We start from the raw sequence: 57,088 nt of genomic DNA, 5'->3' as shown, positions 1-57,088 counted from the left end.
CCCAACCCTATGCCTTGGAGTCGCGATCACGGCGCGGCGCCTCCGCCGCCCGATCACGTCCGCCCCTGTCCCTCCCGAAGCAGCAGAACGGGCCTCAGCGCGACGCTGAGGCCCGTTCAGGCGGTTCAGAAATCCGAGTGCGGACCGGCGGTCAGTAGCGGCCCAGGATCAGGCTCATCGCCTCGGACCGCGTCTCGGCATGATCGCGGAAGTCGCCGCGCACCGCCGACGTCACCGTCTTGGCGCCCGGCTTCCGCACCCCGCGCATCGTCATGCACAGATGCTCGGCCTCGATCACGACGATCGCCCCGCGCGGCTCCAGCACGCTCATCATCGCGTCCGCGACCTGGCTCGTCAGGCGCTCCTGCACCTGCGGCCGGCGGGCGTACACGTCCACCAGCCGGGCCAGCTTCGACAAACCGGTGATCTGGCCCTTCTTGTTGGGCGTGTACCCCACGTGGGCCACCCCGTGAAAGGGCACCAGGTGGTGCTCGCAGACCGAGTAGACCTCGATGTCCTTCACCAGGACCATCTCTTCATGGTCGGCGTCGAACACCGTGGTGAGCGCGTCCTCCGGCGTCTGCCTGAGGCCCGCGAACTGTTCGGCGTACGCCCGCGCCACCCGCGCCGGGGTGTCACGCAGCCCGTTACGGTCCGGGTCCTCCCCGATGCCGATCAGGATCTCGCGCACTGCCTTCTCGATGCGCTCGTGATCGAAATGCCCGCCGTGCAGGGTCTCGCCCGGCGGGTCATTCTCGATCGGCGCCTCGTCGTACGGAATCGCCAAGACGGTCAGCTCTCACCCTGGGCCGGGTCGACCGCCTCGGAGGTGGCGCCGCCCTGGCCGTTGTTCTTGGTCAGGTCGGTGACGTCCTGCGGGCCGAGCAGGGCCAGCTCCTTGGGCGACAGCACCGGCGGACGGTCGGACGGGAGACGCTTGCCATAGCCGGTGTAGGAGCTCTGGTGCGGCCGCTTCTGGATCGGCGCGAAGATCTCCAGCACCATGTCCTTCGACAGGGTCTCCTTCTCCATCAGGTTGACCACGAGCTCGTCCAGGACGTCCCGGTACTCGACCAGGATCTCCCACGCGGTGTCGTGGGCCGCCTCGATGTAGCGGCGGACCTCGTCGTCGATCGCGGACGCTATGTCCTCGGAGTAGTCACGCTCGTGCCCCATGTCGCGGCCCAGGAAGACCTCGCCCTGGCCGGAGCCGAACTTGCGCGCGCCCAGCCGCTCGCTCATGCCGTACTCGGTCACCATGTTGCGGGCGATCGAGCTGGCCTTCTCGATGTCGTTGGCCGCGCCCGTGGTCGGCTCGTGGAACACGAGTTCCTCGGCGGTACGTCCGCCCAGGAGCATCGCGAGCTGATCGTTCATCTCGGAGCGCGTGGTGAGGAACTTGTCCTCCATCGGGAGGGTCATGGTGTAGCCCAGGGCCCGTCCACGCGGAAGGATCGTCACCTTGTGCACGGGGTCGGAGTTCGGCAGCGCGTGCGCCACCAGAGCGTGCCCGCCCTCGTGGTAGGCGATGATCTTCTTTTCCTTCTCCGACATCACCCGGGTCTTGCGCTCCGGCCCGGCCATGACGCGGTCGATGGACTCCTCCAGGGTGTCCATGTCGATCAGCTTGCGGTCGAAGCGGGCCGTGAGCAGCGCCGCCTCGTTGATGACGTTGGCCAGGTCGGCGCCGGTGAAGCCCGGAGTCCGGCGCGCGATGATGTCGAGGTCGACGTCCTGCGCGAACGGCTTGCCGCGGCCGTGCACCCGGAGGATGCCCTTGCGGCCCTCCAGGTCGGGGCGGTCCACGGTGACCTGGCGGTCGAACCGGCCGGGACGCAGGAGCGCCGGGTCCAGGATGTCGGGACGGTTCGTCGCGGCGATCAGGATCACGCCGCCCTTGACGTCGAAGCCGTCCATCTCGACCAGCAGCTGGTTGAGGGTCTGCTCGCGCTCGTCGTGCCCGCCGCCGAGCCCCGCGCCGCGGTGCCGGCCGACGGCGTCGATCTCGTCGATGAAGATGATCGAGGGGGCGTTGGTCTTGGCCTGCTCGAAGAGGTCGCGGACGCGGGACGCGCCCACACCGACGAACATCTCCACGAAGTCCGATCCGGAGATCGAGTAGAACGGCACGCCGGCCTCGCCGGCCACGGCGCGCGCCAGCAGCGTCTTGCCCGTGCCGGGCGGGCCGTACAGGAGCACGCCCTTCGGGATCTTGGCGCCGATGGACTGGAACTTCGCCGGGTTCTGCAGGAAGTCCTTGATCTCTTCCAGTTCCTCCAGGGCCTCGTCGGCCCCGGCCACGTCGGCGAACGTGGTCTTCGGGGTGTCCTTGGTGATGAGCTTGGCCTTGGACTTGCCGAAGTTCATCACGCGCGAGCCGCCGCCCTGCATCTGGTTCATGATGAACAAGAAGATCAGCACGATGACCACGATCGGCAGCAGGCTGAACAGCAGGTTCAGGAAGAAGCTCTGCTTGGGGACATCAACGTTGTAACCGCCTGGCAGTTTGCCCGCGTCGGCCTGCTTCTGCAGCTGCTGCTGCAACTGGATCCCCTGGCCGTCCACCCAGGACGCCTGCTGGCGCTTGTCGTTCTTGAGGGTGAGCTCGATCCGCTGGTCCTTGTCAACAATCTTGGCCGACTTCACCTGGCCCGTGTTGATCTCCTGGACCACCTTGGAGGTGTCCACCTTCTCGAACGAACGGCCGGGGTTGACGCCCCACATGACGAGGGCGACCAAGATGCCGAACAGCAGGATCCACAGCAGCGGCCCGCGAAAATAGCGCTTCACGTCCATTTATCCGGTTACCCCTACGGGGCCCGTCCCTCCTGACCAACGTCTGTGTGCGATCCTCGCCCGTCCCGGGGGGACGAACGCCACTGCGACCAAAATGCGTCCAACGAAAGGCCCGTCGCACGGGGTTTCGGACCCACCGTGGCGGCTTCCCTCATATGGCTCCCCGAACCCAGGGTCCGGGACACCGACGGTACACCGCAGGCGCAGGAGACGCAGCCGACGCTGTTCTCCCGCATCCCTTCCATATACCCGTCAACGATCCTTGCAACGATTCGTCACGGTCCCTTGTTCCCCAGGCCGTCCCCCGGCCTGTGCGAGCGCCTGTGGCCGGGACGTCCCCGTCGCGGACGGAACGACGTCCGCCCGGGCGCGATCGGGCCGCTCCAGGGCGGTCAGGCCCCGTCGCCGCCGTAGACGTGCGGGGCGAGCGTGCCGACGAACGGCAGGTTCCGGTACTTCTCCGCATAGTCGAGCCCATACCCGATGACGAACTCGTTAGGGATGTCGAACCCGATGTACTTCACGTCGATGTCGGTCTTGACCGCCTCCGGCTTGCGCAGCAGCGCGCAGATCTCAAGTGAGGCGGGCCCACGCGAGCGCAGGTTGCTCACCAGCCACGACAGGGTCAGGCCGGAGTCGACGATGTCCTCCACGATCAGGACGTGCCGGTCGATGATGTCGGTGTCGAGGTCCTTGAGGATGCGCACGACGCCCGAGGACTTCGTCCCAGAGCCGTAGGACGACACCGCCATCCAGTCCATCGAGGCGGGCGAGTGCAGCGCCCGCGCGAGGTCCGCCATGATCATGACGGCGCCCTTGAGGACCCCGACGAGCAGCAGGTCCTTGCCCGCGTAGTCGGCGTCGATCTGCTCGGCGAGCTCCCGCACCTTGGCCTGCAGGTCGCTCTCGGGGATCAGTACCTTCGCCAGGTCGGCGCCCAGGTCCTTCTCGTCCACAAACCCACCCTCATCGCTCAGTTCTCGCCCGTCCGGTGGGACGGACGCAGGACGGACACCGCCGCACGCGCCGTGTAAGCGGTACGCGCGCCGGACGCGCCGTGTGACGGTTCGCACACGCCACGAGGTCAAACCGGGCCGAACAGCAGCTTCCCATACCGCCGGACGGCGCATAGCCCTCCGGGCAGATCCACGTGCCGCTGGCCGTGCCAGGCCGTGACCAGCCGGTCCACCGCATCGACATGAACCGCCGCGAGCGTACCCGGTGGGCTGCCGGCCTTCACCGCGGCCATCCGCAAGACCCGCGTGCGGACGGCTCTGGGCAGGTTCCCGAGCCCGTCCAGCCGTACGGCCGCGTTGTAGCCCTCCTCCGCGGCCTCCAGGTCGGCGTAGGCGCGGGCGGCGATGTCGTCCAAGGCGTCGGCATCATCACGAAGCATCCTGGCCGTCCGCGCCAACGCTTCGGCCACCCCAGGGCCAAGGGTCTTCTCCAGGGCGGGGAGAGCTTCGTGCCGTACGCGCACGCGCGCGTAGGCCGGATCAACGTTGTGGGGGTCGTCCCAGGGTTCCAGGCCCATCGCCGCGCAGGCTCTGCGCATTGTGGCGCGATCGAGCCCCAGCAGGGGCCTCAGATAGAGGACGTCCCGCCGCCGGAACTCGGAGGGCATGCCGGACAGCGAACGGGTGCCCGAGCCACGCGCCAAGCCCAGCAGCACTGTCTCGGCCTGGTCGTCCCGGGTGTGACCGAGGAGGACGGCTACGGCCTCCAGTCGCCGTGCCGCCTCACTGAGCGCCGTGTAGCGGGCATCGCGGGCGGCGTTCTCAGGGCCTCCCGGCCCATCGACGGTGACCGCGACGGATCCCGTCGGGTCCAGCCCGAGGCCGGCCATGGTTCGGACGACGGCGTCGGCACGCTCGCCCGAACCGTCTTGCAGCCCGTGGTCGATCGTGACGCCGGCGGCGGAGCGTCCCGCCCTGGGCGCCTCGAAGGCGAGCGCGGCGGCGAGCGCCAGAGAGTCGGCACCGCCACTGCAGGCGGCCAGAATCATCCCGCCCTGCGGCAGATCGGCTAGTACCCCACGCACCGCGAGGCGTACCGCCGCCACTGCCGGATCAGGCCCCATGGGAAACGTCTACCACCACTGGGCGCCGTACGGGCGGCCAGCCTGGCGCGGCCTCCACCGGCCCTGGGAGCCGCTCAGGCTTCGTTGGCCGTGGGCGGTGTGTCGATGGCCTTAGGGCCGACCACCCGGCCGATCCACTGCGCGGGCTCCTTGATCTCGTCGTGCGTGGGCAGTGTCTCCGGCGACTGCCAGACCTGGTTGAAGCCGCTCATGCCCACTTCGGCGACGACGCGCCGCACGAACCGCGACCCCTCCGCGTACTGCTTCATCTTGAGGTCGATGCCAAGGAGGCGCCGGATCGTCTTGTCGAGCTTGGTGCCGCCCTCACGCCGCCCCTGGAAGCGGGACCTGATCTGCTGGACGGACGGCACGACCTCCGGGCCGACCGCGTCCATCACGTAGTCGCCGTGCCCCTCGACCAGGGTCATCACCGCGGTCAGCCGATCGAGGATCTCGCGCTGTTCCGGGCTCTGGATCGCGTCGATGAGGTTGGCGTCACCGCCGCGCACCGCGTCCGCCACGGCCTCGGCCGCATCCCGGATGCGGTCCAGCATCGCGCCCGGGTCGAGGTCCGATGCGAGCAGGAACTTGGTCATCTGGTCCTGGACGTACTCACGCAGCCAGGGCACGCCCGTGAACTGGGCACGGTGCGTCTCCTCGTGGAGGCACACCCAAAGGCGGAAGTCACGCGACTCCACACCCAGCTCTTGCTCGACATGGACGATGTTGGGCGCGACCAATGTCAGCCGCCCGGTCGCGGCGCGTCCCGTCGGGTCCGGAGGCAGGAACAGCTCGTACTGCCCGAGAACGCGGCTGGACATGTAGGCCAGGATCGCGCCGACCTGCATGCCCGTCACGCGGGAGCCGACCGCCTGGACGACCACGTTCCCCGCACCGCCCAGCGGGCCGGGGCCACGCTGCTCGGTCATCTGCTCGATGAGGGGCTCCAGCACCACCCGGAAACCGTCCACGTTGGCGCGGATCCAGCCGGGCCTGTCCACGATCGTCGCCGGGTCCGGGTCGAGCTCGGACGCCATACCGGTGAAGTCCCGCACGTGCCCGTGAGCGGTCTTCGACAGTTCGCGCAGCTCCTTCACGACGTCACGGGCCTCGTCATAGCTGATCTGGGGCCCGGGCCTGACGAGCCGGGTCCCGGCCTGTACGGCCACGTTCCAGTCGATCATTGAGGCGCTCATGTGCTCCACCGTACGTTTCGGAGACGGCGCCGAGGCGCCCCTACTGGGTCGTTCAACGAACAACTGTTCTGGTTATCTCCCGTACGGCCCGGCCCACACGCGCTAGCCGCACCCGCAGCCGGCGACCGTCGCCGCGAGCTGGTCGAGCTTGCCGGGATCGACCGGCCCCTTCCCGTCCCCCGCCATGAAGGCGAACGCGAGCAGCCGTCCGTCGGCGTCGTAGGCGAGGCCGGCCAGCGTGCTGACGCCCGCCAAGGTGCCGGTCTTGGCGCGGACCGTCCCCGCGCCGGCCCGGCTGGCGCCGGCGGTGTAGCGCGGCGGGCTCAGCGTCCCCGAGAAGCCCGCGATGGGCAGCCCGGTGATGACCGCCCGCAACTCCGGGTGCTTGTCACCCGCGGCGAGCGAGACGATGCGGGCGAGCGCGAGCGGCGAGATCCGGTTGCGCGGCGACAACCCGCTTCCGTCGTTGACCGCCACGCCTTCCGCCACACCGAGCTTTGCGAGAACCTGCCGGACGGCCTGCGCCGCCTCCGCGAACGTCGCCGGACGGCCCAGCTTGATGGCGACCTGCCGGGCCACCGCCTCGGCGACGTCGTTGTCGCTGTCGGTCAGCAGATGCTCCACCAGCGCGGACATCGGCGGTGACTGGACGGCGCCCAGCCGTTCCGCGCCTTTCTGCGCCGCCGTCCGGCGCCCGGCCTTCGCCTTGACGCCCTCCTTGGACAGCAAGCGCGCGAACTGGCTCGCCGCAGAGGCGGGCGGGTCCGAGACCCGGGCCTTCTTGGTCGGGTCCGACGGGGAGACACGTCCTTCGTCGACGGTCAGTGCGCTGACGGGGGCGACCTCACCGTCCGGCAGGTAATTGGGCTTCCACCCAGCCGCGATAGGAGGCCCCTGGTACGCGGACACGTCGTAGTCCACCCGCACCTGGCTCACACCGGTCGCCTTCAGGGTGGCTGCCGTCTGACGGGCCAGCTCCGAAAGCGACGCATAGGGCGGATGTCCGGCCCCCGGACGCGAGGCCAGGGCGGTCAAGGTAGGATCCCCGCCTCCGACCAGTACGATTCCGCCGCCGGTACCGCGCACGACCTGAGTGGTGATCCGGTGCGCGGGTCCGACGGAGGCCAGCGCCGCCAACGACGTCGCCAGTTTCGTCGTCGAGGCGGGGGTGGCGGGCCGGTCGGCGTGCAACTCGTACAGAGGCCGCCGCGTCCCGGCGTCGATCACCACCGCGTTGATCTTCGCCTTCGGGCCGCCGACCAGCGCCGACAGCCGTCCCGCCAGGACGGACGGGTTCGGCGCGCGGCCCGATCCGGGGACGGCGGGGACCACGGCCGAGGACGCCTGGACGCGCACCACGTCCCGCGCCGCCACGCTCGGCGGCTGCGGGGACAGATGCCGCTCGGGTGTGAGTTTCACCACTGCCAGCCCTGCGGCGGCAGTGAAAACGTTGAGGAGGGACAGCGACAGGATCACGAGGGCCCGGCTCCGTCCAGGCACGTGACCGACCCTCTCCCACTCAGCACTCACCAACGTGCGACATCCTTATACGAGGGAACACTCACCCCTGTGGGGCCGGCCTCACCCACAGGCTCCCGGAAGACTATTCACTGCGAGCGCGCAGGGAGCGGAGGACATCTTGGATTTCGACGTCACCATTGAGATCCCGAAGGGGCAGCGGAACAAGTACGAGGTGGACCACGAGACCGGACGCATCCGGCTCGACCGCATGCTGTTCACCTCGACGCAGTACCCCGCCGACTACGGCTTCATCGAGAACACCCTAGGGGAGGACGGCGACCCCCTGGACGCACTCGTCCTGCTGCAGGAGCCGACCTTCCCCGGCTGCCTCATCCGCTGCCGCGCGGTGGGCATGTTCCGGATGACCGACGAAGCCGGTGGTGACGACAAGGTCCTGTGCGTCCCCGCCACCGACCCCCGTATGGAGCACCTCCGCGACATCCACCACGTAGCCGAGTTCGACCGCCTGGAGATCCAGCACTTCTTCGAGGTCTACAAGGACCTCGAACCCGGCAAGTCCGTCGAGGGCGCAAGCTGGGTGGGACGCGTCGAGGCCGAAGTGGAGATCGAGCGTTCCCGCAAGCGCGCCGCCGACCAGGGCGGCCACTGAGCGCCGTCCGGGCCTGCTGACCGGCTGACCGGCCGGGCCGTGGCCGGGGCCGGGGCAGGGCGTCGCGGACGGTGCGATCCGCTCCCGCCGCCCCCGCGACACGACCGACGATGAACCCTCCCGTGCGTAACGCCGCGCGGGAGGGTTCTCGCCGTCCATGCGGAGGTACGGGTCATCCCGAGGGACGGGTCGCGCCCACCAGGTCACTCCGGTGGATGCTCGATATGCGCACCCTGGCTCCCGTATAGGGCGCCTCGACCATCCGGCCGTCGCCGATGTAGACGCCGACGTGGTGGATGGTGTTCGGGTCGGACGTGTCCGCGGCGAAGAAGACGAGGTCGCCTGGGCGGAGTGCGCTGCTGGGGATGTGGGGGCCGGACGTCCATTGCGTACCGGTCCAGTGGTCGAGCCGTACCCCGGCCTTGTCCCATGCGTACATCGCCAGACCCGAGCAGTCGAAGCCGACGGTGCCCGCGCCTTGGGCGACGCCGCGGCTGGGTCCGAACACGTTGCCTCCACCCCATGAGTACGGGGTGCCGAGCCACTTGAGCGCCGCCCGCGCAGCGACGGCACCGCGCGCGGCGGACGAGGCCAGCCCAGTGGCAGGAGATCTGGAGCCGGCGAGGGCGGAACGGACCTTGCGCGCTTCGGCCTTCTCCCTGGCTCTCTCCCGCGCGCGCTTGACGCGAGCGGCATGGGCCCGAGCGCTGCCAAGCCGATGCTCCAGGCGCCGCTTCTCAGCCTCGATACGTTGGACGGACTCCTGCTGCCTGGCCACCGCCTCCTGTGCGAGCCGTTTGGCCTCGTCGGCACGTCGGGTCGCTGCTTCCTGCTCTTCCAGCGCGGTCTCGGCCTGGCGGCGGAAGACGTCGGCGACGGTCTTGGCCGCCTCGACGCGCTGGACCATGGCGGTCCGCCGCTTGGCGAGCATCTCGACCATGCCGGCACGGTCCATGAATGCCTGCGGTCCGCCATCGCCGACGAGCGCCGACGAGATCTGGTCGTAGCCGGTGCTGTCCCGGTAGACCTGCGCGGCGAACACCGCCAGCTCTCTCCTGCTCTCCTCCACCCTCCAGTACGCCGCGCTGAGGCGCCCTTGGGTGTCCCTGTACGCCTGTTGCGAGCGCTGCAGTTTCACCTGCTCGCCGTTGTAGCGCTCTATGGCCGCCTCCGCGGCGACGGCGAGCCTGTCGAGTTCGCTGTCGGCCAGGACGAGCTTGGCCTTCGTCCGGCCGACTTCGGCCGCCCGCTCCTTGACTTGGCGTTCGCTCCGGTCGACGTCCTGCGCGCTGGGGCCGGGATCAGCGGACGGCCGGGCGGACGCGGCCGGCACCAGCAGGCTCATCCCGATCGCGAGGCCGGAGGTGAGGGCGACCAGCCGCAACGTCGTGCTCCGCGCGGGGGACGGGATCGCGCGGCGGTGGCCGGTCTCTGCTGCGCCAGGTGCCATGAGCACGTCCTCCCCCGGAGATCTACTGCTTAGCGCAAACGATCATCTACGGAGAGTAGTTGACTCAGGCAATGGCGGGTACATCCCGCCGTTCCCTGCCGGCAGCTCAGCGCTGAGGAGGTCCCGTCAAGCGGTGGAGGTCGTGCTCACGTCCGGCGTGGTGGTCTCGGAGGACCGTCCTGTCGAAGACGATGTCGGCTCCGGCGGGCCGCCAGAGGGCGAGGTGGGTGCGGGGGTCGGTGTCGGCGAAGGCGCCGGTTGCGTGGTCCCTGGCCGTTGGGTCTCGGTTGGTGTCGGTGGAGTCGGCGCGGGCGAAGGGGTGCCCGGACGGTGGGTGTCGGGCGGCGCAGTGGGGCTTGCCGGACCGGAACCTGTCGGCGTTGGCGACGGACCCGTTGCCGGAGGCGCATCTTGCCGCCAGGTGACGTGCACCTGGGTGGCACCCGGCTGGAAGGTGATGATGCCGGCCCCTTGCGCGTCCGGCCGTCGCGAGACGTGGACGCGCACGGTGGTGGTCTGCCCGGCCTGAAGACGTCCGGAAGACGGCTCTACCCGTACGGGCCCCTGAGCCTTCGCCTGCCAGGCGACCGATCCGCCTTCTGCGTGCAGTTCCATGGAGCCGTCCGAACCGCCGGCCAGGTCGAGGTAGAGCGGTGAAACGGTGAGGGCGCCACTAGCCTCTGTCGGCTCGGCCCCTGAGACGGGGACAGGCGGCGGTGTGGGCATGGCGGTCGGCGGCGCGGATGAGGCGCGCGCTCCGAACGGGAACGTGGCCGACACGGGAACGATGTCGCGGGGCCCCGGGCCATCGGGACGCGGCGCGGACGGCCGCCGTTCCTCCGGTGTCTGCGAAATCCCCGGCATCGCCGTCGGGTGCCCCTCGGCGGCCCTTCCGGCGGGGCCCGGGACGGCGCCCACGAAACCGTAGATCGAGGCGACCCCGCCGCCGGACAGGAGCGCCACCACCGTGAGCACCATGGCGGCCCGTACCGCCTGTGCACCGATACCGGCGTCATGCGTTGCGGGAGGCGGCTTGCGGAAGCGCCTGAACCGCGAGCCTCCACCGCCCCGGCGACGAACCTGCCGCCGCCCCGCGGCGTCCTGGACGGGGAAGCCGTCCGACGTGAAGTCCGTGACCCGGGTGGCCACGAAGAGCCTGTAGCCGACCAGTTCGGGGTCCAGGAAGCAGCTCATGACGCGCAGCCGTAGCTCCGCCGGTGGGAGGGCGTCAGGCAGCAGCCCGTACACCTTCTTCGCCGACACGGTCCGGGGACGGAACGCTCCGCAGACCGAGCATGCCCGTGCGTGCTCCGTCAGCCGCGTGCTCAGGTCGTGGTCGGGCTCCCCGCACCGTTCCCGCAGCAGGAGCGCGCGCTCGGCGCAACCGTATGGGCCTTGTTGCGCGAGTACCTCCGCCGTCAGCGCTTGCTCTAGTTCGCCGTGCGCGATGTCCAGTGCCGTCTGGGCCTCCCGCGGCGACAAGCCGAACACGACGGCCAGGTCGGACACCGGCAGCCGGTGCCTGATCCCCAGTTCCAGGAGCTCCCGGGTGACCGGGCGCAACGCCAGCACCGCCTGCCAAGCCGTGATGCGCTGGTCGACGTCGTCCTGGTCGTGGCTGGCCACAGGGACGTCCGGAGCCGTGTTCCGAACCGGCAGGCGCCGTGCGCACTCCAGCCTGGCGAGGGCATAGAGCCAGGTACCGAACCGGTCGGGGTCGCGCAGCTCGCCTATGTGCGCCTCGGCCACGATGAACGTGTCGCGCAGGGCGACCTGCGCGGTGTCACGACATCGCAGCTGGAACCAGCAGTACGCATAGAGCCGGTGGGCATGGGCGTCGTACACCGCGGCCATGGCGCAGGGGTCGCGCTCGCGTAGCGCCTCGACCAGGAGATGGTCGTTCATACCAGGAAAGGTAAAGGCTCTCGGCGCTCTTTACTGGCCAATTCAGAGGATCCAACTCCTATACCGAACACCATTCTTGCGCTTTCTGGGTAACTCTGATGGAGAGTCGCATTTAGGCGTTTTGGGTGATTTGACCGTCATACTGCAAGTATCGCACGCTTGGTCTGACCAGGCCGTCGTCCCGATGAGCGATCTTGTCGCTACGCAGAGCGAAGGACATCAATTGAGCCCCTCATCGAGGGCGGCAATTCCCGCCTTCGGCGGAAGCCGCCGTTCAACGGCCGCCGCTGTGATCGCGAACTGTGGGCCGGACAGGAGTGCCGGACTTGGTCGTCATGGCCAGCGGAATCACTCTCGGTCGCACGGCCATTCGCAGTCGATCATGATTTTGGGTTGACACTGTCACGATGACAGTGTCATCATCGGTGCCATGGACGTGACCTGGACGATCGGCGAATTGGCGGAACGCGCCGCCGCCGCCCTCGCGGCGGACGGAGCCGCGCAGGTCAGCGGGCGGGTGCGCGACCTCCCCAACGCTCGGCTGATCCGCTGGTACACCACGATCGGCCTGGTCGACCCGCCCCTCGGCCGCCGCGGCCGCACCGCCCTGTACGGTCCCCGCCACCTCCTGCAACTCGTCGCGGTGAAACGCCGCCAGGCCGAGGGCCGCTCGATCGCGGAGATCCAACTCGAACTCGCCGCCGCCCCCGGCGAGACCCTCGCCCGGATAGCCGCCCTCCCCGGCGGCCCACCGCACCACGCGATCTCCCCAGCCGCCCCACCCGTTCCCCTGGCCGGCCCGTCCGAGCCGCGGGCAGACCGTCCAGCCGGGGCGGTCGGCACCCCGGCTGCCTCGGCACAGCAACCGCCCGACTCGACGGCGCGCGTGGCCGGCGCGGCACGCGCATCGATCGGCCGTCCGGGCGACACGACCCGGAACGTGAGCGACCCGGCAGGCGGGTCGGCTGACGGGGCGGGTGCGCCCGCCGGAGACATCAGCCAGGAGGAGCGCGCAGCTTCCGCGGGCGGGGGCGCCCCCGGTGGTCCGGCGGACACCTCGGGTCGAGAGAGGTCCGGCGCCCCGGCAGGCGGATCAGCGGGCTCGGCAGAAGCGGGCACGGCAGATCCGGGTGCGCCGGCCGCCGCTCTCATGGGCACGTCCGCGAGCCCGGAGGGAGGAGGAGTCGGCGACAGGGGCGCCTTCTGGGCCACCCGACCCGATGTGTCGTACGACCGGGCAGACGTCTCCGCCGATTACGGCAGGCCGCTGCCTCCCGTCGTCCAAGGGGTCCGCTTGGCGCCCGGCCTGACCCTCCTGCTGGACGGACCCGCCCTCAGCGGCGACGACCTCGCCGCGATCGACTCCGCCGCACGCCCGCTGCTCGACGAGCTGCATCGGCGCGGCCTTCTCGTCCCCGCCGCCGGCCCCGCGTTTCCGCCCGAAGCCCACTCCCGGAGGTCCCAGTGACCGTGCGCATCCTTCCGCTACCCGAGACCGAACCCCCGGCGTCCGACCGCGGGCTCGGCGCACTCAACACCGACAAGGGCAACCTGCCGCTCGACACCGTCGAGGCGCACGCCTCGATCACCGGTCTCGCAGCGGGCATCGAGGTGGTCCAGGGCTTCCGCAACCCGTTCGACATGCCGCTTGAGGCCACCTACATCTTCCCCCTGCCCGACCGCGCCGCCGTGACCGCGCTCCGCATGGAGGCCGCGGACCGGGTCATCGAAGGGACGCTGAAAGAGCGCGGCCGGGCACGGCAGGACTACGACCAGGCCATCGCCGCGGGCCGGCGCGCCGCGATCGCCGAGGAAGACCGCCCGGACGTGTTCAGCATGCGGGTCGGCAACATCCTGCCCGGCGAACGGGTGACCATCAGGCTGAAGCTCGACCAGCCCCTGCCGCACGAGTCGGCTTCCAGCGCGACGTTCCGCTTCCCGCTCGTGGTCGCCCCCCGCTACATCCCGGGCGCCCCCGTGGACGGCGACCGCGCCGGTCCCGGGGTCGCGGACGATACCGGCGCCGTTCCGGACGCGTCCCGGATCAGTCCGCCCGTCCTCCTGCCCGGTTTCCCCAATCCGGTGCGCCTGGCCATCACCGCCGACATCGACCCGGCCGGGCTGCCGCTGACCCGGATACGGTCCGCGCTGCACGTGGTGAGCGAAGAGGGTGACGGCGACCGCACCACCGTGCGCCTGCAACCGGGCGAGCGCCTCGACCGCGACTTCATCCTGCGCCTCGACTTCGCCCCGCACGAGACCGCAGCCCTCTCCCTGATCCCCGACGAGCCCCCGGCAACTCCGCCGGTTTCGGGTCACTCTCCAGCAGCCGCGCCGGCCCCCGGCGAGACCGCGACGATTTCGTCGGTCTCGGGGGATGTCGAGGGGGAGGGGACATTCAATCTGACCGTGCTGCCGGCCGGCGACGCCGTGCCGAGGCCGCGGGACGTGGTTCTCGTTCTCGACCGGTCCGGCAGCATGCGCGGCTGGAAGATGGTCGCCGCCCGCCGCGCCGCCGCCCGCATCGTCGACACGCTCCGCGGCGAGGACCGGTTCGCCGTTCTGTCCTTCGACAGCGTCATCGAGCGTCCGCGCGATCTCGGCGCCGACCTCGTCCACGGCACCGACCGGAACCGCTTCCGCGCCGTCGAGCACTTGGCGACGCTGGACGCGCGAGGCGGCACGGAGATGCTCGCCCCGCTCGACGAGGGCTGCCGCCTGCTGGCCGACTCCGCGCGCGACCGGGTTCTCGTCCTCATCACCGACGGGCAGGTCGGCAACGAGGACCAACTCCTCGCCCACCTCGAACCGCGGCTCCGGGGCGTCCGCGTCCACACCGTCGGCATCGACCAGGCCGTCAACGCCGGCTTCCTGAACCGGCTCGCCTCCATCGGCCGGGGGCGCTGCGAACTCGTCGAATCCGAGGACCGCCTCGACGAGGCGATGGAGAGCATCCACCACCGGATCGCCGCCCCGCTCGCCACCGGCCTCACCCTGCACGCCGAAGGCCTGGAGATCGTCCCGGACTCGGTGGCCCCGGCCCGCCTGGGCGCACTGTTCCCCGGTGTGCCCCTGGTGATCGCCGGCCGGTTCCGCGGTTCGCCGTCCGGCACGCTCTCCGTCCGGGGCACCGCAGCCGACGGGACGGCCTGGGAGCAGCGCGCGACCGGCACCGTCTCCGCCGTCTCCGCCGCCGCGTCCATCTGGGCCCGCGCGCACCTGCGCGACCTCGAAGACCGTTACACGGTCGGCGGCCCCGGCGACCTGGAACAACGCATCGTCCAGACTTCGCTCCGGTTCGGCGTCCTGTGCCGCTTCACCGCGTTCGTGGCCGTGGACAGCAGGGTGGTGACCGACGGAGAAACCCCGCACCAGGTCGTCCAGCCGGTCGAAACACCCCGGGGCTGGGAGGCCACGGCGGCGATGCCGAGGGCGGCGCGGGCCGTCTTCGCGGACGTGGCGGACGCCTTCGCGGCCCCGCCGGCGCCGGGCGGAGCGCCCCCGGCGCCAGCGGCAGCGCCGCCGGGTGCCGCCCCGTCGCCTTACGGCGGCCCACCGCCCAGCGCACCGAGCCGCACCTTCGCAAGAGCCGCCGGGCGAGGCGCCGTTAAGCGCCCGGTCCCCCCCGACTCCGGCATCGCCGGTTTCAAGCGGGAACTGGTCGATGTCCTCGGCCGCCTCCGCCAAGTCCCCGACGACCAGCGCGCCCACAACCTGGTGGGGGAACTCCTCCCCATCCTGGAGTCGATCGTCCAGCGCATGGAGGCCGAGTCCCTTGATGCCACTCCCCTGGCAGCCCTCCGCGACGACCTGCGCCGCCTCCACTCCACGGCGGACAAGTCCAGCATCGACGACCAGTGGACCCGGGCCCTCCAGATCCTCGCCGACTTCACAGAGGAGCCCCAATCCCGCCGCCCCTTCTGGAAGAAACGTCCGCTGTAACCACGCCACCAGACGCCCCGGGCCTCCGAACGCGCACACGGGCGGCCTCCTCACGAGGCCGCCCCGGGGCCTGGACGATCCAGAGCGACCCCTGGATGATCTAGGGCCGGACGCCCAGCGCCTTGAGGACAGCGGAGAGCCGTCCATCGAGCGGGCCGTCGAGCTCCAGGACTGGAACGTCTGCCCAGGCGTCCGATGGGTCGGAGTGGAGGAGTTCGAGGAGCGCGTTGTTCATGTCCGCCCGAAGCCGCGGCACTTCGGCCGGAGGCAGTACCCGCTCCGTCTCCGCGGTGATGGGCCTGACGACCAGCAGATCAAGGGACGCGAACCATTGGCGGCCCCGGCGAGGACGTCCGGCATGCTGCGAAGTCCGGCCACGCGGAAAGCACGTCAAGACCCTTTTTGGAAGGTTCGTGGCTACTGCCCTCGCAACCCAGCGGCGCGGCCGGGCGGCCTCGTGGGAGGCCGCCCGGGTGGAGTGCGAAGGGGTGTCAGGCGTGTCGAGGGCGGGTGCGGCGTAGAAGGGGGATCAGGTTCAGGGCCAGGCCGACGACGGCGACGGCGCTGACCAGGTTGACGCCCGGGTGGAATTCGGCGAAGCCGTCGCCGCCCGAGGCGGTGCCACCGGCGACCAGGGCGGTGACGACGGCGAGGACGAGGGCGGCGCCGACCTGGCCCGAGGTCTGGACGAGGCCGGAGGCCAGGCCCTGTTCGGAGTCGTCGATGCCGTCCGTGGCCTGCGCCATGATCGAGCTGAACCCGAACGCGAACCCGCCGCCCAGCAGGAGCATCGTCGGCAGGATCGTGAACGCGTAGTGCGGCACGTTCCCGGCGGTGGCCAGGAACCAGACATAGCCGAGGCTGAGCGACGCCATGGAGCTGATGATCAGAGGGGGCGTCCCGTACCGGTCGATCAGGCGTCCCACGAACGGGGAGCCGAAGGCGACGAGAAGCCCGGCGGGCAGCAGTCCCATGGCCATCTTCAGCGGCGACCAGTGCAGGACGTCCTGCAGGTAGAGGGTCATCATGAACTGGAAGCTGAGGTACGAGCCGAACAGCGCGACGATGCTGAGGTTGGCGCGGACGATGGAGCCGATCCGCAGGATGCCGAGCCGGATCAGCGGGTGCCGCACCCTCTTCTCGGTGACGAAGAACCCGGCCAGCAGGGCGGCGGCGAGCGCGACGGATCCGAGGGTGAAGGGGTCGAGCCAGCCGCGGTCGGGCGCCGAGACCACGGTGTAGACGGCGAGCAGCATGCCGCCGGTGAGCGTCACGGCGCCGACGATGTCGTGGCCGCCATCGGCCGAGGGCCTGTCCCGCGGGATCAGCGCGATGCCGGCGACCAGGGCGATGAGCGCGAGCGGGACGGGTGTCAGGAACGTCCAGCGCCATCCGAAGCTGGTCAGCAACCCGCCCAGGATCAGCCCGGACGAGTAGCCGCTGGCGCCGAAGACGGAGAACACCGACAGTGCCCGGTTCCGCGCCGGTCCCTCATGGAAGGTGGTGGTCAGGATGGACAGGGCGGTTGGCGCGGTGAACGCGGCGGCGAGCCCCTTGACGAAACGGGTGACGATCAGCAGCGTGCCGTCGTCCACGAGCCCGCCCACGAGCGACGCAACGGCGAACACGGCGAGCGCGGTGAGAAAGACCCGGCGGCGGCCCAGCAGGTCGGCGGTGCGTCCGCCGAGGAGGAGCAGACCGCCGTAGCCGAGGACGTATCCGTTCACGATCCACTGCAGCGACGTCGTGGAAAGCCCGAGTTCGGCGCCTATCGACGGCAGCGCGACGCCCACCATGGAGACGTCGAGCCCGTCAAGGAAGAGCACGGCGCACAGGACCGCGAGGACGCCCCACAGCCGGGGGGTCCAGGTCTGTTCGGCCGGGGCGCGCACGGCGGCGGCGACCGGCGGACGGACGGTGGAGGCAGGTGAGGTGTCGGTGATAGCCACGTCGGAGGACGGTACATGCGCATGCATCAAATGTCTACGCACTAATTTCTGCAGAATTTAATGCCGATGCATCTCATGCGTACGCATGGTACGATGCGCGCCATGGAGGCGAAGACTGCTCTGGTCGGCCGCTGGCGCGAGCTCGCGACCTGCTACAACACGGTCGCGTGCGCCCTGGACCGCGCTCTCCAGGACGCCCACGGCCTGAGCATGAGCGAGTACGAGACGCTCGACCGCCTCGTCGATCTCGACTGCGAGAAGCGCCGCATGCAGGAGATCGCCGCGGCGATGTACCTCAGCCAGAGCGCCCTGTCCCGCACGGTGGCCCGCCTGGAGAAGCACGGCTACGTCGAACGCGACCTCTGCAAGGACGACCGCCGCGGCGTCTTCGTCCAGATCACCGAGACCGGCCGCCGCCGCCACGCCGAGGCCCGCGAGACCCACCTGAAGGTCCTCGCCGAGAATCTGACCACGGCCCCCTAATCCCCCGGCTCCCTGATCCCCCCGCCCCGCAGGATGCAAGACGCCGGGGGGCGGGGGGCGGAGGGCCGACGCTGGAGGGCCGAGGCTGAAGAACGGCGACGCTGAAACGCAGACGCTGAAGGGCGGGCGCTGAAGGGCGGGCGCTGAAGGGCGGGCGCTGAAGGGCCGAGGCTGAAGGGCGGCGACGCTGGAAGGCGGAGCAGGAGCGCAGACGCTGAAGGGCGGAGCTGAAGCGCAGACGCTGGAACGCGGTCGTTCGAGGGCGGGGGCGAGGGCGGGGTGGTGGCTGGGTTGGTGTTTTTCGGGGAGATAGCGGGGCTCGACTACACTTTTGTCATTCGTTGTCGCAAATCATTCGCGCTTAGAGGTGGGGCATGACCGCATCGCAGAGCACCGCCGAGGAACTGCGCGGTGTCGGGCTGCGGGTGACGGCCGCCCGCGTGGCGCTGCTGGAGACCGTCCGGGACGGCGACCACCTCGGTGTCGAGGCGATCGCCAACGGCGTGCGGGACCGCGTGGGGCACATCTCGCTGCAAGCCGTCTACGAGGCGCTTCACGCGCTCACGGCGGTGGGGCTCGTGCGCCGCATCGAGCCGGCGGGGAGCCCGGCGCGATTCGAGGGGCGTGTCGGCGACAACCACCATCATCTGGTGTGCCGGAACTGCGGCGCGGTCGAGGACGTCGACTGCACCGTCGGGCACCCGCCGTGCATGGATCCGGTGGACGACGCCGGCTACCTGGTCGACGAGGCCGACGTCACGTTCTGGGGGCTCTGCCCCACCTGCCGCCCGCAGTAACTCGAAGGGCAGGCTGCGGTGACTCCGAAGAGCCCGCCGCGATAGCCCCCGAAGGGCACGCCGTCGCAACCCCGAAGAGCACGCCGCGGCGGTTCCGAGGCCCGCTCGCGGTGATGGCGCCTTGGCCGGGGTGTGCCTAGGCCGGGGATTGCGCCCAGGCCCGGGACGTACCCAAGCCTGGGACCTGCCCAAGCCGCGGATGCGCCCAAGCCCGGGACCTGCCCGGGCCAGGGACGCACCCAAGCCCCGAACGTGCGTGCCCAAGCCGGGGATGCGCCCAAGCTAGGAACCTGCCCAAGCTAGGAACCTGCCCAAGCCAGGGACGTACCCAAGCCCGGGACGTGCCCAGGCCGGGGACGTGCCCAAGCCCGGGGGTGTGCACAAGGCACGGACGTGGCCAGGCCGGCCCGGGGCCAGGCCGGCCCGGGGGGGGCGGGCCGGCCTGGGTGGGGGCGGTCAGGCGAGGTCGAAGCGGTCCAGGTTCATCACCTTGTCCCAGGCCGCGACGAAGTCGCGGGCGAACTTGTCCTTCGCGTCGTCGGCCCCGTAGACCTCGGCGACCGCGCGGAGTTCGGAGTTCGCGCCGAACAGCAGGTCGACGCGGCTGCCGGTCCACTTGACGGCGCCGGAGGCGTCGCGGCCCTCGAAGGTCTCGGCGTCCTCGGACGTCGGCTCCCACGTGGTGCCCATGTCGAGCAGGTTCACGAAGAAGTCGTTGGTCAGGGTCCCGGGCCGGTCGGTGAACACGCCCAGCTTGGTCTGCTGGAAGTTCGCGCCGAGGGCCCGGAGCCCGCCGATGAGCACCGTCATCTCGGGCGCGCTGAGGTTCAGCAGGTTCGCCCGGTCGACGAGGAGGAACTCGGCCGGCAGCCGGTTGCCCTTGCCGACGTAGTTGCGGAACCCGTCGTGGGACGGCTCCATCTCCGCGAAGGACGCCACGTCGGTCTGCTCCTGCGACGCGTCGGTGCGGCCCGGCGTGAACGGCACCTCGATGTCGTGGCCCGCGTCCCGCGCGGCCTTCTCGACGGCCGCGCAGCCGCCGAGGACGATCAGGTCGGCGAGCGAGACCTTCTTGCCGCCGGTCTGGGCGCCGTTGAAGGCGTCCTGGACGCCCTCCAGCGCGCGCAGCGCCTGCGCCAGCTCGTCGGGCTCGTTGACCTCCCACCCGTTCTGCGGCTCCAGCCGGATGCGGGCCCCGTTGGCGCCGCCGCGCTTGTCGCTGCCGCGGAAGGACGCCGCCGCCGCCCACGCGGTGGAGACCAGCTGCCGCACTGACAGGCCGCTGGCCAGGAGCCGCTGCTTGAGGTCGGCGATGTCCGCGGCGTCGACGAGCTCGTGGTCGACGGCCGGGACGGGGTCCTGCCAGATGAGCTCCTCGTCCGGGATCTCCGGGCCGAGGTAGCGGACGACGGGCCCCATGTCGCGGTGGGTCAGCTTGTACCAGGCGCGGGCGAAGGCGTCCGCGAACTCGTCGGGGTTGTCCTTGAACCGCCGCGAGATCGGCTCGTAGATCGGGTCGAACCGCAGCGACAGGTCGGTCGTCAGCATCGTCGGGTGGGTCCGGCCGGACGGGTCGTGGGCCAGCGGGATGGTGCCCTCGCCGGCGCCGTCCTTGGGCCGCCACTGCCAGGCGCCCGCGGGGCTCTTGAACAGCTCCCACTCGTACCCGAAGAGGATGTCCCAGAAGCTGTTGTCCCAGGTGGTGGGCGTGTCGGTCCAGGTGACCTCAAGGCCGCTGCCCATCGCGTCCGCGCCCTTGCCGGTGCCGTGGGTGCCCTTCCAGCCGAGGCCCATCTGCTCCAGCGGCGCGGCCTCGGGCTCCGGTCCGACGTTGGCGTGCGGGTCGGCGCCGTGGGTCTTGCCGAAGGTGTGGCCGCCGGCGATCAGCGCGACGGTCTCCTCGTCGTTCATCGCCATCCGGTGGAACGTCTCGCGGATGTCGCGGGCCGCGGCGACCGGGTCCGGGTTGCCGTTCGGCCCCTCCGGGTTGACGTAGATGAGGCCCATCTGCACGGCGGCGAGCGGGTTCTCCAGGTCGCGGTCGCCGGTGTAGCGCTCGTCGCCGAGCCAGGTGGACTCGGGGCCCCAGTAGACGTTCTCGTCGGGTACGTAGACGTCCTCGCGTCCGCCGCCGAACCCGAACGTCTTGAAGCCCATCGACTCCAGGGCGACGTTGCCGGCCAGGATGTAGAGGTCGGCCCAGGAGAGGCTCTGGCCGTACTTCTTCTTGACCGGCCACAGCAGCCGGCGGGCCCGGTCGAGGAGGACGTTGTCGGGCCAGCTGTTGAGGGGCGCGAAGCGCTGCTGGCCGCCGCCGCCTCCGCCGCGTCCGTCGTGGATGCGGTAGGTGCCGGCGCTGTGCCACGCCATCCGGACCATGAGCGGGCCGTAGTGGCCGAAGTCGGCGGGCCACCAGTCCTGCGAGTCGGTGAGCGTCGCGGCGATGTCGCGCTTCACGGCGGGCAGGTCGAGGCTCTGGAACGCCTCGGCGTAGTCGAAGTCCGCGCCGTACGGGTTGGTCTCGGACGGCTGCGGAGCGAGGACCCGCAGGTTGAGCTGGTTCGGCCACCAACTGCGGTTGCCGCCGCCCTGGGTGGGGTGCGGGCTGCGCGCGCCGTGCACGACCGGGCAGCCGCCGGCGCTTTCCTCGTTCGTCTCGTAGACGTTGGCTTCGGTGTTCTCAGCCACTGTGCTTCCTTCCAGGACGAAGCAGGTTGGATCAGGTGGGACAGGCGGGACAGAGGCCCCAGTAGACGACTTCGGCCTCGTCGATCAGGAAGCCGCGGTCGTCGGAGGCGGTCAGGCAGGGGGGTTCGCCGACGGCGCAGTCGACGTCGGCGATGGCGCCGCAGGACCGGCACACCACGTGGTGGTGGTTGTCGCCGGTCCGCGACTCGTAGCGCGCCACGGAGCCGGAGGGCTGGATGCGCCGCACCAGTCCCGCCGCCGTCAGTGCGCGCAGCGAGTCGTACACGGTCTGGTGGGACACCTTCGGGAGGTCCCGGCGCACGGCCCCGATGATCGAGTCCGTGTCGGCGTGCGGATGCGCGTGCACCGCGCGCAGCACCGCGAGACGCGGCCGGGTCACCCGCAGGGCGGCCCCGCGCAGCATCTCCTGGAACTCCAAGGCGGTCGCCACGGCAGCCAGACTGGCTCACTGTCTGGAGTCAGTCAAGATTAGGAGCCGTCCAAGTTTGCGGGGACGGACGCCGCCCGAGTCCGGACGCAACGCACTGCCCCCGGGCGTGTCTCGTCCCGGCGGCGGACTGCCCGAAGTTCGGCCAAAGGACCAGCTTCTACGGGTAGGAGGTGCAAATCGGGGCGTTTCACTAGGATGCTCGCGTGCGCGAAGATCAAGAGGTCCCGGACGACGGCGTGCTGACCGCGCCGCTCCTGCCGGCGGACGCCACCGGCGGGGACGCCACCGGCGAGGACGAGCCCGCGGAGGTGGCCGTGCAGCGCGACACGATCGCGATCACCGAGGTCGATCCGGCGCCCGTCCGCGCGTTCGGCCGGGACGTCGAGCGGCTCGCCGGGCTGGTCGGGCAGCTCACCGCGCTCGCCGCCGCGCTGGGCGGCCGGCTGGACGGCGAGGTCCGCGACGCCCTGGACGGCGCCGAGCGCGCCCTGGCCGAGGCGCGCGGCGCGCGGCGGGAGTCCGCGGACGCGGACGAGCGCGCCGAGCGGGCCGAGGCCGCCGCCGAAGCGGCGCGGCTGGAGACCGCCGAGGCGCGCGCGGAGTTCGAGAAGGGACTCGCCGCCGCGAAGGCGAGCGTCACCGCGGCGCAGGAGAGCGAGGCCAACGCGTGGAAGGAGGCCGGGGCGCACCAGCAGGCCCGGGCCACGTCCTCGAACGAGGCCGCGCACGCCGAGGGGCTCCGCAAGCGCGCCGAGGCGGCGTGGAGCACCGAGCACCAGGCCCGCGGCGACGCCGAGCGGGAGCGCGACGAGCTGGCCGCGCGGCTGGCCGCCGAGCAGAGCGCGCTGGCCACCGCCCGCACCGATCTCGCCGACGTCCGGGCGGAGCTGGCGGAGGCCCGGTCCAAGCTGGAGAACGCCGCCGACGCCGAGCGCCGGCTGCGGGCCGAGCTGAGCGTCGTGCAGGGCGAGGTCGCGGGGCTGACCGTGGAGCGGAACGCCGCCGCGAACCGGGCGGAGGAGCAGGCCACCCGCGCCAAGCGCGCCGAGCAGCTCGCCGACTCCGCGGAGGACCGCATCCTCGCCGCGATGACCCGCGCGGACCGGGCCGAGCAGCGCGCGGACGCCGCGGAGCAGCGCGCCGACGCCGCCGAGATCCGCATCGACCGCGACGCCGCCACCGTCCGCGCGCTCCAGGACACCCTGCGCGCCGCGCTGGACCTGCCGGCCGTCGAGGACCTCGACGACGGCAAGGGCGTGCGGGTCGGCGAGTCCGCGGCGGTCACCGCCCGGCTCGGCGGCCTCGTCGGCGTCGACCAGGTCCCGGACGTCATGGACGGCAAGCTGGCCGGCCAGTTCGCCCGCGCGATCCTGGCCGTCCGCGTCCACCAGGCCACCCACCGCCTCCCTCTGGAAGACTTCGCCGAGCCCGCGGAAGACGACGCCCTTTCCGCGGACTGACCCACGCCCGCGCACCCGAGCGCGGCCCCAGAGGCTTCCTCCGGATCACGAGGGTCAGGCGGGGGTCAGGCGCGGGTCTCCTCACCGTTCGGTGTTCGGTTCTCGGCGACGAGTTCCGCGAGACGGACGGTGAGCGCGCCGCAAACGGTGAGCGCGAGGCGGACGGTGAGCGCGCCGCGGCCGGACGTCCGCGGCCGTCAAGGACGAGGCGGGGTGAGCGGTCCGTCCTTCGGGAGCCGGTCCTCGATACGGGCCTTGAGCCGGTCCAGGGTGGTCGTGATGTTCGCGGAGTTCAGGGCGGGCCGGTTGATCGTGCCGGTGACCGCCAGGGCGACCGGCACGAACCAGACCGGGACGCGGGCCCAGTTGCTCTCGGTCACCACGCAGGTTCCGTCGGGGGCGGGCTCGACGTCGTACCGCCACCGGGAGATCGGGACCCCGAAGCCGGTGCCGACGTCGTAGGCGAAGCTCCGTCCGGGCCGCAGCTCGACGACCTCGCAGACCGTGCGCCAGCGGCGCCTGCCGTGCCGGTTGAGGCCCTCGAAGCGGGCCCCGAGAGCGGCCTCGGTGGCGCCGCCGAGCCATCGGACGGCCACGAGCTCGGCGGCGAGGTCCGCCATGGCCACGGGGTCGCCGACCACCGCGAACACCTCGTCGGCCGAGGCATTGATCGTCACGGTCCCGCGTGCGAAGAGCCTGTTCGAGGCGACCTCCCGGGTCGGGGCAGGGAGGCGGGCCGGGCGTGGCCGCCCCCGTGGTCCGGGTCCGCGCGCAGGCCGCGCACCTGGGCGCATAACTTTGTTATGGCCAGATATAACATTGTCATGGGGGGACGTCCAGAGGAGGATCCGCGGCGGCGCCTCGTCGACGCCGGGGTCCGGCTGCTCGAACGGGACGGCCCCGAGGCGCTCAACGCCCGCAGGCTGGCCGCGGAGATCGGCGCGTCCACCATGGCCGTCTACACCCACTTCGGCGGCATGGCGGGGCTGCACGAGGCGGTCGTGCAGGAGGAGTTCGTCCGCTTCGGGCGCCACCTGCACGCCGTCGCCCGGACCGACGACCCGGTCGCCGACCTGCTGGCACTCGGGCTCGCCTACCGGGACTTCGTGCTCGCCGACCCGCGGCGGTACCGGTTCATGATCGGCCTCACCGGGCCCGGGGCGCACCCGCCGATCGGGCGCGACCTGGTCGGCGCGGGCACGCCGGCCGCCCTGCCCGAGGTGAACGCGGCCTTCGAGCAGCATGTCGAGACCGTGCGCCGCATCATGGCCGCCGGGCGGATCCGCCGCGGCGCCCCCGTCCCGGTCGCCGCGCAGCTCTGGAGCATGCTGCACGGCTTCGTCCTGCTGGAGACCATCGGGGTGTTCGGGCACGACGGCGTCGTGACGGTCCTCGCGCCGGCCGCGGTCAACCTGCTGGTCGGGCTCGGCGACCGGCGCGAGGCGGCCGAGACGTCCCTGCGCTCGCTCGCCGCCAACCCCAAGGCCCCGGCTCCGGCTCCGGCGCCGCAGGTCCGGCGGGGCCGCCGCCCGCGCACCTGACCGGACGCCGGGCTACGGCGTCGCGCGGAGGGCGGCGGGTGCTCCTCCTGGGACGGCGGGCGTGTCGGGCATGACGCGGTCGACGCGCTGGTAGGCGGCGCCCGGTGCCGGGCGGGGGTCCTTCTCGCCGCGGTTCGGCCAGAACGCCATGGCGCGCTCGGCCTGCGCCGTGATGGTGAGGGACGGGTTGACGCCGAGGTTCGCGGTGACCGCCGAGCCGTCCACGATGTGCAGGCCGGGGTGGCCGTGGACGCGGTGGTACGGGTCGATCACGCCGGCCTCCGGCGTCTCCCCGATGACGCAGCCGCCGATGAAGTGCGCGGTCGTCGGGATGTTGAACAGGTCGAACCACGTCCCGCCGGGGGTGGCGTCGAGCTCCTCGGCGAGCATCCGGACGGCGTCGTGGGCGACGGGGATCCAGGTCGGGTTGGGCTCGCCGTCGCCCTGCCGCGCGACCAGCCTGCGGCGGCCGAGGCGGCTCCGCTTCTCGCCGATGGTGATCGAGTTGTCGGCGGTCTGCATGACGAGGGCGATGACCGTCCGCTTGGCCCAGTCCTTGAGGGACAGCCCGCGCAGGATGACCGTCGGGTGCCGGGCGGACTGGCCGAGGAACTTCAGCCAGCGGGGCGCGCCGCCGCCGTCGACCAGCAGCGTCCGGATGACGCCCATCGCGTTGTTGCCCGCCCCGTACCGGGTGGGTTCGATGTGGGTCTTCTCGTCCGGGTGGAAGGACGAGGTGATGGCGAGGCCGGTGCTGTGGTCGACGTCCTTCTTGCGGTGCCACACGGTCATGCGCTCGACGCCGAGGAGCGCCTCGGAGTTGGTGCGGGTGAGCTCGCCGAGGCGGGGCGACAGGTGCGGGAGGCGGCCGGCGGCGCGCATCCGGTGCAGGAGCCGCTGCGTCCCGTACGTCCCGGCGGCGAGGACGACGTGCTCGGCGGTGAGCGTCCGGCGGCGCTTGCGCAGCGGCGTCGTCATCTCCGTGCCGACCTCGTAGCCGCCGGACGGGCGCGGGGCGAGGGACGCGACCGTCGTGTCCGGGACGACCTGGACGCCCGCCTGCTCCGCCAGGTACAGGTAGTTCTTGGTGAGCATGTTCTTCGCGCCGACCTTGCAGCCGATCATGCAGGAGCCGCAGCCGGTGCAGGTCGTCCGGCGCGGGCCGGCGCCGCCGAAGTACGGGTCGGCGGCGTCCTCGCCGGGCTTCTCGCCGAAGAACACGCCGACCGGGGTCGGGTGGTAGGTGTCGCCGACGCCCATCCGGTCGGCGACGCGCTTCATGGCCTCGTCGGCGGGGGTGACGAGCGGGTTCGTCGTGACGCCGAGCATGCGGCGGGCCTGGTCGTAGAACGGTTTCAGCTCGTCCTGCCAGTCGGTGATGTGGCCCCACTGGCGGTCCTTGAAGAACGGCTCCGGCGGAACGTACAGGGTGTTCGCGTAGACGAGGGAGCCGCCGCCCACGCCCGCCCCCGCCAGCACCAGGACGCCGGCCTTGCCGCCGACCAGGTGGACGCGCTGGATGCCGCGCATCCCGAGGCGCGGAGCCCACACGTACTTGCGCAGCCGCCAGGACGTCTTGGGCAGCGTGTCCTCGTCGAAGCGGCGCCCGGCCTCGATCACGGCGACCCGGTAGCCCTTCTCTGCCAGCCGCAGCGCCGACACGCTGCCGCCGAACCCGGAGCCCACCACGATCACGTCGAAGTCGAAGTCGTCATCGGACATTTGCGCACCACCTCGTCGTGGGGATCACGAAGGCCCCGAGTGTGGCCCTCCGCTGCGTCGCCCGCCATGCACGCGGAGCAACGATTCGGAAACACGTTTGTCACCTGGGTGACAACGGCGCGGGTCAACGGGCGCTCGGCAGGCCGGCGCCGCGGTTGCCGAGTTGCGCGTGGAGGATCAGCTCCATTTCCAGGCAGCGGCGGGGATCGCGCAGCTCGTCGCCGAAGAGGTCCTGCAAATGGCGCAGGCGGTAACGGACGGTCTGCGGGTGGACACGCAGCCGGCGGCTCGCGTCGGCGGCGTTGAAATTGTGCTCCAGCAGCGCCAGCAGCGTTTCGGCGAGCCTTTCCCGGCGGGCCGGCGAAACGGCCTTGAGCGGCGCCAGCCGGGTCGCCGCCGCGTCGTCGATCAGCTCCCCGGCCCGGGAGATCACCAGCGCGGGGACATGCTCGGCGCTGCGGATCAGCCCGCCGTCCGGGATGACGCCGCGGGCGGCGAGCAGGAGCGTCTCGCGCGCCCAGCGCAGCGAGTCGGCGGCCCGCGCGACGGGCACGGCCGGGCCGGCCGCCACCACCCAGTCGCGCAGCAGCGCGGCGGGCAGCGGGGCGCGGCTCGTCCCGGCCGGGTCGGGGATGACCATGAGCGGCTCCGGCGCGCCGAAGTCGGCGAGCAGGTCGGCCGGGAGTTCGCACGGCACGGCGCCCGCGCGGCGCCGCCGGACCGCCGCCACCGCGACCGCGGCGGGCAGCGGCCAGCGGGCCTCCGCGGACAGCGCCGCGAGCCGCGCGGGGTCGGCGGGCGGCTCGGCGAGCAGCATGTGCAGCAGCATGGCGCGGCGCCGGTGCACCGCGGGCGCCGGGCCGCGCCGCGTGCGCTCGGCGACCGCGGCGGCGTATCCGGCGGCGATGACCTCGGCGACCGCGTCCATGTAGCAGAACTGGGCGTCCACGACGAGGCTGAGCGCGGCGTGGTCGAGGTCGCCCGAGACGGCGCCGAGCGTCCGCCACGCGACGCACGCGGAGCGGCGCAGCGCCTGGTGCGTCTCCACGGGGTCGCGGCCGTCCCGCGCGAGGTGCCGCCCGACCCGCAGGTAGAACGCCGACACCCGCTCCCAGCCGGCGCCCGGGTCCTCCACGAGGTCGCAGAAGTGCCGGATGCCGGCGGCGACGCCGGCCCGCGCCCGCCCGGCCTCCTCCTCGCCGATCTGCGGGTCCGCGCGGCGCAGCTCGTTCAGCAGCTCGTCCGCCGCCCGGTCCACGTGCGGGCGCAGCCGCCGCGCCACCCACGCCGGCACTTCCTCGAACGCGCGGACGTCCAACGCTGTGCGCACCACTCGCGGTCCCCCCTGCCTGGGCGTCCGCCGGGCGGCGGACGTTTTCCAGGATTGCCGATCGCCTCCGGTTCCGGTTGTCGCTGAAATAACCTGTTGGCCGGTCTTTCCTGGAGTCATCTAATAAAATCCCAGGCCAGCGCTGCGGCAGTGGCGGAGAACCGGCAGGTCCGGGCCCGCGCGTCTCCTGCGCGTGGCGCGGGTCTCTCCCGATTTCAATGTCATGGACGACCCGTCCGCTTTTCACGAGAGTCGCCGGACCGTCGGAGCAGTGGCTGCTTACGAGAACGACCGGACTCTTTCCGACCTCTTCGAGAAATTGCGTATCTCACCCCGTCACGGAGATCACCGGGCCCGGCCACGAAAGGTGTTCTGACCTCTCGTCGGCATGGCGGCCCGTTGGACGGAGTCCAAGGCTTACGCGGGTCAGCGGCCGGTGAAGGGGTCGAGGGCGGTGATCCTCCAGTGGCCGTGCCGGTGGACGGCGGTGACCGTGAGCATGGCGGGGGCGTGCGTGCTCGTGCCGTCCGACGTGCGGGTGGTCTGCTGGTCGGCGAAGACCAGCACCACCGCGCGGTCGCCGGTCAGCGTGGTGACGGCGCTGTCGGTCACCCGCGTGCTGAGGACGGTCTTCGCCTTCGGCGCGTCCGACCGGACCTTCGCGAAGATCTCCTCGTACTGCCGCACGGCGTTGCCGGTCAGTGCGTCCTGAGCGGCCTTCTGTGTGCGCGCGGGGTCGGTGTAGTTGAACGAGAAGACCTTGCCGACCATGTCGGCGACGGCGCCCTTGACCTCGCTGGTGGCCGCGCTGTCGGTGAGGGCCGCGTTGCGGACGGACGGGTCGTCCCGCACCGCGTCCGCCTGGCGGAGCGCCCAGAACCCGGACGCGGCGAGCAGGACGGCGACGAGCCCGAGCGCGGCGGGCGACGTCGCGTCGACGCGCGGCCGGGCCGGCGCCTTCACGCCGACTCCGCCGGCGCCTGGCCCAGCTCGCTGAGCTTCCAGCCCCCGGACGTCCGGGTGACCTTGCCGACGAGGCGGCTCTGCTTGGTGACGGGGTCGCCCTCCGGCGGCGTGACGGTGATCTCGACGGCGACCAGGACGCGCGCCAGGCCGGACCGCTCGTCCAGCTCGGCGACGGCGGCGTCCAGGATGCGCGCGCTGGTGACCGTCCGCGCCTTCGTCACCTGCGCCTCGAACGCGGCGCGGCCCTGCGTGATCTGCCGGTAGAGGTCGCTGGTGGTGGAGTCCTGCCACGTCTTCAGGCCGGGTCCGAGGTTTCGGTAGTCGAGCGTGTTGAGGTTCTGGACGGCCTGCTCCCCCGCTTGCAGGGCCTCGTCGCGCGTCCGCGAGTAGGCGTGGGCGTCGTCGTGGGCGGCCGCGTACCAGGACCATCCGGCCCAGGCGGCGAAGAGCGCGGCGAGGACGAGGACGGCGGTCGCCGTCCGGCGCGGGGTGTCGTCGGTCATGAGCGTCCCTCACGCAGATGTCAGGCCGGTGATCGACCAGTGGCCGCGTTCGCGGTGCGCGGTCACCAGGAGTTGCGCGGCGGCGGGCGTCCCGGCGGGCTTGCCGGCCCGCGTGGCGTTCTGGTCGAGGAAGACGAGCAGCCGGGCCGTGTCGCCGGTCAGCGAGACGACCCCGGCCCGGACGACACGCGTGGTCAGCGTGACGCGCTGGGCCGGGGCCTGCCGCGCCACTTGCCCGAACAGCCGCCGGTACTGCTGGAGCGCGGCGCCGGACAGTTCCCGGTCCGCCGCCTGCCCGGTGGCGGCCACGTCGTCCGGTCCGTAGGTGAAGACCTTGCCGAGCGACGTGGACACGTCGCCGATCACCTCGGTGGTGGCCACGCCGTCGAGGACGGCCGCGTCCCGCGGGGTCCCGTCGTCGCGCAGCAGCCCGGCGGCGGGACGCAGCGCCAGTGCCGCCAGCGCGACGCCGAGCGCGATCAGGAGCAGCCTCCTCATCGCGCACCGACCGGTATCGCGGTGAGCGACTCCAGCTTCCACCCGGACGGCGTGCGCGTCGTCCCGGCCTCGAAGCGCTTGCGCTGCAACGTGGGCGAACCGCCGTGCAGTGTGAGCGTCACCTGCACGGACGCGATGACCTTCGCCTTGCCCGCCCGCGCGTCGAGCGACACGACGGCGGCCCCGGTCACGGTCGCCGCCGCGGTGGTCCGCGAGCGTCCGATCTTCGCGCGGTTCTGCGCCCGGTCCCGGTCGAGCTGATCTCGGAGGGCGCCGGTGGAGGCGTCCGCCCAGGCCCGGAGCCCCGCGTCCACCTGCGCGGGGTTCATGGTGTTGAGCGCGGCGACCTGCTGCCGGGCGCTCCGCAGGACGGCGTCCCGGGCGTTCGCGGGCCCGCTCCGCGGCTCGGCACCGTCCTGCCGCACCGCCCAGCCCGACCACGCGAGGAGCAGCACGGCGGCGGCGAGTGCGGCCCAGCCGATCAGACCCCGCCGGGCGAGGCCGTTCGCACGCCGGGGCGCAGGGGCCTTCCCCTCCGGCTCTCTGCGGGCGAAGTGCCGGCCCCGCCGCAGGGACGGCTTGCGGCGCGTTCTCTGCTCGGCGGTCGCCGGCATCAGGGGGCTCCTTGGAGGCCGAGGAGTGTGCTCATGGTCGTGGGGCCGTCCGGGACGCCGGGGAGAGCGAGTGCGCCCGGAAGGGTGGAGTCTCCGGTGTTGAGCACTGAGCCCGCGCGCGCTGGGGTCGGTACCGGGCGACGGGGGGCGTTGCCGGCGCCCCGGACGTTGACGCCGGTGGACGGCGACGTCGCGCAGTGGGCGGCCGTGTTGAGCGCCGGGGCGGGGGACGTGTCGAGCCCGTCGCGGTACTTGGTGCCGCCGTATCCGGACGTGCAGTTGGGCGGGTTGAAGAACGTCGTGACCATGCCGAAGTTGAGCCTGCCGTCCTGCACGACGGACATTCCGGAGGCGACGGCGTCCGGCAGCTTGGCCAGGAGTTGCTCCAGGCCGTCCGACCGGGGCTCCATCAGTTCGGACGTCGTCAGCAGGTTCGCCACCAGGACGCTGAGGGACGGGTCGAGGTCGCGCACGAGCGCCCGGAACTCACCGGCCGCGCCGGGCGCCGTCGACACGAGTTTCCGGAAGGCCGGGTCGGACGTGCGGAGCTGCGCGGCGAAGAGCCGCGCGTTGCGCCCGAACGACTTCAGGGACGCGGCCTCCTCGTTCTGGGTCCGCAGGACGGTCTCGCCGTCGCCGATGAGGGACGTCGTCGGCCCCGCGTTCTCGTTGGCGGCGCGGGTGAGCGACCGCGTGCTGTCGAGCAGGACCTGGAGGTTCGGGCCCTGTCCGGCGAACGCCTGGCCGAGTTCGCCGATGACCGTCCGGAGGGAGTCGGTCGGGACGGACGTGGCGAAGTCGTTCAGGCTGGTGAGGAGGTCCGTCACGGGCGCCGGCGTCGCCGTCGAGGCGCGCGGGATGACCGAGCCGGACGCCAGGTACGGGCCGGACGCCGTCATGGGGCGCAGGTCGATGTACTGCTCGCCGATGGCCGACCGGTTCGCGACGACCGCCCGGGTGTCCGCCGGGACCTTCGGCGCCGACTTCTCGATCTTCAGGTCGGCGAGCACGCCGTCGCCGGTCACGTGCAGCCCGCCGACCCGTCCGACCGAGGTGCCCCGGTAGGTGACGTCGGCGTTCTGGGCGAGCCCGCCCGCCTCGGCGAGGTCGGCCTTGACGACGTAGTAGTCGCGGTATCCGACGTATCCGCCGAGGTCGGCGTAGCTGAGCCCGACGTAGCCCATGGCGAAGGCGCCCACGACGAGGAAGACGATGTTCTTGATCCTGGTGCCGGCGGTCAGCATCAGTCCCCCTGGAGCGGCGTGATCGGCGGGACGACCTGGGTGCCCGGACGGGCCGTGACCTGGAGGTACACGTTCAGGTAGTCGCCCTTGACGGCGGGCAGGACGGCGTCGGTGAACGGGTAGGTCAGCAGGACCTGCAGCGCGTCCGGCAGGTCGCGGCCGGCGTCGGACAGCTTGCGGAGCGTCGGTTCGAGGGCCGTGAGGTCGGCGATCAGGTCGTCCTTGCTCCGCCGGACGGTGCCGACCGCGACCCGCGACAGCCCGTCCAGCGACGTCAGCATCCGGACGAGCGCGCCCCGCTGCTCTTCGAGGACGGCGAGGCCGGGCCGGATGTCGTCGAGCGCGACGCCGATCTGCTCCCCGCGTCCGCGCAGCGTGCCGGACAGCCGGTTCAGGCCGTCGATCGCGTCGGTGATGCCCTTCCGGTTCGCGTCCAGGTCGCCGACGAGCTTCCGGGCCCGCTCCAGCAGCGACCTGACCTCCGGCTCGTTGCCGCCGAGGGCCCGGTTCAGCTCGACGGTGATCGTCCGCAGCTGCGCGATGCCGCCGCCGTTCAGCAGCATCGACAGCGCGCCGAACACCTCCTCGACCTCGGGGTTCCGGTTCGTCCGCGACGCCGGGATCACCGCGCCGTCCGCGAGCGTCCCGGCGCCCGCGGACGGCGCGGCCCCGCCCGGCGGGACGCCGCCCGGCGCGGCGGCGCCCCCCGGGCCGTTCTCCGGGCCCGCGCTGAGCTGGACGAACTTCTCGCCCAGCAGGCTCGACTGGCGGAGTTCGGCGTACGCGTTCGCGGGCAGCCGCACATCACCGTTGACCTTCATCGTGACCTCGGCCGTCCAGCCGCCGCGCGGCAGCGCGACCGACACGACCCGGCCGACCGCGACGTCGTTGACCTTCACGGCCGACTGCGGGACGAGGTTCAGGACGTTCGCGAACCGCGCCCTCACCGTGTACGGGTGGTCGCCGAGGTCCGCCCCGCCGGGCAGCGGAAGCTCCTGCACGCCGGAGAACCCGCAGCCGCCGAGGGCGGCGGACACGAGCGCCAGGCACGCGACGCGCAGGGGGGCGGTAACGGGGCGGGTCATGGTGCCGCCTTCCGGCTCCCCGCCACCGGCAGCGGCGGGGTCAGTTCGCTGAGGTTCTGCCTGCCCATGAGCGTCCGCGTCCGCGGGTCGTAGGCGTTGAGGATGTTGGTCGCGTTCAGCGGCTGGACGTCGAGCGCCTCGGCCAGCGACCGGCGCTGCTTCACCAGCAGCTGCGTGATCTTCGCGAGTCTCTCGACGTTCCCGGCGAGCCGCTTCCGGTTGTCCTGGATGAAGACCTTGACCCGCGCGAGCGCCACCGTCAGCGCCTTCAGCGCGGCGTCCAGCTCCTCGCGGTCGTCGGCGAGGAACCCGGTCACGTCGGCGAGCTGCCGTTCGGCCTGCCTGACCTGCCCGTCGTTCGTCTTCAGCATGGTCGTGAACGTCTGCAGGCCGCGGATCGTCGCGAACAGGTCCCGCTGCGAACCCGACAGCGTCTTCGCGGCCTGCGCCATGCGCTCGGTCGTGGTGCGGATGTCGCGGCCGTTCCCGTCCAGGTTCTCCGCGCCCGTCTCCAGGACCCGCGACAGCGCGCCGTCCTTGTCGAGGCCCTTCGGGCCGAGGTCGGTCGCGAGTTTCCGGATGCTCTCGTAGACCTTGTCGAGTTCCATCGGCGTCGCCGTCCGGTCGGCCGGGATCACCGCGCCCGACGCCATCTTCGGGCCGGACGTGTAGGCGGGCGTCAGCTGGACGTACCGGTCCGCGACGAGGCTCGGCGCGACCGCCACCACCTTCGCGCCGGCCGGGACGTCCACCCCCCGGTCGACGGTCATGACCGCCCTGACCTGCGTTCCCTCGGCGCGGACGGAGTCGACCACGCCGACCTTCACGCCGAGGACCCGCACGTCCGAGCCCTTGTAGACGCCGACCGCGTCCCGGAACCGGACGGTGATCCGGGTGCCGTCCGGCCCGCGCAGCGCCGCGAACGCGCCGAGCGCGACGACGGCGGCGATTCCGGCGGCGAGGAGCGGTGTGCCCAGTCTGCGCAGCATCAGCGGCCGCCTTCCTTCGTCGTCCGGGGGGACGCCGCCCCGGACTTCTTGGGCGGCTTGCAGCCCTTGCCGGGTGCGTCCGTCCGGTACTCGTCCGGGACGAGCCCGCACAGGTAGCCGTCCATCCAGCGGCCGCTGCCCAGCGTGTTGCCGAGGAGCCGCGTGTACGGCCCGGCCGTCTTCAGCGCCTTGTCGAGGTTGTCCTGGTTCTTCTGGAGCAGGTCGGTGACGCGGCCGAGCGCCCGGAGCATCGGGTCGAGCTGCCGCTGGTTGTCGTCGACGAGCCCTACGATCTGCCGGGACAGCTCCTGCGTCCCGGTCAGCAGCGCGTGGATGGCCTCGCGGCGCCGCCGGATCTCGCCGAGCAGCCGGTTCCCGTCCCGCAGCAGCGCCTCGACGTTCGTGCTCTGGCCCGACAGCGTCCCCGTGACCTGCCGGGTGTTGGCGAGCAGGCGGGCCAGTTCCGCGTCCCGCGACGAGACGGTCTTCGACAGCGCGGAGACGCCGTCCAGCGCCTTGCGGACGCTCGGCGCCGTCCCGGCGAACGTCGTGGAGATCGCGTCGAGGCTCGCGGCGAGCTTCGCCGAGTCGATCCGCCCGACCGTCCCGGCGAGGTCCTCGAACGCCTCCGTCACGTCGTAGGGCGAGGTCGTCCGGGCGAGCGGGATGCGCCGGCCGGGGTCCTGCCGGTGCGCGCCGAGCGGGTCGACGGCGAGGAACTTGTCGCCGAGCAGCGTCTTGATCGCGATCGTGACCGTGCTGGCGTCGCCGATCCAGGTGCCGGCGACGCGGAACGCGACGGTCACCTTCGCGCCGTTCAGCCGGACGCCGGTGACCTCGCCGACCTTCACCCCGGCGACCCGCACCTCGTTGCCGGACCGCAGCCCCGCCGCCTCGCTGAAGTCCGCGCTGTAGCCGGTGCCGCCGCCGATGACCGGCAGGTCCTTGGCGTTGAACGACAGCAGCCCGGCGACGACGATGAGCGTGAGCGACACGACCGCGACCGCGATCGGGTTCCGCTCCCGGACGGGCTTCAGCCTGGGCCGTCTCCTCTTGGCGCGCCGGTCGCCCGGTCCGCCGCGTTCACCGGTGCCCAAGCGCTTGCCCGTGCCCGTGCCCATGCGCCGCGCCTTCCCTCTCATGCGCCGCACCGTCCGTCCGTCAGCGGGACGCCGGCCGGCGGCGGGTGCTCCTCGCCCGGGTACTGCTTGTAGGTGACGCCGCTGAGGTCGGCCTCGCACAGGTACAGGTTCATCCACGACCCGTACGAGGCGATCCGGCCGATCGCCGCCATCTTCACCGGCAGCGTCCGCAGGAACGAGTCGACCTTCGGGGAGGCGTCCGACAGGTTCTCCGACAGCCGCCCGAGCTGCGCGATGTCGCGTCTGAGCGGTTCGCGGCCGTCCTTCAGCAAGTCGGAGGTGGTGCCGGCGAGGTCGTCCAGCGCGCTGATCGCCGCGCCGATCGCCGTGCGGTCGGCGGCCAGGCCGGACACGAGCCGGCGCAGCGTCCCGATCAGCGGGCCGAGGTTGTCGCCGCGCCCGTTGACGGTGTCCAGGACGGCGTTCAGGTTGTCGACGACCTGGCCGATGACGGCGTCCTTGTCGGCGATTCCGCTGGTCAGCGAGCCGACGCTGGACAGCAGCCCCTCGACCGTCCCGCCCTCGCCCTGGAGGACCTGGACGATCGAGCCGGCGAGCCGGTTGACGTCCTCCGGCGACAGCGCCTGGAACAGCGGCTGGAACCCGTTGAACAGCTGGGTCAGGTTCAGCGCCGGGGTCGTCCGCTCGACCGGGATGGTCGCGCCCGGCGGCAGCGTCCCGGTCCCGCCGGGGCCGCGCGCCAGCTCGACGTACCGCTGCCCGATCAGGTTCAGGTACTTGATCGTCGCGGTGGACGACGCCGGGACGCGGTGGCCGCGGTCGACGCCGAACGAGACGAGCGCGACCCGGTGCTCGACGACCCTGATCCCGGCGACCCGCCCGACCTCGACGCCCGCGATCCGGACGCCGTCGCCCTCGCGCAGCCCGGACGCGTCGGTGAACCGCGCCTGGTAGGAGACGGTGTCGCCGCCGCCCGCCCGCGTGATGCTGAGCGCCAGCATCAGCGTCGCGACCACGGTCACCGCGACGAACGCGGCCGACTTGGCCAGCGGGCGCGCGAGCCCCTGCCGCTTCACTTCAGCCTCACCTCCGCGCCCCGGTAGACGGGGCCGAGCAGGACGCTGCTCCAGTCGGGCAGCGCCTCGGGGACCTCCTGGAGGCCGGGCGCGAGCAGCTCGTTGACCAGGCGGTTCTCCTCGGGGGAGTTCGGCAGGCCGAGCGCGCCGGGGGCGACGGCGACGGGCGTGTCCGCGTCCGGCGGCGCCGACTTCACGGTCCCGGCCGCCGGGTAGCAGTGCGGGCCGCCGCCCTCGGTGTAGCGCGGACGGTCCCTGCCCGGCCCGTACCGCCCCTTGGACGGCAGCGTCTTCACGTTCACGTGCAGGCCGGGCCGCTTCGTGCCCTTGCCGAGCACCTCGTCCATCACGGGGACGAAGTCGGTGAGCATGCGCAGCGTGCACGGGTACTCGGGCGAGTACTCGCGCAGCAGTTCCAGCGTCGGACGGCTCGTCGCCGCCAGCCGGATGAAGTTGCCGGAGTTCTCGTGGAGGAAGTCCGCGAGGTCCTGGGAGGAGTCGGTGACCGACGCGTACAGGCTCGCCAGGTTGTTCCGCTGGTCGACGAGCGACCGGCTCGTGTAGGCGAAGTCGTTCAGCGCCTGGAGGATCTCGGGCGCCGCCTGGTCGTAGTGGCGCGTGACCTCGACGAGCCGCCCGATGTCGCGGTTGAGCGCGGGCAGGCTCGGGTTGATCTTCCCGAGGTAGGCGTCCAGCTCGACCATCGTCCGCCCGAGCTCCGCGCCGCGCCCGTCCAGCGCCTGCGACACGGCGGTGAGCGTGGCGGCCAGCTCCGCCGGCCGGATGGCGGTGAGCAGCGGATACAGGTTGTCCAGCACCCGCTGGAGCTCGATCGCGTTCGCCGACCGGTCCTGGCTGATCACGCTCCCGCCGGTGAGCCGCGCGCGGCTCGGCGCGGCGGGCGGGATCAGCGCGACGAACCGCTGCCCGAACAGCGTCGTCGGCAGCAGCTGCGCCGACACGTTGCCCGGCAGGAGCGCCACCTTGTCCGGCTGGATCGCCAGCTTCAGCGTCGCGACGCCGCCGTCCGAGGAGATCTCCCGGACCTCGCCGACGACCACGCCGCGCAGCTTGACGTCCGCGTGCGGATGCATCTCGCTGCCCGCGCTCGCCGTCCGCAGCGTCACCCAGCTCACCTCGGTGAACCTCTTGTCGTAGACGGCGACCGACAGCCAGATCAGCAGCACCGGCACGAGCAGGAACGCCACGCCCGCGAGCCGTCTCGGGACCGTCTCGGGGGCGCTCATCCGGCGACCTTGACCGTCGTGTTCGTCCCCCACAGCGCCAGGCTGAAGAAGAAGTCGCTGACGCTGATCAGGACGATCGACGTGCGGACCGCGCGGCCGACGGCGCGGCCCACCCCGGCGGGTCCGCCGGCCGCGCGGTAGCCGTAGTAGCAGTGCGACAGGATCACCAGGACGCTGAACACCAGCACCTTGCAGAACGACAGGACGACGTCCACCGGTGACAGGAACAGGGCGAAATAGTGGTCGTAGGTGCCGGCCGACTGCCCGTTGAACACGACCGTGACCTCGCGGGACGCCAGGTACGCGCACAGCAGCCCGATCGCGTACAGCGGGACGATCGCGACCGCGCCCGCGATGATCCGCGTCGTCACCAGGTACGGCAGGGACGGGATGCCCATGACCTCCAGGGCGTCCACCTCGTCGCTGATGCGCATCGCGCCGAGCTGCGCGGTGAACCCCGCGCCGACGGTCGCCGACAGCGCGAGCCCCGACACGACCGGGGCGATCTCGCGCGTGTTGATGTACGCGGACGCGAACCCGGTGAACGCGGACGTCCCGATCTGCTGGAGCGCCGAGTAGCCCTGCATGCCGACGACGACGCCGGTCGCGAGCGTCATCGCGACCATGACGCCGATCGTCCCGCCGATGACGCCGAGGCCGCCGCTGCCGAACGCCACCTCGGCGAGCAGCCGCTGCACCTCCCCGCGGTAGCGGCGCAGGGCGCGCGGCGTCCACACCAGCGCCCGCACGTAGAAGGTGCCCTGGTCGCCGGGCTGGTCCAGCCACGCGAACCAGCGCGCGGGTCCCGCTCGCAACACGGCCATGACTCAGCCACCCTTCGGCGGGACGACCTGGAGGTAGATCCCGGTGATCACGAGGTTGAGCAGGAACAGCAGGAGGAACGTGATGACGACCGACTGGTTCACCACGTCCCCGACGCCCTTCGGCCCGCCCTTCGGGTTCAGGCCCCGGTAGGAGGCGACGACGCCGGCGACGAACCCGAACAGCAGCGCCTTCGCCTCCCCGACGTAGATGTCGGGGAGCTGGGCGAGGGCGGAGAAGCTCGCGACGTACGCGCCGGGCGTGCCGCCCTGCATCAGGACGTTGAAGAAGTAGCCGCCCGCGACGCCGACGACCGACACCAGGCCGTTGAGCAGGAACGCGACGGCGACGCAGGCGAGGACGCGCGGGACGACGAGCCGCTGGACCGGGGAGACGCCGAGGACCTCCATCGCGTCCAGCTCCTCGCGGATCGTGCGGGCCCCGATGTCCGCGCAGATCGTGGAGCCCGCCACCCCGGACACCAGCAGCGCCACGATCATCGGGCTGGCCTGCTGGATGACGACGAGGACGCTGGCGGCGCCGGTGAACGACTGCGCGCCGAACTGCTGGGTGAGCGAGCCGACCTGCAGCGACGTCACGGCGCCGAACGGGATCGACACGAGCGCGGTCGGCAGGATCGTGACGCTGGCGATGAACCAGAACTGCTCGACGAACTCGCGGAACTGGAACGGCCGCCGGACCGACATGCCGAGCACGGTCGCGGCGAGCGCGAACATCCGGCCCGCCTCGCGCAGCGCGCTCACCGGATATCCGAGAACGGGCGCCATGGTCCGGCCTCCTTTCCCGTTCGAGCCTTTCGGCGAAACTACTGTTCGGTAAATTCACGCCGCAAGAAGCCGTGCCCCATAAAAAGCCGGATGCGGCGTTTTCTATTCGCCGATGACATGTTTTCCGTCGGTCGCCGGAATTGTTGTGCGCGGCGGACGGCCGGACCGGGCGGACGCGGCCTCCGGCGACCGGATATCGTCAAGGCCCCATCCCGCTGGAAGGACCCCCAGTGAACCGACGTCACCTGGCGGCTCTGCTGCTCGTCCCGGCACTGGCGCTGACCGCGTGCGGCGGCGACGACGGCGACGGCGCCAAGCCGACCGCGTCCGCGTCCGCCACCACGGGCGGCGAGGCGTCCGCGCCGGGCGGGGCCGGCGACTCCGCCCAGGGCGGCGCGGTGAAGGCGCCCGGCGGGGTGCCGTCGTCCGCGCCGCCGAAGGTCGTCAACGCGTTCGTCGCCTGCATGCGCAAGCAGGGCGTCAAGATGCCGTCCGACACGAGCACCTGGCGTCCCGACCCGCAGGACGGCCGCACCCAGAAAGCGCTCATGACCTGCATGAAGGCCACCGGCGCCCGATGACCCCGCCGGGTCACACACCACCCTCGCGGCAGGGGGCGGCGCGGGTGAAGGCGTCGCCGAGGGACAGGTCGGCGCGCAGCGCCCGGGTCGGCGGCTGGTAGCCGCCGAGGCGGCGCATCGCCTTCCCGGCGTTCCCCTGGGCCGTCCGGAACGCCGGCGTGCCGGCCTTCGTCTCCCGCAGCCCGGACGCCGCCGCCAAGAGCTGCCCCTGGACGGCCTTGAGGTCGCCGCCCATCCCGGTCAGCAGCGCCTGGCCGGTGGGCACCGGCGGCGGTCCCACCTCCGCCAGCCTCGTCCGGACGGTGCCGAGCCGCTTCGCCATCCCCGTCATGTACGCGGCGATGGCGCGTTCGGACTCCGCGACGTCCTTCGGGTCGATCTTGGGCGGCGGGGACTTCGTGAGCCCGCCCGACAGCGCGTCGCAGACGCGGCCCGCCCACGCCACGGTCTCCTTGCCCGCCTTCGCCCGCGGCTTCGCGCTCACCGCCGAGCCGGTCGCCCCCGGCATGCCTCCGGGACCGGCGTCGCCGGCACCGCCGCAGCCGGTCAGCGGCCCGGCGGCGAGTGCGGCGAGGACGAGACCGGCGATCACGCGCCTTGACATGGTGCTGCTCCTGACCACGGGATTCACAGCTGGTGCGTCCGGCACGAGTTCGCCTGGTCGAACGCCTTGGCGAGCGCGGGGTCGGCACGCAGGTCCTTGGTCGGCCCCTGGTAGGTCTGGACCTTCCGCATCGCCTGCCCGGCCTCGCCGAGCGCCGCCTTGTACGACTTGGCGTCGGTCACTTCGGCCTTCGTGATGCGGGCCGAGGCGAGCCGCACCGCCTGCCGCGTCTCCCGCAGGTTGGCGAGGGCCGAGTCCAGGGCCGCCTGGCCGCCGCCGACCGGCGGCGCGCCCGCATCCCGCACCTGCGTCTCCAGGGCCTTGAGGTGCCGGTCCATGGAATCGAGGAACCCGGCGATCGCCTTCGCGGACTTCGCCTCGTCCTTCGGGTCGAGCTTGGGGAAGCTCAGGCCGGCGCCGCCGGCGGTGACGCCGTCGCAGACGCGCCCGGCCCACGCGACCTCCGGCTTGGTCTTGCCGCCGCCGCCTCCCCCGCCGTCGCCGCCGCAGGCCGCGGCCCCGGTGGCGGTCACGGACACGAGCACGGTTCCGATGATCAATCGCCGAATCATCGAATTCTCCTTCAGGGACTCGGGGTGGTCGCGCAATTCGGGTGAGCCGGTCCCCGCCGCCGTCCTTGGACGGGCGGCGGGGACCGGTGTCAGGACCGTTCGGTCACTGCCGGGAAATCACTTCTTCGGCGTGGCCTTCAGGTCGATCTTGTTTCCGCCGCCGGCCACGAGCTGGCTGATGACGGGGGTGAGGAAGCCGCAGCCGGTCAGGCCGGGCAGGGTGTACTCGCCGGTGAGCGTGCCGCCGCCGGCCACGCTGAAGTCGGTGGACTTCAGCGGGATGGTGGCCGGAGCGCCCGCCTGGCAGGTCTCCCCGCCGCCGACGTTCAGCCCGAACACCTTGATCGCGGGAATCTTGACCAGCGTCTTGGTCTGCGTGGTCAGGGTGCCGCCCGACAGCGTGCCGGTCGTCTTGCCCTGCGGGGCGAAGGCGATGTCGGCGGTCGCCGGCAGGAACCCGAACAGCGAGAAGCTGCCGGTGGTCGGGTTCAGGGTCAGGTCGGCCGCGACCTTGCCGCTGCCGTCGACCTCGGCGCTGACGGCGCCGTTCAGCGCCACCTTGCCGTTCCCGCCCTTGATGGCGGACGTACCGGTCAGCGCGTACGAGACGGTGTCCCCGGGCGGGGTGTCGTCGCCGGGCACCGCGACGGTGATCGCGGCGGACGCCTCGGACTCGTTGCCCGCGTTGTCCACAGCGGAGACCGCGAACGTGTGGTCACCCTTGCTCAGACCCGAAACCGTCGAGGACGTCCCCGTCACCACGTCAGGACGCTTCTCGCCATCCACGGTGATGTAGTAGCCCTTCACACCTGAGCCACCGTCATTGTCGGTGGAGGCATCCCACTTCACCGACGCCGAATCGTCGGCACCTGTGCCCGACACGTTCGCCGGAACCGAAGGAGCAGTGGTGTCAGGCGCAGGCCCGGTCCCGGGCACGTTCACCGTGATCGCGGCGGACGCGGCGGACTCGTTGCCCGCGTTGTCCACAGCCGACACCGCGAACGTGTGGTCGCCCTTGGCCAGACCCGAAACGGTCGAGGACGTCCCCGTCACCACGTCAGGACGCTTCTCGCCATCCACCGTGACGTAGTAGCCCTTCACGCCCGAACCACCGTCATTGTCGGCGGACGCATCCCACTTCACCGACGCCGACTCACCCTCACCGGTACCGGACACATTCGCCGGAACCGAAGGAGCAGTGGTGTCCGGCTCCACCACACCAGGCACGTTCACCGTGACCGCAGCCGAAGCCCCGGACTCGTTGCCCGCATTGTCCACAGCCGACACCGCGAACGTGTGGTCACCCTTGGCCAGACCCGAAACCGTCGAGGACGTACCCGTCACCACGTCAGGACGCTTCTGCCCGTCCACGGTGACGTAGTAGCCCTTCACACCCGAACCACCGTCATTGTCGGTGGAGGCATCCCACTTCACCGACGCCGAATCGTCCGCACCCGTGCCCGACACATTCGCCGGAACCGAAGGAGCAGTGGTGTCGGGGTCCGGCTGCGTTCCGCCGTCGACGATGTCGAAGCTGAACAGGGTGTTGTCCTGTCCGGGCTTCAGGGTGCAGGTGAAGTCGCCGAGGTTCGCCGGCGAGCCGTCGGCCTGGTAGGTCGTGAAGTTCTGGATGTTGATGTTGTCCAGAGTGACCTTGCCCGTGCCGGTCTTGGTGAACGACAGCGCGGGCGCCGAACCGGGGCCGTTGATGTCGACCGGGCCGGTCGGGGGCACGTCGGTCTTGGCGAGCTGGAGCTTCATCCACAGCGGGACGGGGCCGGCCATCTCGGGGACCGTGATGGTCGGCTCCGCGAGGACGCTGCCGTCCATCTCGACCGCGCCGAGCTGCTGCAGCCCGTTCTCGTTCACGTCGGCCGGGATCGTGGAGACCGAGGTGACCTCGATCGGCTTGGTGAACGTGGCGAGCTCGCCGGTGCTCACCGGGATCTCCGCCGGCACGTTCGACTTGATCTTGACGGTCAGGTCGCCGTCGCCCACGAGCGGGAACGGGCAGGTGTACTGGAGCGCCTTCTCCGGCGATCCCGGCGAGTCGCCGAGCACCTTCGACGGGACCGGTCCGGGGAACGTCCCGTTCTTCGGCGCCGGCTGGGCCGGGTTGCTGCCGTCGTCGATGAGGAACTGGGCCAGGACGTTGTTCTGGCCCGGAGCCTGCTTGCAGGACGCGTTGATCTGGCCGAGGGCGGTGGGCTGCCCGTCCGCCCCGAGCGGGGTGATGGCCAGGTCGAGGTTGCCGACCGTGATCTGCGCCCAGCCCGCCTTGTTGAACGTCAGCGGGACCTGCGAGCCGGTGGCGGTGATGTCGAACGACCCCGACTCGGGGACGTCCGCGGCGGCCAGCGACATGTTCGGCCGCAGCGGCAGCCCCGTCGGGTACTGCGGCGCGGTGAGGACGGCCTGGGCCTTCGCGGAGCCCGTCAGGCTCTTGGTGCGGGTCGTCCACAGGCCGAACGTGGTGGGCGCGCTGACGGTCGACACCGCCTGGATGTTGATCGTCGGCGTCGGCGTGTTGACCGCGACCTTCTCGGGGATGGTCGCGGAGATCTTGACCTGGAGGTCCTGCTGGCCGACCAGGGGGTAATCGCACTTGTAGTTGAGCAGCAGGGGCTCCGCTGCCGACGCCGCCGGCGCGGTCGCCACGGCGGCGGCCATGGCGAGCAGCAGTCCCGTCGTCGAGCCCAGGACCGTGCCGGTCCGGACTCTCCGGGAGAGTTTCTTGGGTTTCACCTCGTACCTCTCGTGTGCGTGAGGTGGGGATGGGAGGGCGGTCCGCCCCCGCCGGCGGGGTGCGCGGGGGCGACGCCTGGTGTTCGGGCGCGGGGCGTGCCTACGCCTTCGGGGCGAGCTTGAGGTCGATCGTGTTGCCGGCGCCGGCGGTGAAGATGTTGAGGATCCCCGTCAGCGCGCCGCAGTCCTGGATCGAGGACAGCGCGTAGTCGGCGGTCTTCAGCGTGCCGCCCTGGGACGGGATGAACTTGCCCTCCGACGTCAGCGTGATGTCGGACGGCTCGCTGGTCTGGCAGTTCTCGCCGCCGCCGAGCTCGATGGCGCCGAACGCCTTGAACGAGGTGAGCTTGACGGTCATCTTCGAGTGCGTCGTCAGCGCGCTGTTGGCGTACGTGCCGGTGGTCCGGCCCTGCGGGACGAAGGAGATCGCCGCGTCCACGGGCAGGAAGCCGAGGATCTGGAAGTGGCCCGTGGTCGGGTTCAGCGTCAGGTCGGCGACCACGTTGTCCGAGGGCTTGGTCACGTCGAGGTCGGCCTCGACACCGCCCGTGAGGTCGGCGGTGCCGTTCGGGGCCTTGATGAACGACGACCCCGTCAGGCCGAAGGAGTAGTGGATGGGCGCGGCCGCCGAGGCGGGCAGCGCCGCCATGATGCCGGCGGCGCTCAGCGCCACGGCGGCGCCGGTGAGCATTCCGCTCCGCCGCCCGGCGTTCTTCTTGGTTTTCACAGCTACCTCTCAATTCTCGAAACACGGCTATGCAATTCGACGGAGACCCCCGATACCGCATCACCTCCCGAGAACCGTTTCCGCTATGTTTCTCCGGTAAGTTACTCGCCGGAAACCACATTCGTCATCGGCCGTGGATGACAAATTCTGAGTCGTTTCAATTACCGCTTTACGCGGACTTTATTGTTGAGTGACAACGCTCTCGTGCGGGCAGTGCGGCGGCCGCGTGCGCGCCGCCGGCCGTCCGGGGCGCGGATGTCCGCGGGGGCGGATGTCCGCGGGGCGGCCGCTACCGCTTCAGCTCCGGCACGGCAGGGGGGCAGGTCGCCGCGGCCAGGCCGCAGATGGCCCCTTGGGTGATCTTCAGGTAGTTCCCCGGCCCGGACACGGACCCGGTGAACAGCGGGTCGAGGTCCTCGCCGACCCCGCACCCCTCGAAGGGCGGGATCTCGAACGTCCCGTCCGACGCCCCGCCCTTGACGATGTTGGTGATGTCGGCTCCGGGCGCGTCGGTGAGGGCGACGTCGACCGGACGGACCGACCGGCAGTGGTCGCCCACCTCCAGCGGCGTGCCGTTGACGGCCACGTCGTACAGCCGGATCGACAACCGCATCTTGCTCTGGACCTGCTGCCGCGTCTTGCCCTTCTCGTACGGCGCGGCGGTCTGCGTGCCCAGCCCGACCTGGTCGATCTCCATCGTCGCGGTCGTGGGCATGAAGTCGAAGGTCAGGAAGGTCGCGTTGGATCGCAGCGGCTCGTGGAACCGGAACCGGACGTCGACCCCGAGCCCGGTGGGGCCGGGGACGAGGTTGTACATGACGTTCGTCAGCGCGGGTTCCGGCGCCGCCGGATCGTTGAGGACGGCGGCCCCGCCGAGTTTGCGGACGTTCGAGAAGCCGTTCATGTAAAGGCAGCCGGAGAACTGCCAGCCGTCCTCCTGGAGAACCCTGCAGTCCGGCGGCGCCTGCCCGGCGGGCGGCGCCGCGCGCTTCTCCGGCGGTTTCGGCGGCGCCTCCCCGGCGCCGGGCGGCGACAGGGGCACGGTGGCCAGAACCTGGTCCTGGCCTGGCACGGCGGTACAGGCGACCTGCCCTTCCAGCGGCGTCGCGGCCTGCCCTTCCGGTGTCGCGGCTGCGGCCTCCGCCGGGGCCAGGCCGAGGCTCAGGTCGCCGACGCTGAAGGTGACGTCGCCCGTCGGCCCGGCCGTCACGGGAGGCACGTCGCCGGACGCCGTGAGGGTCACGGCCCCCTCGTCCGGCACCGCGGCCGGCGGCACCGCCAGCGCGGGCCAGCCCGCGTCGGACGACGTCCCGTTCTGCCCGGTCGCCGCGCTGACCAGCACCGTGCCGGCGACCTCGGCGGCGTCGAGGCCGGCGACCGCGGCGCGCGGGACGCTCAGGGTCACGGCCACCGCACCCGGCCGGACCTCCGCGCCCGGCGGCGCCGACACCGGGAAGGCCGCCCGGTAGCGGACGCTCACCGGCTGCGGCCCGGCGGGGAACGCGCACTGGTACGACAGCGTGAGATCGGCGTCCCTGCCGTCCGCGGCCGCGGCCCCGGCGCCGGTCAGGCCGGCGGCGAGCAGCGCGCCCGCCCCGGCCGTGACCAGCAGGCGCCCGGCCCGGCGTGTGCGAACACTCATCATCAGGTCACCCATCGCGAGACGTACGTCCGGGACCGGATGGGAACACGCGCGAACGGACCCGCACAAGGCCACCGGACAACAGCCGAAGAAATTGCTCACCCGGTGCGCACAAAATCGGCCGGCTCATCTGCGGACGAGCATTTAATAGCGCCGCCCGCACCGCCGGAGCGCGTTATAAATCAACCCACAAACCGCCCTCCGCATACCTTTCCCGGCTGATAAGCGGGATCTGCCGGGCGGCCTGATAATTGGACTTCCCGCGGTCGTTTCCCGAGCCGCGCGACCGGAAGGACCAGGTGGAGCCCATGCCCCGAACCAGCCCGGCGGCGGTGCTGCTCGCCGCCGCCCTGACGCTCGCCGCGGCGGGCTGCGGCGGGGACGGCGGCGGGAGCACCGGCGGCGGGGGCGCCGCCACCGCGCCGCCACCGGTCACCGCCGGCTCCCCCTCGTCCGGCTCCCCCTCGCCGGGCGGAACGGCCGCGCCGTCCCCGCCGGCCGCGGATCCCGGAAGCCCGGTCACGCCCGCGCCGGGAGCGCCCGTCCCCGCACCGGCGGCCACGCGGCCGACGACGGCCCCGTCCAAGACGGTCACCGCCTTCGCCGCGTGCATGCGCCGGCACGGCGTCGACGTGCCCGACAACGTGCGCGTGTGGACTCCGCCGCCCGGCTCGGACAGCGAGACTCAGGTCGCCCTGATCTCCTGCATGGAGTCCCTGTCGACGCCTCGGACGCGCTAGTCCGCGAGCGCCACCGGGGACGTGGTGTCGCGGACGAACGCGGCTATCTCCCCGATGGCCTCGCGGCCTTCGGGGATCGCGCCGGCGAACGCGGGAAAGACATGGATCTGGTCTTCCCAGATCTGGAGGCGGTGCGGGACTCCGGCCTGGGCGAGCCGCTCCGCCATGAGCTCCGCGTCGTAGCGGAGGGCCTCGCGGGAACCGGCGACGATGAAGACGGGGGGCAGGCCGCGCAGGTCGCGGTCGCAGGGGGACGGCAGCGGTTCGCCGTCCATGCCGGCGAGCAGGAGGCGCTTCAGCGCCTTCAGTCGGTGGACGGGCACGTAGGCGTCCCGCCGGGTGTGCTCGTAGGACGCGCGGGCCTCGTGGTCGAGATCCACCAGCGGGGAGAGCGCCACGATCCCGGCGGGGGCCGGCAGGCCGTTCTTCAGCGCGGCGAGGGCGCTGGTGAAGGCCAGGAACCCGCCGGCCGAGTCGCCCGCGATGACGATGTTCTCCGGCTTGCGGCCCTGGTCGAGGAGCCAGCCGTACGCCTCCAGCGCGTCCGCCATCGAGACCGGCAGCGGCGCGCCGGGCAGCTGCCGGTAGGCGACGGAGAACGCGACGGCGTCCGAGCGGGACGCGATCCTCGCCACGAGGCCGCGATGGGTGCGCAGGCCGCAGCAGAAGAAGCCGCCGCCGTGCAGGTAGAGGACGACCCGGTCGGCGGCGCGTCCGTCCGGGCGGATCCACTCCCCGTGGAAGCCCGCCAGTTCGACGCGCTCGACCACGGTGCCCTTGGCCGGGCGCATGAGCAGGGGGGCGCCCCAGTCGAGCACGACGGCCAGCCGCAGCATGAAACGGGTCAGCGGGCTGTAGAAGAACACCGGCCTGATGAAAACCCTCATGAAGAGCGCGAACCTGCGTGCTTTCGGGCTGCTGCCGAGGCGGTGCTCGATCACGGGTTCCATGGGGGCTCCTCAAGGAAAGGGACGTCCGCCAGACCGGATGATAAGGAGGCCGTCGATAATGCGCAATGACGGGCCGCCCGCTTGGCATCCGATGCTCTCACCGCCTCGAAAAACTGTCATCGCGCGATGAATACGGCGTGCCTCGGGGGTGCGACGCCGACCGGCGGCGCCGGGATGAGATGCTCACCGTCGTTCAGGAGGCCGACCCGGAACCAGCGTTCTTCGAAAACCTTTCCGCAACGGCCGTCCGGGGGACTTCACGCTGTGGTAAGAGGTGATCATGGGCATGGCGAAACAGATGTGGAACCGGAAGGCGGCCGCTTCCCCCGCCCCTTCCCCGGACGGCTCCCGGCAGAGCGGCGAGCCGCGGCTGACGCCCGCGGCGGTGCGCAGGCAGCGGTTCGCGACGACCCGCCTGATGACCGGCTACTCCGTGGACGAGGTCGACGCCTTCCTCGACCGGGTGACGGACGAGCTGGCGCGGCTGATCCGGGAGCGTGACGAGGCGCGGCGCGCCGGCCCCCGCCCGGAGCCGGAGGACGAGCCGTCCTGACGCGGGGTCACCGGCCTGTCCCGCACGGTGAACCGGCCACTCCTAGAGCGACGGCCGAAGCCGGGCCGGCGAGCTTTTTCGACCAACGCTCCCACAGGGCGGCCGCGGAAGAAATTGCGTCTGCGACGAGAGAGCACGGCGCTCTTCTTGCGAAAGTGACAAACAACTCCGTCCGGCCGGGGCAAGCGCGGGCAGGCCGGTGACGCCGCCGACCAGAACTGATCCCAATACCTCCGCCGGAACCGAACGTGAATCTTTTTCTAGCATCCGGCGATAGTTCTCCCCGGCCCACCGATAATCGGAGCGGCGCGCGGTTCCAGAACCCTCGCGGAATCCCAGCTGGCCGCATGGACGTCAAGTTATAAACAGGTGAGTAGCGCGTTTCTCGTTTTGTTCCCTGGCTCTACAGAATGCTCCGGTGGCCCTGCGTACCTTCAAGGTGTCCCGGACCGCGGAAGGACCGGCGCACCAGGTCTGCGACCGGCGCGCCACCCCGCCCGCGGTCTCGCACTACCGCCGCCCGCGCCGACCGGGCCGGGCGGGGCGGCTCCGCCCCGTCCGCCCGCGCCCCGGTCGCGCGAACGCGGTGACGGAGGTGTCCGATGCCCAGAACTCTCGACCACGCGGCTCCCGCCGAGCGCTCGGTCCCGCTGCCGCCGCGGCTCGCCCGGATCATGCGGCCGGAACTGCCGAGCCTCGCCGAGGAGATCGTCGCCGAGATCCGGCGCGCCATCCCCGAGTACGCCCGGCCGCTGGACGGCCCCTACGGACACGTCCTGCGGCGCAGCGTCGAACACCAGCTCGCGGCGTTCGTCGACCGGGTCGCGGCGCCCGGCCCGGCCGAGGTGAGCGACGACTGCGCCGGGACGGCCCGGATGCTCGGCCAGTACGAGGCGCACGAGGGACGCAGCATGGACGCGCTGCAGGCCGCCTACCGCGTCGGCGGGCAGGCCGCGTGGCGCCGCGTCATGCGGGTCGCGCCCCGCCACGACATCTCCGCGGCCGTCATGTCGCGCCTCGCCGACGCCCTGTTCGTCTACCTGGACGAGCTGGCGGCACTGTCGCTCGACGGGTACCGGCAGGCCAGGGCGCGCCCGATCCCCGCGCTGGACGAGCGGCGCCGCCGCCTGCTGCGGGTCCTCCTGGACGGCCCCGGGACCGAGCTGGCCGAGGCGGCCGAGGCCGCCGAATGGCAGGTCCCCGCCGCGGTCACGCTCATCGCCGTCGAACCCGAGGCCCGCTGCGTGTGGACCTCGCTCGACGAGGACGTCCTCGCCGACGTGGAGTGCGCCGCCCCGCACCTCCTCGTGCCCGGCCCGTTCTCGCCGGAGCGCCGCGCCATGCTGGAGAAGGCGCTCCCCGGCCGCCGCGTCGCGGTCGGGCTCACCCTGCCGCCCGGCCAGGCCGCCGACTCGCTCCGCTGGGCGCGGCGGGCGCTCGGCCTCGTCCTCGACGGCGTCCTCGACGGCCCGGTGGCGCTGTGCGAGGACCACCTCGTGACGCTGTGGCTGCTGTCCGACCCCGCGCTGGTCGAGCAGCTGGCCCGGCGGCGGCTCGCCGTGCTGGACGGCATGACGCCCGGCCAGCAGGACCGGCTGACCGAGACCCTGCGGACCTGGCTCGTCACCCGCGGCACCGCCGCCGAGATCGCCGCGCTGCTGCACATCCACCCGCAGACCGTCCGGTACCGGATGCGCAAGATCGAGCAGATCTTCGGCGACGAGCTGGCCGATCCGGAGGCCCGGTTCGGCATCGAGGTCGTCCTGCGCGCCGCTCACCTGCGCGCCCGCGGCGCCGAGGTGCGCGCCCGCACCGGCGGCCTGCGCGCCCGGCGCGACACACGGCGTCCACATTCGTCTGTAATGATCCCCAGGTGACACTGACCCGGCGGACAGCGATCCCCCTCCTCGTCGCGGCGGTGCTGGCCGGCGTGGGCGGCTGCGGCACCGAGACGGCGCCCGCCGCCGTCCCGTCCGAGCCCTACCCGGTGCTGCCGACCAGCCCCGCGCCGCCGGCCCCGCGCCCGTCGCCGGCGCCGCCCGCCTGCACGCCGGAGGGCATCAGCGTCGGGATGGGCACGCCCGACGCCGCGATGGGCCTGCGCGCCGTGACGATCACGCTGCGCAACTGCGGCGACCGCCCCTACAGGCTGAACGGCTATCCGGCGCTGCGCGTCCTCGCCGAGGACCGCCAGCCGTTCGACGTGCAGATCGTGCGCGGCAGCAGGCAGATCAAGGACGACGGGCCGAAGCCGCTGACGATCCGTCCCGGCGGGTCGGCCGTGTTCGGGATCGTCTGGCGCAACCTGGTCACCGACCCGACCACCACGGCCGTCGCCGGCCGCTACCTGGAGGTGCGGCCGGCGCCGGGGCGGCCGGTCGTCATCGTCGAGGCCGACGGCCCCATCGACCTCGGCAACACCGGCCGCCTGGAGGAGACCGCCTGGGGCCTCCCCCGCCGCTGACTCAGCGGGACGGCGCCTGGATCTTGCCGATGCCGAGCGTGTTGCTCCCGGGCATCAGGCCGGTCTCCAGCACCTTGACCAGGACCGGCATGGTGAGCTGCGGGAGGCGGGCGGCCTTGCCCGCGCCCAGCGTCCGCCAGGGCGCGTAGGCGAGGTCGTCGGTCATCCGCTCGACGGAGTCGCGCAGCTCGCGGCCCTTCCCGGTCGCCTCGCCGGAGGCGTCCACGAGGCCCCGGGACGCGAGGCGGTCGCGGGCGGCGGCCCATTCGGCGTCCGTCCAGCCGCGGCTCGCGAACGTCTCCACCGGCGCGGCGCCGACCGCGGCGAACGAGACCAGCGCCTCCGCCGGGTCGAGCCCGTGGGCGAGGAGCGCGGCGACGTGGCCGTCCCCGCGCTGCTCGCGCAGGATGCCGATCGCGTGCCACAGGACGAGATGCGGCTCGTCCGGCCAGGGCAGGTCGGCGTTGGCGGCGGCGAGCGGGCGCCCGGCGGTGCTCGCCGCCTCGGCGGCGGCGCGGGCGAGCCCGGCGGCCTCCGCGAGGTCCGGGGAGCCGATGCCGTCGCCGAGCAGCCCGCGGTACATGCGGTCGACGGCGCGCTCCCGGGCCCGCAGGACGCGCTCGGGCGGCGCGACCGCCCAGGCGGCGGGGATGTGCTCGGCCACCGTGCGCGGGCTGAAGCTGTAGAAGGCGGACGCCACCCGCTCGGGGCCGGCGGCGCCGAGCGGTGCGGCGCGCCAGGCGAAGTAGCTGGGCCAGCGGGAGTCCACCGCGTAGCCGAGCGCCGCCGCCTCGGCGAACACGTCGGGCGAATACCAGAACAGGGCGTGCACGGGTTCGAGCTGGTGCCACATCTGCCGTGCCAGGCCGGGGTCGTCCGTCATCGTCGGCTCCTCACCTTGATTCACCCCCACCCTATCTTGTCAGTGACAAGATTGCATCAACCCAGTTGGGAGGGGTGCGCACGCTGCGCCTCCCACCGCCCGTCCGGCCCGAGCGGCACCGGCCACGCCGGCGGCGGCGCACCGGGCCCCGCTGCCGGAACCGCGGGCAGGGCGCGGTGCCGCGCGGACGCCGGGACGTCCCACGGCGCCTGCGGCGGGCCTGCGGGCCGCGCCTGCGGCGGTGCGGGCGGGGCGGCGGCGTGCCGCGACCGGACGGGCCGGGCGCGCCGTTCGTGCCGCGGGAAGGCCGACAGCGCGAGGACGGCCAGCCCGACGCCCGCGACGCGCAGCAGGAACGGCGCCGCGTCGCGCGGCCACGGCTCCCCGTAGAGCAGCGTCGCCGACAGCAGCAGGTGCGTCTTCGCGGTCACCGTGACGACGGTGACGACGATCATGAGGCGGCAGCGCTGCAGGCCGATCGACAGCAGCCCGAGGCCGAGGACGCCCGCGAGCAGGAACAGGTACGGGTGCGGGGACGCCGGCACGTCCGCCCGCCGGCCGGCGGCGAGCATCATCGCCATGCCCTGCCCGAAGACCTCGGTGGCGCCGAGCAGCACGCCCGCGCCGAGCCCGTAGGCGATGCCGGTCAGCGGCCGCGCGTGCCGGCCGCTGACCGGGCGGTCGCGCACGCAGAACATCCAGACCGGCAGGACCAGCGACGGCACGAACACCAGGCCCGCCTTCCACAGCGGGAGCGCGGCGGCCGCCGCCGCGCCGCCGGGCCGGTGCAGCGCGTCCGGCAGCGACTCGCCGTGGCCGGGCAGCACCGACAGCGCCGCGGTGATCATCGCGGCCACGGTGATGAGGACGGCCAGCCATTCCCGCGAGGTCGGCCGCTCGCCGAACCCGCTCATCCCGACGGCCAGCAGCAGGACGAGGCCGAGCCCGTAGGCGGGCAGGGTCGCGACCACCGGCAGCGTGACGAGCGCGAGTGCCGAGAGGGCGAAGCCCGCCAGCACCACCGCGACCGCGGCGAACCAGCGCGGGCTGCGCACGAGCCGGCCGGCGGCGTGCAGCGGATGCCGGCCCCCGATCGGGCCCATCCGCCCGGTGGCCGTCTTGAACAGGACGTAGGCGACGATGTAGACGGCCTGCGCGGCGCAGGCGAGAACGACCGCGTGCATGGCGCACCTCCGGGACAGGCTCTGTCCTTCGCCCCACCCGGCGAAAGACGCTGTCGAAACGGATGGTGACACACGGAGGGCCTGCGCTGATTCTCGCCGCAGGACGGAGAAAACACCCGCTTTGTGCGCATCGGTGAGTATCCTCCGGCCCCGCTGTCCCGGAAAGGCCAAGATCAGTACTCCGGTCGCGTTGCCGATCACGCAGCGCAGGTGAATGATTGCGTTGCGCTCCCGAATCGAATCCAGGGTGTGGTGATGCATTGACCGCGGAGATGGAACGGCTCGGCGAACCGATCGGCTTCAGCCGCGACGGCGAGGGCGGCCGGCGCGCGCGCCGGGCCGTGCGCGAGCGTGCCGCCAAGGTCGTCGCGGACGAGGAGCTTCTCGACGACGTCGAGCTGATGACGGCCGAGGCCGTGGCCAACGCCGTCCTGCACGGCTCGGGGCTCGTCACGGTGACGATCGCGACCGACGGGCGCGTCCTGCGCGTCGAGGTCGCCGACGACGGCCCCGCCCACGCCGATCCGGCCGACGCCGACCCGCACGGCCGCCGCCGCCTCGACCACGGCCGCGGCCTGACCGTCATCGACGCGCTGGCCGGCGAGTGGGGCCTGGACCAGTCCCCCGGCCGGACGCGCCTCTGGTTCACCGTCACCCCGTGACGGGAGCACCGCCCCGCCGGACGCCCGTCAGGGGTTGAGGAAACGGCGGACGATCTTGCCGGTGGCGTTGCGCGGCAGCGCGTCCAGGAAGTGGACGTCGCGGGGGACCGCGAAGCGCGCCAGCTGGGCGCGGACGTGGGCGCGGACGGCGTCGGCGTCGAGGGCCTCGCCCTCGCGCACGACGACGTAGGCGACCGCGCGCTGCCCGAACTCCTCGTCCGGGACGCCGACGACGGCGACCTCGCGGACCTGCGGCAGCTTCTCCAGGACCTCCTCGATCGCGCCCGGGAAGACGTTCTCCCCACCCGAGACGATCATGTCGTCGTCGCGGCCGTGCACGAAGAGCCGGCCGTCCTCGTCGAGGTGGCCGACGTCGCCGAGGCTCATCAGGCCGTCCCGCATCTCCTTGGTGTCGCCGCCGGTGTAGCCGGCGAAGAGGAGCTCGTTGGCGGCGAAGATCCGTCCGGTGGCGCCGGGCGGGACGGGGACGCCGCCGTCGTCGAGGATCGCGACCCGCGTCCCGGGCGGCGGCGTGCCGGCGGTGTCGGGGCGTGCGCGCAGGTCGGCGGGCGTGGCGATCGTCACCCAGGACGCCTCGGTCGACCCGTACAGGTTGTAGAGGACGTCGCCGAACTCGTCCATGAACGCGGTGGCGAGCGTCGCGGGCAGGGCCGAGCCGCTGACGGCGGCGATCCGCATGGCGGACGTGTCGTACTTGCGCCGCACGGCCTCCGGGACGTCCAGCACGCGCTGGAGCATGACCGGCACGGCGACGAGCGCGGTCGCGCCGGTCGCGTCGAGCGTGCGGAGGGTCTGCTCCGGGTCGAACCGGGGCCGCAGGACGAGCGTGGCGCGCAGCGAGATCGCCGCTTGCAGCATCGCGTAGCCCCAGGTGTGGAACAGCGGCGCCTCGATGAACATCCGCTCGTGCACCCGGTACGGGATGCGGGACAGGATCGAGGTGAGCGGCGACAGCCCGGGGCGCGAGTGCCGGTCGGCGCCCTTGGGGCGGCCGGTCGTGCCCGAGCTGAGGACGATCGTCCGGCCGGCCCGCTCCGGCGGGCGGGACGGACCGGCGGGCGCGGTGGCGATGGCGTTCTCCAGCTCCGAGCCCGTCCCGCCCGCCGTGAGGACGTGCACGGTCTTCGGGACGGCCGCGACGAAGTCCGCGAACTCCGAGTCGGCGATCACGACCTCGACCCGCTGCTGCCGCAGGACGGTGAGCAGCTGCTCGGTGCTCATCCCCGTGTTGAGCAGGACGAGGTCGGAGCCGCGCTTGCTGCACGCGACGAGCGCCTCGACCATGCCGCGGTGGTTGCGGCACAGCACCGCGACGCGCGGCGAGTCGTTGAACCGGCCGAGCGCGGCGGCGAGGCGGTCGGTGCGGGCGTCGACCTCGCCGTAGGTCAGCTCCCCGGCGTCGTCGATGATCGCGACGACGCCGGGGTCGCGGGCGGCGGCGGACGCGACCGTCCCGCCGAGCAGGGTGCCCCAGCGGCGCAGCGCGTCGAGCTGGCGGACGACCTTGAGCGGCGGGCCGGGGCGCCACAGCCCGCTGCGGGCGAACATGCCGCCCGCCCGCGCGACCGACACCGCCCGGTGCCCGAACTCCGAACGTCCGCTCATCTACCGCCTCCGGTTTGCGAGATCCCGGATACCGACCGTACGGATGGCGGCTTTCGTCCTCTTCTGACTGAACCCAGCTCTTCGGCCGGCCCGTTATCAGGAACCTGACAACGAGCCGTCCTTCACGGCCGGTACGGGGCCGTCCTCCTCGGCCGGCTTCACCAGGTCGAGGCTGTCGCGCAGCGTGACCGGCTTGAGCAGCGCCGCCGCGACGATCCCGACGACCGCGATGCCCGTCGACACCAGGAAGATGTGCCCGGTCGCGTCGCCGTACGCCGCCCGGACGATCTCCCGGACCGGCGCGGGCAGCGCCGCGACGTCGAGGTTGCCGGTGTCGCCGCCGCCCGAGGTCGGGTCCACGCCGAGCCGCCGCAGCCCGTCGGCGATCTTGCCGGCGACCTGGCTGGCGAGGATCGCGCCGAGCACCGAGACGCCGACCGTCCCGCCGAGCGAGCGGAAGAACGTGACCGTGCCGCTCGCGGCGCCGATCTCGTTCAGCTGGACGGAGTTCTGCACGACCAGGACCAGGTTCTGCATCGTCATGCCGACGCCGACGCCGATCAGGAACATCCCGACGCCGAGGAAGACGAGCGAGGTCGTGTGGTCGATGGTGGCCAGCATGCCGAACCCGGCGGTCAGCATGACCGTCCCGAACAGGATGTACGGCTTGACCTTGCCGGTCTTGGTGGCGAGGCGTCCGGCGATCGTGGACGCGCCGAACACGCCGAGCATCATCGGGGAGGTGAGCAGGCCCGCCTTGGTCGGGCTGTAGCCGCGCCCGATCTGGAAGTACTGGCCGAGGAACACGGCGCCGCCGAACATGGCCATGCCGACCGCGAGGCTGGCGAGGATCGCGAGCGCGGTGTTGCGGCGCGCGACGATGTCCAGCGGGACGATCGGCTCCGCCGCCCGGGACTCGACCCACACGGCGGCCGCCAGCAGCACGGCGCCGCCGCCCGCCATCGCGGCGGTCTGCCAGGACAGCCACGGGAAGTGCTCGCCGACGAACGTGATCCAGATGAGCAGGATGCTGACACCGGCGGCGATCAGCGTCGCCCCCGCGTAGTCGATCTTGACGTCGGGCCGCCGGATGACCGGCAGCTTCAGGGTCTTCTGCAGCAGCGCGAACGCGACGAGCGCGAACGGGACGCCGATGAAGAAGCACCAGCGCCAGCCGAGCCAGGAGTCGACGATCAGGCCGCCGAGCAGCGGCCCGCCGACCGTGGCGACGGCCATCACGCCGCCGAGGTAGCCGTAGTAGCGGCCGCGGTCGCGCGGGCTGATCATCGCGGCCATGATGATCTGCACGAGGATCTGCAGCGCGCCGACGCCGAGGCCCTGGACGGCCCGGAACGCGATGAGCTGCTCGGTGTTCTGCGCGAACCCGGACGCCGCCGAGGCCACGACGAAGATGCCGACGCCCACTTGGAGCAGCGTCTTCTTGTCGTAGAGGTCGGCCAGCTTCCCCCAGATCGGGGTGCTCGCGGTGGACACCAGCAGCGTCGCGGTGACGACCCACGTGTACTGCGACTGGCTGCCCTTGAGCGCGCCGATGATCTGCGGCAGCGCGGTCGACACGACGGTGCCGCTGAGCATCGCCACGAACAGCACCAGCAGCAGGCCGCTGAGCGCTTCGAGGACCTGCCGATGCGACATCGGCGCTGGTCTGGACGGGGCAGGAACGGTCAAGGGACGCCTCCGCGAGAAGTTGGGAACGAGGCTTCAACCCCGCGACCCGGGAATCTTATTCCCGTTGGGCAAGTTTTCCCACTAAGCAGCATTCGACGATGGATAGGCTGTACTGACCATGGAGACGAGCGGCGGACTGCGCGAACGCAAGGGCGGCCTGCCCGACGGCCTGCCCGGCGGCGAGGGCGGCCTGCCCGCGGGCAAGGGCGAGCCGCGGTCAGGCAAGGGCGGGCTGCGCGAGCGCAAGAAGGAGGCGACGCGCCGCGCCCTGCACGAGGCCACGATGCGCCTCTCCGTCGAGCACGGCCTGGACGAGGTCACCGTCGAGGCCATCGCGGACGCGGCCGGCGTCTCCCGGCGCACCTTCTCCAACTACTTCGGCGGCAAGGAGGACGCGCTCCTCTACGGCGGCGAGCAGCGGATGCGCTCCCTGCTGGAGATGTTCGAGGCCCGCCCGCCGGACGAGTCGTCCTGGACGGCGCTGCGCGCGGCGTTCGACGCCGTCCACGAGCAGTTCGGCCCCCTCGACCCGCAGTGGGCCGTGCAGGTCCGGCTGGCCCGCAAGCACCCGTCGGTGCTGGCGAGGCAGCTCGCCCACTACGCCGAGTTC

The 57,088-nt window shown here is 72.1% G+C and carries 50 protein-coding genes (1 of these 50 only partly in view); 14 read left to right on the top strand and 36 right to left on the bottom strand.

What is annotated here, in order from left to right; translation table 11 throughout:
- Positions 1-151: 151 nt before the first annotated feature.
- The 6 genes from folE to dacB form a co-directional block, all read right to left on the bottom strand.
- Positions 152-760 carry a GTP cyclohydrolase I FolE gene (folE, locus tag ACA511_RS05110; protein WP_375024683.1) on the bottom strand — a complete coding sequence of 203 codons (609 nt, stop codon included), beginning with the start codon at positions 758-760 and terminating at the stop codon, positions 152-154.
- A 32-nt stretch (positions 761-792) separates the two neighbouring features.
- Entirely contained in the window at positions 793-2,796 is a 2,004-nt protein-coding gene (gene ftsH, locus ACA511_RS05105; RefSeq protein WP_375022869.1) for an ATP-dependent zinc metalloprotease FtsH, read from the bottom strand.
- Between the two features lie 392 nt (positions 2,797-3,188).
- Positions 3,189-3,752, bottom strand: a complete 564-nt coding sequence (hpt, locus tag ACA511_RS05100) for a hypoxanthine phosphoribosyltransferase (protein ID WP_375022868.1) — start codon at positions 3,750-3,752, stop codon at positions 3,189-3,191.
- Between the two features lie 128 nt (positions 3,753-3,880).
- Positions 3,881-4,876, bottom strand: a complete 996-nt coding sequence (tilS, locus tag ACA511_RS05095; protein ID WP_375022867.1) for a tRNA lysidine(34) synthetase TilS — start codon at positions 4,874-4,876, stop codon at positions 3,881-3,883.
- Positions 4,877-4,950: 74 nt separating this feature from the next.
- Positions 4,951-6,060: a zinc-dependent metalloprotease gene (locus tag ACA511_RS05090; RefSeq protein ID WP_375024682.1), complete on the bottom strand. Its 1,110-nt coding sequence runs from the start codon at positions 6,058-6,060 to the stop codon at positions 4,951-4,953.
- Positions 6,061-6,174: 114 nt separating this feature from the next.
- Positions 6,175-7,572, bottom strand: coding sequence for a D-alanyl-D-alanine carboxypeptidase/D-alanyl-D-alanine-endopeptidase (gene dacB, locus ACA511_RS05085; protein ID WP_375022866.1), 1,398 nt, complete (start codon positions 7,570-7,572; stop codon positions 6,175-6,177).
- A 139-nt stretch (positions 7,573-7,711) separates the two neighbouring features.
- Between dacB and ACA511_RS05080 the strand changes: the two genes are divergently transcribed.
- On the top strand, positions 7,712-8,203 hold the full coding sequence (locus ACA511_RS05080) for an inorganic diphosphatase (protein ID WP_375022865.1): 492 nt from the start codon (positions 7,712-7,714) through the stop codon (positions 8,201-8,203).
- Positions 8,204-8,375: 172 nt separating this feature from the next.
- Here the strand turns inward: ACA511_RS05080 and ACA511_RS05075 are convergent, their stop codons facing one another.
- Both ACA511_RS05075 and ACA511_RS05070 read right to left on the bottom strand, forming a co-directional pair.
- A complete protein-coding gene (locus tag ACA511_RS05075; RefSeq protein WP_375022864.1) occupies positions 8,376-9,587 on the bottom strand; it encodes an NlpC/P60 family protein in 1,212 nt (403 codons plus the stop codon).
- 192 nt (positions 9,588-9,779) lie between these two features.
- Positions 9,780-11,558, bottom strand: a complete 1,779-nt coding sequence (locus tag ACA511_RS05070; protein WP_375022863.1) for an RNA polymerase sigma factor — start codon at positions 11,556-11,558, stop codon at positions 9,780-9,782.
- A 430-nt stretch (positions 11,559-11,988) separates the two neighbouring features.
- Between ACA511_RS05070 and ACA511_RS05065 the strand changes: the two genes are divergently transcribed.
- Positions 11,989-13,026, top strand: a complete 1,038-nt coding sequence (locus ACA511_RS05065) for a MerR family transcriptional regulator (RefSeq protein WP_375022862.1) — start codon at positions 11,989-11,991, stop codon at positions 13,024-13,026.
- Positions 13,023-15,500 (top strand): VIT domain-containing protein, encoded by a 2,478-nt coding sequence (locus ACA511_RS05060; protein WP_375022861.1) that lies wholly within the window; start codon positions 13,023-13,025, stop codon positions 15,498-15,500. The genes ACA511_RS05065 and ACA511_RS05060 overlap by 4 nt, the downstream gene beginning before the upstream one ends.
- A 491-nt stretch (positions 15,501-15,991) precedes the next feature.
- Here the strand turns inward: ACA511_RS05060 and ACA511_RS05055 are convergent, their stop codons facing one another.
- Positions 15,992-17,476: an MFS transporter gene (locus ACA511_RS05055; protein ID WP_375022860.1), complete on the bottom strand. Its 1,485-nt coding sequence runs from the start codon at positions 17,474-17,476 to the stop codon at positions 15,992-15,994.
- A 75-nt stretch (positions 17,477-17,551) separates the two neighbouring features.
- Here ACA511_RS05055 and ACA511_RS05050 point away from each other — a divergent pair, with 75 nt between their 5' ends.
- Entirely contained in the window at positions 17,552-17,932 is a 381-nt protein-coding gene (locus ACA511_RS05050) for a MarR family winged helix-turn-helix transcriptional regulator (protein ID WP_375022859.1), read from the top strand.
- 374 nt (positions 17,933-18,306) lie between these two features.
- Positions 18,307-18,729: a Fur family transcriptional regulator gene (locus ACA511_RS05045; protein ID WP_375022858.1), complete on the top strand. Its 423-nt coding sequence runs from the start codon at positions 18,307-18,309 to the stop codon at positions 18,727-18,729.
- A 456-nt stretch (positions 18,730-19,185) separates the two neighbouring features.
- Here ACA511_RS05045 and katG read toward each other — a convergent pair whose 3' ends face one another.
- The gene (gene katG, locus ACA511_RS05040) at positions 19,186-21,417 is read right to left on the bottom strand and encodes a catalase/peroxidase HPI (protein WP_375022857.1); all 2,232 of its coding nucleotides are present in this window, start codon (positions 21,415-21,417) and stop codon (positions 19,186-19,188) included.
- Between the two features lie 31 nt (positions 21,418-21,448).
- The gene (locus ACA511_RS05035; RefSeq protein WP_375024681.1) at positions 21,449-21,841 is read right to left on the bottom strand and encodes a Fur family transcriptional regulator; all 393 of its coding nucleotides are present in this window, start codon (positions 21,839-21,841) and stop codon (positions 21,449-21,451) included.
- 230 nt (positions 21,842-22,071) lie between these two features.
- Between ACA511_RS05035 and ACA511_RS05030 the strand changes: the two genes are divergently transcribed.
- Positions 22,072-23,328, top strand: a complete 1,257-nt coding sequence (locus ACA511_RS05030) for a hypothetical protein (protein WP_375022856.1) — start codon at positions 22,072-22,074, stop codon at positions 23,326-23,328.
- Between the two features lie 197 nt (positions 23,329-23,525).
- On the opposite strand, the gene ACA511_RS05025 is transcribed toward ACA511_RS05030, so the two are convergent.
- Entirely contained in the window at positions 23,526-24,005 is a 480-nt protein-coding gene (locus tag ACA511_RS05025; protein WP_375022855.1) for an SRPBCC family protein, read from the bottom strand.
- Between the two features lie 147 nt (positions 24,006-24,152).
- On the opposite strand from ACA511_RS05025, the gene ACA511_RS05020 reads away from it, so the two are divergent.
- Positions 24,153-24,869, top strand: a complete 717-nt coding sequence (locus ACA511_RS05020) for a TetR/AcrR family transcriptional regulator (RefSeq protein ID WP_375022854.1) — start codon at positions 24,153-24,155, stop codon at positions 24,867-24,869.
- A 12-nt stretch (positions 24,870-24,881) separates the two neighbouring features.
- Here the strand turns inward: ACA511_RS05020 and ACA511_RS05015 are convergent, their stop codons facing one another.
- The 14 genes from ACA511_RS05015 to ACA511_RS04950 all read right to left on the bottom strand — a co-directional run bounded on the left by ACA511_RS05015 (position 24,882) and on the right by ACA511_RS04950 (position 38,856).
- Positions 24,882-26,591 carry a GMC oxidoreductase gene (locus tag ACA511_RS05015; RefSeq protein WP_375022853.1) on the bottom strand — a complete coding sequence of 570 codons (1,710 nt, stop codon included), beginning with the start codon at positions 26,589-26,591 and terminating at the stop codon, positions 24,882-24,884.
- A 124-nt stretch (positions 26,592-26,715) separates the two neighbouring features.
- On the bottom strand, positions 26,716-27,921 hold the full coding sequence (locus ACA511_RS05010) for a helix-turn-helix domain-containing protein (protein WP_375022852.1): 1,206 nt from the start codon (positions 27,919-27,921) through the stop codon (positions 26,716-26,718).
- A gap of 426 nt (positions 27,922-28,347) precedes the next feature.
- Positions 28,348-28,884, bottom strand: coding sequence for a hypothetical protein (locus ACA511_RS05005; protein WP_375022851.1), 537 nt, complete (start codon positions 28,882-28,884; stop codon positions 28,348-28,350).
- Positions 28,881-29,390: a hypothetical protein gene (locus tag ACA511_RS05000; protein WP_375022850.1), complete on the bottom strand. Its 510-nt coding sequence runs from the start codon at positions 29,388-29,390 to the stop codon at positions 28,881-28,883. Before ACA511_RS05000 ends, ACA511_RS05005 begins: the two co-directional genes overlap by 4 nt.
- 9 nt (positions 29,391-29,399) lie before the next feature.
- The gene (locus ACA511_RS04995) at positions 29,400-29,888 is read right to left on the bottom strand and encodes a hypothetical protein (protein WP_375022849.1); all 489 of its coding nucleotides are present in this window, start codon (positions 29,886-29,888) and stop codon (positions 29,400-29,402) included.
- Positions 29,885-30,502 (bottom strand): hypothetical protein, encoded by a 618-nt coding sequence (locus tag ACA511_RS04990; protein WP_375022848.1) that lies wholly within the window; start codon positions 30,500-30,502, stop codon positions 29,885-29,887. The genes ACA511_RS04995 and ACA511_RS04990 overlap by 4 nt, the downstream gene beginning before the upstream one ends.
- Positions 30,502-31,746, bottom strand: a complete 1,245-nt coding sequence (locus ACA511_RS04985) for an MCE family protein (RefSeq protein WP_375022847.1) — start codon at positions 31,744-31,746, stop codon at positions 30,502-30,504. Before ACA511_RS04985 ends, ACA511_RS04990 begins: the two co-directional genes overlap by 1 nt.
- On the bottom strand, positions 31,746-32,831 hold the full coding sequence (locus ACA511_RS04980; protein WP_375022846.1) for an MlaD family protein: 1,086 nt from the start codon (positions 32,829-32,831) through the stop codon (positions 31,746-31,748). Before ACA511_RS04980 ends, ACA511_RS04985 begins: the two co-directional genes overlap by 1 nt.
- Positions 32,828-33,820, bottom strand: a complete 993-nt coding sequence (locus ACA511_RS04975; protein ID WP_375022845.1) for an MCE family protein — start codon at positions 33,818-33,820, stop codon at positions 32,828-32,830. The genes ACA511_RS04980 and ACA511_RS04975 overlap by 4 nt, the downstream gene beginning before the upstream one ends.
- The gene (locus tag ACA511_RS04970; RefSeq protein ID WP_375022844.1) at positions 33,820-34,941 is read right to left on the bottom strand and encodes an MCE family protein; all 1,122 of its coding nucleotides are present in this window, start codon (positions 34,939-34,941) and stop codon (positions 33,820-33,822) included. Before ACA511_RS04970 ends, ACA511_RS04975 begins: the two co-directional genes overlap by 1 nt.
- Positions 34,942-34,958: 17 nt before the next feature.
- Positions 34,959-35,999, bottom strand: coding sequence for an MCE family protein (locus tag ACA511_RS04965; protein ID WP_375022843.1), 1,041 nt, complete (start codon positions 35,997-35,999; stop codon positions 34,959-34,961).
- Positions 35,996-37,246 (bottom strand): MCE family protein, encoded by a 1,251-nt coding sequence (locus ACA511_RS04960; RefSeq protein WP_375022842.1) that lies wholly within the window; start codon positions 37,244-37,246, stop codon positions 35,996-35,998. Before ACA511_RS04960 ends, ACA511_RS04965 begins: the two co-directional genes overlap by 4 nt.
- Positions 37,243-38,070, bottom strand: a complete 828-nt coding sequence (locus ACA511_RS04955; RefSeq protein WP_375022841.1) for an MlaE family ABC transporter permease — start codon at positions 38,068-38,070, stop codon at positions 37,243-37,245. The genes ACA511_RS04960 and ACA511_RS04955 overlap by 4 nt, the downstream gene beginning before the upstream one ends.
- Before the next feature lie 3 nt (positions 38,071-38,073).
- Complete coding sequence (locus ACA511_RS04950; protein WP_375022840.1) at positions 38,074-38,856, bottom strand: MlaE family ABC transporter permease; 783 nt, start codon at positions 38,854-38,856, stop codon at positions 38,074-38,076.
- A gap of 230 nt (positions 38,857-39,086) precedes the next feature.
- Here ACA511_RS04950 and ACA511_RS04945 point away from each other — a divergent pair, with 230 nt between their 5' ends.
- Positions 39,087-39,437: a hypothetical protein gene (locus ACA511_RS04945; protein ID WP_375022839.1), complete on the top strand. Its 351-nt coding sequence runs from the start codon at positions 39,087-39,089 to the stop codon at positions 39,435-39,437.
- A gap of 10 nt (positions 39,438-39,447) precedes the next feature.
- Here the strand turns inward: ACA511_RS04945 and ACA511_RS04940 are convergent, their stop codons facing one another.
- From ACA511_RS04940 to ACA511_RS04920, 5 genes are all read right to left on the bottom strand, one after another.
- Positions 39,448-40,041: a hypothetical protein gene (locus ACA511_RS04940; protein ID WP_375022838.1), complete on the bottom strand. Its 594-nt coding sequence runs from the start codon at positions 40,039-40,041 to the stop codon at positions 39,448-39,450.
- A gap of 23 nt (positions 40,042-40,064) precedes the next feature.
- Positions 40,065-40,613, bottom strand: coding sequence for a hypothetical protein (locus ACA511_RS04935; RefSeq protein ID WP_375022837.1), 549 nt, complete (start codon positions 40,611-40,613; stop codon positions 40,065-40,067).
- A gap of 117 nt (positions 40,614-40,730) precedes the next feature.
- Positions 40,731-43,358 (bottom strand): DUF6801 domain-containing protein, encoded by a 2,628-nt coding sequence (locus tag ACA511_RS04930; protein ID WP_375022836.1) that lies wholly within the window; start codon positions 43,356-43,358, stop codon positions 40,731-40,733.
- A 100-nt stretch (positions 43,359-43,458) separates the two neighbouring features.
- Entirely contained in the window at positions 43,459-44,085 is a 627-nt protein-coding gene (locus ACA511_RS04925; protein WP_375022835.1) for a hypothetical protein, read from the bottom strand.
- Positions 44,086-44,374: 289 nt separating this feature from the next.
- Positions 44,375-45,727: a DUF6801 domain-containing protein gene (locus tag ACA511_RS04920; protein WP_375022834.1), complete on the bottom strand. Its 1,353-nt coding sequence runs from the start codon at positions 45,725-45,727 to the stop codon at positions 44,375-44,377.
- A gap of 308 nt (positions 45,728-46,035) precedes the next feature.
- Between ACA511_RS04920 and ACA511_RS04915 the strand changes: the two genes are divergently transcribed.
- Entirely contained in the window at positions 46,036-46,467 is a 432-nt protein-coding gene (locus ACA511_RS04915; RefSeq protein WP_375022833.1) for a hypothetical protein, read from the top strand.
- On the opposite strand, the gene ACA511_RS04910 is transcribed toward ACA511_RS04915, so the two are convergent.
- Positions 46,464-47,417: an alpha/beta hydrolase gene (locus tag ACA511_RS04910; RefSeq protein ID WP_375022832.1), complete on the bottom strand. Its 954-nt coding sequence runs from the start codon at positions 47,415-47,417 to the stop codon at positions 46,464-46,466. The two genes, ACA511_RS04915 and ACA511_RS04910, sit on opposite strands and share 4 nt — an antisense overlap.
- A 286-nt stretch (positions 47,418-47,703) precedes the next feature.
- On the opposite strand from ACA511_RS04910, the gene ACA511_RS04905 reads away from it, so the two are divergent.
- The 3 genes from ACA511_RS04905 to ACA511_RS04895 all read left to right on the top strand — a co-directional run bounded on the left by ACA511_RS04905 (position 47,704) and on the right by ACA511_RS04895 (position 50,434).
- The gene (locus ACA511_RS04905; RefSeq protein ID WP_375022831.1) at positions 47,704-47,970 is read left to right on the top strand and encodes a DivIVA domain-containing protein; all 267 of its coding nucleotides are present in this window, start codon (positions 47,704-47,706) and stop codon (positions 47,968-47,970) included.
- A gap of 602 nt (positions 47,971-48,572) precedes the next feature.
- Entirely contained in the window at positions 48,573-49,847 is a 1,275-nt protein-coding gene (locus ACA511_RS04900; protein ID WP_375022830.1) for a helix-turn-helix domain-containing protein, read from the top strand.
- Positions 49,844-50,434, top strand: a complete 591-nt coding sequence (locus ACA511_RS04895; protein WP_375022829.1) for a DUF4232 domain-containing protein — start codon at positions 49,844-49,846, stop codon at positions 50,432-50,434. Before ACA511_RS04900 ends, ACA511_RS04895 begins: the two co-directional genes overlap by 4 nt.
- 1 nt (position 50,435) lies before the next feature.
- On the opposite strand, the gene ACA511_RS04890 is transcribed toward ACA511_RS04895, so the two are convergent.
- Together ACA511_RS04890 and ACA511_RS04885 are read right to left on the bottom strand one after the other, a co-directional pair.
- Complete coding sequence (locus tag ACA511_RS04890; RefSeq protein ID WP_375022828.1) at positions 50,436-51,317, bottom strand: hypothetical protein; 882 nt, start codon at positions 51,315-51,317, stop codon at positions 50,436-50,438.
- A 56-nt stretch (positions 51,318-51,373) separates the two neighbouring features.
- Complete coding sequence (locus tag ACA511_RS04885) at positions 51,374-52,501, bottom strand: hypothetical protein (RefSeq protein WP_375022827.1); 1,128 nt, start codon at positions 52,499-52,501, stop codon at positions 51,374-51,376.
- Positions 52,502-52,761: 260 nt separating this feature from the next.
- On the opposite strand from ACA511_RS04885, the gene ACA511_RS04880 reads away from it, so the two are divergent.
- Positions 52,762-53,163: an ATP-binding protein gene (locus ACA511_RS04880; protein WP_375022826.1), complete on the top strand. Its 402-nt coding sequence runs from the start codon at positions 52,762-52,764 to the stop codon at positions 53,161-53,163.
- Between the two features lie 27 nt (positions 53,164-53,190).
- Here the strand turns inward: ACA511_RS04880 and ACA511_RS04875 are convergent, their stop codons facing one another.
- Together ACA511_RS04875 and ACA511_RS04870 are read right to left on the bottom strand one after the other, a co-directional pair.
- Entirely contained in the window at positions 53,191-54,789 is a 1,599-nt protein-coding gene (locus ACA511_RS04875; protein ID WP_375022825.1) for an AMP-binding protein, read from the bottom strand.
- Positions 54,790-54,885: 96 nt separating this feature from the next.
- Positions 54,886-56,445 (bottom strand): MDR family MFS transporter, encoded by a 1,560-nt coding sequence (locus ACA511_RS04870; protein WP_375022824.1) that lies wholly within the window; start codon positions 56,443-56,445, stop codon positions 54,886-54,888.
- A 151-nt stretch (positions 56,446-56,596) separates the two neighbouring features.
- Here ACA511_RS04870 and ACA511_RS04865 point away from each other — a divergent pair, with 151 nt between their 5' ends.
- Positions 56,597-57,088 carry the 5' portion of a TetR/AcrR family transcriptional regulator gene (locus ACA511_RS04865; RefSeq protein WP_375022823.1) on the top strand. Its footprint extends 189 nt past the window's final position, so 492 of the gene's 681 nt are visible here — the first part of the coding sequence; its start codon is at positions 56,597-56,599; its stop codon lies off the right edge, out of view.

The sequence above is a fragment of the Actinomadura sp. GTD37 genome (assembly GCF_041951365.1).
Classification (GTDB): domain Bacteria; phylum Actinomycetota; class Actinomycetes; order Streptosporangiales; family Streptosporangiaceae; genus Spirillospora.
This window is presented reverse-complemented; position numbering and strand designations above follow the sequence as displayed.

What these genes read in the sequence shown, in the direction of transcription:
- ftsH (WP_375022869.1), bottom strand. Translation starts at nt 2,796, where the DNA reads ATGGACGTGAAGCGCTATTTTCGCGGGCCGCTGCTGTGGATCCTGCTG.
- tilS (WP_375022867.1), bottom strand. Translation starts at nt 4,876, where the DNA reads ATGGGGCCTGATCCGGCAGTGGCGGCGGTACGCCTCGCGGTGCGTGGG.
- ACA511_RS05090 (WP_375024682.1), bottom strand. Translation starts at nt 6,060, where the DNA reads ATGATCGACTGGAACGTGGCCGTACAGGCCGGGACCCGGCTCGTCAGG.
- ACA511_RS05070 (WP_375022863.1), bottom strand. Translation starts at nt 11,558, where the DNA reads ATGAACGACCATCTCCTGGTCGAGGCGCTACGCGAGCGCGACCCCTGC.
- ACA511_RS05065 (WP_375022862.1), top strand. Translation starts at nt 11,989, where the DNA reads ATGGACGTGACCTGGACGATCGGCGAATTGGCGGAACGCGCCGCCGCC.
- ACA511_RS05055 (WP_375022860.1), bottom strand. Translation starts at nt 17,476, where the DNA reads ATGCATGCGCATGTACCGTCCTCCGACGTGGCTATCACCGACACCTCA.
- ACA511_RS05050 (WP_375022859.1), top strand. Translation starts at nt 17,552, where the DNA reads ATGGAGGCGAAGACTGCTCTGGTCGGCCGCTGGCGCGAGCTCGCGACC.
- ACA511_RS05045 (WP_375022858.1), top strand. Translation starts at nt 18,307, where the DNA reads ATGACCGCATCGCAGAGCACCGCCGAGGAACTGCGCGGTGTCGGGCTG.
- ACA511_RS05035 (WP_375024681.1), bottom strand. Translation starts at nt 21,841, where the DNA reads ATGCTGCGCGGGGCCGCCCTGCGGGTGACCCGGCCGCGTCTCGCGGTG.
- ACA511_RS05020 (WP_375022854.1), top strand. Translation starts at nt 24,153, where the DNA reads ATGGGGGGACGTCCAGAGGAGGATCCGCGGCGGCGCCTCGTCGACGCC.
- ACA511_RS05015 (WP_375022853.1), bottom strand. Translation starts at nt 26,591, where the DNA reads ATGTCCGATGACGACTTCGACTTCGACGTGATCGTGGTGGGCTCCGGG.
- ACA511_RS05000 (WP_375022850.1), bottom strand. Translation starts at nt 29,390, where the DNA reads ATGACCGACGACACCCCGCGCCGGACGGCGACCGCCGTCCTCGTCCTC.
- ACA511_RS04995 (WP_375022849.1), bottom strand. Translation starts at nt 29,888, where the DNA reads ATGAGGAGGCTGCTCCTGATCGCGCTCGGCGTCGCGCTGGCGGCACTG.
- ACA511_RS04990 (WP_375022848.1), bottom strand. Translation starts at nt 30,502, where the DNA reads ATGCCGGCGACCGCCGAGCAGAGAACGCGCCGCAAGCCGTCCCTGCGG.
- ACA511_RS04985 (WP_375022847.1), bottom strand. Translation starts at nt 31,746, where the DNA reads ATGCTGACCGCCGGCACCAGGATCAAGAACATCGTCTTCCTCGTCGTG.
- ACA511_RS04980 (WP_375022846.1), bottom strand. Translation starts at nt 32,831, where the DNA reads ATGACCCGCCCCGTTACCGCCCCCCTGCGCGTCGCGTGCCTGGCGCTC.
- ACA511_RS04975 (WP_375022845.1), bottom strand. Translation starts at nt 33,820, where the DNA reads ATGCTGCGCAGACTGGGCACACCGCTCCTCGCCGCCGGAATCGCCGCC.
- ACA511_RS04970 (WP_375022844.1), bottom strand. Translation starts at nt 34,941, where the DNA reads ATGGGCACGGGCACGGGCAAGCGCTTGGGCACCGGTGAACGCGGCGGA.
- ACA511_RS04960 (WP_375022842.1), bottom strand. Translation starts at nt 37,246, where the DNA reads ATGAGCGCCCCCGAGACGGTCCCGAGACGGCTCGCGGGCGTGGCGTTC.
- ACA511_RS04955 (WP_375022841.1), bottom strand. Translation starts at nt 38,070, where the DNA reads ATGGCCGTGTTGCGAGCGGGACCCGCGCGCTGGTTCGCGTGGCTGGAC.
- ACA511_RS04950 (WP_375022840.1), bottom strand. Translation starts at nt 38,856, where the DNA reads ATGGCGCCCGTTCTCGGATATCCGGTGAGCGCGCTGCGCGAGGCGGGC.
- ACA511_RS04940 (WP_375022838.1), bottom strand. Translation starts at nt 40,041, where the DNA reads ATGTCAAGGCGCGTGATCGCCGGTCTCGTCCTCGCCGCACTCGCCGCC.
- ACA511_RS04935 (WP_375022837.1), bottom strand. Translation starts at nt 40,613, where the DNA reads ATGATTCGGCGATTGATCATCGGAACCGTGCTCGTGTCCGTGACCGCC.
- ACA511_RS04920 (WP_375022834.1), bottom strand. Translation starts at nt 45,727, where the DNA reads ATGAGTGTTCGCACACGCCGGGCCGGGCGCCTGCTGGTCACGGCCGGG.
- ACA511_RS04915 (WP_375022833.1), top strand. Translation starts at nt 46,036, where the DNA reads ATGCCCCGAACCAGCCCGGCGGCGGTGCTGCTCGCCGCCGCCCTGACG.
- ACA511_RS04910 (WP_375022832.1), bottom strand. Translation starts at nt 47,417, where the DNA reads ATGGAACCCGTGATCGAGCACCGCCTCGGCAGCAGCCCGAAAGCACGC.
- ACA511_RS04905 (WP_375022831.1), top strand. Translation starts at nt 47,704, where the DNA reads ATGGCGAAACAGATGTGGAACCGGAAGGCGGCCGCTTCCCCCGCCCCT.
- ACA511_RS04900 (WP_375022830.1), top strand. Translation starts at nt 48,573, where the DNA reads ATGCCCAGAACTCTCGACCACGCGGCTCCCGCCGAGCGCTCGGTCCCG.
- ACA511_RS04890 (WP_375022828.1), bottom strand. Translation starts at nt 51,317, where the DNA reads ATGACGGACGACCCCGGCCTGGCACGGCAGATGTGGCACCAGCTCGAA.
- ACA511_RS04885 (WP_375022827.1), bottom strand. Translation starts at nt 52,501, where the DNA reads ATGCACGCGGTCGTTCTCGCCTGCGCCGCGCAGGCCGTCTACATCGTC.
- ACA511_RS04875 (WP_375022825.1), bottom strand. Translation starts at nt 54,789, where the DNA reads ATGAGCGGACGTTCGGAGTTCGGGCACCGGGCGGTGTCGGTCGCGCGG.
- ACA511_RS04870 (WP_375022824.1), bottom strand. Translation starts at nt 56,445, where the DNA reads ATGTCGCATCGGCAGGTCCTCGAAGCGCTCAGCGGCCTGCTGCTGGTG.